The following is a 47,438-nucleotide window of genomic DNA, read 5'->3' on the forward strand; positions in this document are numbered from 1 at the left end:
CCCCGCCGTGGCAGCGCCACCCTTCACCGTCAGTTTCTCACCCAGTTGCTTGCCGACCTGACCGGTGTTGCCGGCAAAGGTCAGCGGGGTGCTGGCCAGCTTGTCCAGTGCGGTATTGGTGCTGTGCAACTGGGAGCCGTTCACCGCATCGGTACTCTCCGCATTCAGACGGCCAGCGGCTACGTTGGTGATGGTGCGCTCACTATCTTTTTTACCCACGCTGACGGTGCTTTCTGGCTCTGCTCCGGCAAAGGCATACCAGGTACCATTGATAGTTTCACCGGCGGTTTTCTTTACTCCGTAGGTCTGCGAATTAGCCCCCAGCGCCACATCATTGGTGTTTTCAGCGATGGCATTCATCCCGATGGCCACTGAGTCCTGGCCCACGGCGGAAGAGTCCGTCCCCGTTGAGTTAGCGTGGAAGTATTTGGTACCGGTGTTGTAGACACTCTCTATTGACTGATTGGTGGCATACAGCTGAGAGCCGTTAATCGCATCGGTACTGGAGTCAGAAATACGCCCTGCTGCCACGTTGGTAATAGTGCGCTCCGTGCCAGCATTTCCCACGCTCACCGTACTGTTTGCCACATCACCAGCAAAACTGTAGTTTTTACCGTTGATCGTCACACCGGTCGTACTTTTGGCTTGCTCAGTAATGGAATCAGACCCCAGCGCCACATCCATTTGATTATTCGCCCGGGCGCCATCGCCAATCGCCGTTGCATGTTTAGCAAGAGCCCCGGAGTTCGCACCGATTGCCGTCGCGTGCTCAAAAGAGGCCGATGATAAATGACCAAGTGCCGTTGTCTGATAATCAGTTGCTTTAGACTCCAGGCCAATGGCTACGGCACCACCCATACCTGAGGCTGAAGCGTCAGCCCCTATGGCAATACTACCGGTTGCACTACTCGCCACGCTGGAGTCTCTGCCAATGGCAATACCGTCCTCTGCTGCGGAGGTCGATGAAGTCCCCATGGCAATAGTGTTCTTATCCGCAGTACTGGATTCTAACCCCATGGCAATACTTCCTGTTGCCGCGATATCGGCAACAGACAAGGTACCAATGGCAATACTGTCCTGAGCCTGTGACGTGACCCCACTCCCCAGGGCGACAGAGTATTTACCCGAGGCGGTGGTTGCCGTTCTCTTTGCTACAATATTCCCACTGTCGTCTTTTGTTGATGTTACCCGCTGACCATCGGCTGTTAATACAACCGACTGACCTAACGCCGTTGCACCTTCCTCTTTCGCTACCGAATAAGAGCCCAGTGCCACGCTTTCATGTTCTAAAGCTTTAGTGGCAACCCCGCCAATGGCGACTGAGGTTTGCCCGGTACTCTCGGCTTGCTGGCCAATGGCGAGCGCTGAGAGCCCTGACGACTTGGAATTCGTTCCGATTACCACACTGTTGGCGGTTGTGGCAGTAACAGCAGCACCCAATGCGATAGAACCATTACCTTGCGCACTGGTTTTGACATCTATTTCTTCTTCGCCAGTAGCTTCGTTAATTTTTGTTGAATAAGCCCCCAGAGCCAGAGACTGATAACCTGTTGCCTCTGCCCCCTCGCCTACAGCGACAGCACCCGTTTTTGTCGCGGCAGCATTAGCGCCAATTGCCGTAGAGCTGACACCGGTAGCCATCGCTTTGTAGCCTAAACCCACACTATTTCCACCACTGCGGTCTGTATCACTTTCAGCAATATGACCCGCCCGGCTCTCCATACCAATAGCGATACTGGTATCGTATATAGTCTGAGCGTTATTACCGATAGCTATAGAGAAGTCAGTATTTGCTTTTGCCAGAGTGCCCAAAGCCACTGACCTTGTCGCTGATTGCGCCTGCGCACCAATGGCAATACTATTTGTAGGTGGATTCGTCGCCGCATCAGGAGCATCCCTTTTCGCCTCCGCATCTGTGTTAGCCTTCGCGTTATAGCCAAAAGCCAGACTGCTGGCACCATCAGTGGAAGCCCCATTCCCGATAGCGGAAGAGTATGTACCCTCAGCGCTGGATGACAGACCAATGGCAATCGTTGCTAATCCAGTAGATTTGGCCAATGTCCCTATCGCGATAGTGTTTTCCGCCAGGGCGTTCGCCCCGCTACCTACCGCGAGAGAGTAGGTACCCGAGGCGGTTACCTGCGTCCTCTTCTCCGGATCTGAAGGGGTTGGTGTGCTGATTGCCTGTCCCAGAGCCGTAGCGCTATAACCTGTAGCCAGCGCGGACTCACCCAGCGCCGTAGAGTTAGTCGTTGTCGCCTTACTTGCTGAGCCAATTGCCGTAGAACCACTAGCAGAGGCTTCTGATTTTGAGCCCGCCGCTAAGCCATAATAGCCAGAAGCCACAGAATTAAAGCCCATGGCTGTAGCATATTGATTCGTTGCTTCTGAGTCGGCTCCCACCGCAGTCGTTTGAGTCGCTGTCGATGTCTTCGCGCCCGCGCCCAGAGCCGTAGATAACTGGCCTAGCGCCTTACTTGCCGGGCCAACAGCCGTAGAATTAATACCACTGGCTACCGAATCTACGCCTCCCGCGAAGGAAAACGCCGCCGATGCCTGGGAGTTATCGCCAATGGCAACAGTTTTTCCGGCTGTTGCCTTTGCAGTTGAACCCAGCGCTACCGAACGTTCACCTGTAGCTTGTGAACTGGTGCCAACAGCTGTTGCTCCACCAGAGCCAGCCGTAGTATTCGCTGAGTTTTGATCAATGCCAGTAACACCCGATGCTGTCGCTCCGACACCAAGTGCCGTATTACCGATCAGCTCTGTTGAACCATTGCTACCCTTAGCCTGAGAACCTGCACCAATCGCTGTATTTGTCACCTGGCCACCATCATTAGCCGCCGCAAATTGTGCGTTTGATCCATTAGTCACACCGGTACTCACCACCCACGCATTCGCGCTCCCGGGTATGGCCACCAGAGTCACGCTTAACAGGGCGATGGACGCCAGTCCCTTCGCCCTTTTTAATCCGGATTTTCCTTTGCCTCTGGCTTTGGCAAACTCGCTGACCGCGGTCCATATTCCCAGACTTGCGTTCCACACCAAACGATATACTGTATTCATCTCTTTCCCCCAGTGTCTTTAAATAAAAGACCGGTTTAATCCTTTAAAAAATTTATTCAGACGCGCGCAGAGACTGCCGCTCTGTCAGAATCAGACTCCGCTCAAGCGAGTGATTATTCAGACGCATGGCATAATGCTCATAGAGCTCGCGGGCTTTCTGCGGCTGGTTTATTACGTACTGGTAATAACCACCGACAAAAAATACCGCCTGCGTCACGGCGTCTGCTTTTTCCTCTGCCTGGCCGAAGGTAATTCCGTCGATCAGCCGGAACATTTCCTTTGCGCTTCCTTTTCCGGCATAAATATCAGCGATAGCTGATTCATATGCGGAAAACCATTTATAGTTTGCGGTTTTGTCAGTCAGCGTTTTTTGTAATGCCGCCGCTCCTCCCTGCCATGTTCTGGCGGTTAACCATAAATCCCAGAGCCGGGCATAATCCCGCTCGCGTCCGTTGCCATGTTGTTGTAATACACTGAACGCCTGGCGGGCATCGCCATAACGTCCTAACGCCGCCAGATTGACCGCCGACGGTAGCGCAGCTGCGCTGGCCATCACGGTACTGTTCAGCAGATCGTATTTCTGACGCGCCTCGCGGTGATAGCCCGCCAGATCGTCATTGACCGCCTGCTGGAATATCACCGTCGGCGCTTTATCTGTAGAAGGGAATAACTGAGGACGTTGCGGCAGCGAGTTATCGCCCGTTGCCATTGCGCCACAGGAAAATAACAGAAAAAGCAGGGCACTCAGCGTGGTTTTCACTGAGTGATTATTCGTGTTCCTGAACATAATAAATTCCGTCCTGGAGTACGCTAACCGTAAAAGGCGTCAGCGACGTTTCTTTTAGTCATTAAAAGAATGAAAATTTATTCACTATTCATCGTGGTCTGGCGATCAGACCGGCATTTTCATTCTCAGCATATCCCGGCATACCAGAATGCCTTGTGAGTTACAGTTCAGCAGGCCATATTCCTGAAATACACTGCGCTTGATGCGGTAAATCAATTTCAGAGAGGTGCTGCTCGTCACGGCCAAACGATGGGCAGAGCCGCCGCGTCCAAGCTGGTTAAAAACATCCAGTACCCGTTGGGATACATTGCCCCGGCGCACGGGAATATTTTCTGCCGTATTAACTAAATGGATAAGTTCCTCACCAGAGATACTCTTTGACAGCAGACAGGGAAATTGTAGCGTGCTGGTCTTTTTCATCGGCAGATCCATCATAACGACCAGCCGACAGCATTGCAGTACCGGCATCTGCAGAAAAGCTTTGCGGGTGAGATGATTACTCACGGCCAGTACCACCAGATCGCCAGGAGCGGGATGGAAATCAATATCCGCGTCATTATTCAGATTAATTAACCTTGAATGCACTGCGCTGTTTTCCAGCGTCGCGGAAATCCCATGCAGGAAAAAAACATCATCGGAAATGAAATGGTATTTCATAAAAAAGTCCCTTTTCATGAAAGGCTGAAAATCAATTAATGGCTTACGTTTACCTCGGAAAAATCAATTCCTTTTTGGTGTGAGGGCATTCTATGGTCAGGCAACGAGCAAGAGACAATCGTTTAAACCGATCAATTGGGGATAAATAATAAAAAACACCTATTGATTAACAGATATCGATCGCCAATATCTATTGTAAAAAACCATTCAATTCAGACAATTAAAGAGAAATAACATTTGAAAACAACTAACGCATTGATAATAAAGAACTTAGAAACCATAAAATAAAAGAAACGCATATAAAACAACAACATAAAAAACACTTTCAGGTGAAAGCAACACCACTCAGCACCTTAACAAAATGATTTTAGTACTAAAAATTCAGACCTCTTTACCTTTATAAGAAAATAATCCTGGAGTTTTTTGTAATGAATTATCAAATTCATTATACGTCATCTTTATTGAGTCAGTTATTTTGTTAGTATTATTTTTTAATACACTGAATAATAAAGAAAACACCAATTCATTAACAAAACAAAGTCATCCCAGGAATATTTTCCCGCAATTACGAAAATTCTTATAAAAATACTGCCGTTTGCGACCCAAAAGGCACCTGTCCGACCGGAAGATGCGCCGTTTTCGCAGAGCCATATCGGGTTCAAAAATTCTTAATCAGAAGGAAAGTCATCAGAAGGGAGCCGGAAAACACTTCAGATAAATCTGAACAATTCCTGACTCAGAAGGACACCCGTTATCAGGCAAACAACTTTTCTACGATCCAGCGCAGTAAAATAGACAGACTCCCGGTTCGGGAGCCATCTGTGCGGGTAGTGATTCAGTCTATTCGGGCAGGAACACAGACCGTAGCGTATCCCCTACCCCTGGCACCCGGGGCACCAGAAGAAGGGCCGCGATGACAGCATCGTCCGGACGATAAGATGCCCGCAGCGTTCACAGGGTTGCCCCTCACGGTGAAACACCTTAAAGCGGAATATCGCCCCGTGGTGCACATTGTCATCCCCCTGCCCGCGGGTTTGCCAGGAGAGACGCGGTATCGCCAGGCAGGCCTGCGCCAGACGGTCCAGTTGCTCATCGTTAAGATCCACCGCCCGCTGCTGGCCGGTCAACTGCGCTTCCCAGAGAATTTCCACCCGCAGGTAGTTACCCAGCCCGGCGAGAAACGCCTGATCGAGCAACAGCCCGCAGAACTGGCGACGGCGGAATTTCGCCGCCAGCAAACGTTCTTTCACCTGCTGCGGCGTCAGGGTCATGTCCAGCACATCCGGGCCAATACGCTGCAGGAAGGGATGCGTCTGGTAAGTCTCCTCGGTAAACATCTCAATATCCGAGGCGCTATACAGCAGAATGGCTTGATCCGCGGTCGCCAGCCGTACCCGCAGGCTGCGTTTAGAATCCGGCGCGTCGCCGCTGTTCAGCACTTTCCACACCCCATACAGCTGGTTGTGGCTATACATCACCAGCCCATTGGAAAAGTGGGTTAACAGCGCTTTGCCGCGGGTTTCCAGGCGCGTGATACATTCACCGGGCAACTGCGGGGCGAAGGTCGCCAGTTCGGGAAAGGCAAACCACACGTCGGTTAAAGGTTTATTGAGTACCGCGGCTTCCAGCCTGTCGGCCGCCCGCCGTATCTCTGGTCCTTCAGGCATTATCTTCTCCTGTGGTGATAAAAACCCCGGCAGGCCGGGGCTAAGGATTAAAACAGAGTTACCGTGTCTGCTCCGGCACAGCGCGCCAGCCTTACTGCTCAAGCTGCCAGGCCAGTTGTTCCAGATAAATACGCTGCTGGCGACGCGCCTGCAACGCCTCCTCCAGCGTGCAGACCACGAAATGGACCGGCTCCCCGAGACGGACCTGAGCCAGATGATAGAGATCGGCTTCAATCACGCAGGCAATACGCGGATAGCCGCCGGTGGTCTGAGCGTCGTTCATCAGCACAATCGGCTGGCCGTTGTGCGGCACCTGAATCACCCCTGGCAACAGGCCGTGGGAGACCAGTTCCCGGGGATGCGCCCGTTCCAGAGTCTGCCCCTGGAGCCGGTAGCCCATACGGTTGCTCTGGGGGCTAAGATGCCAGGGCAGACGCCAGAACTGCTCCTGCGCGGTACGGCTGAACTCATGGTATTCCGGCCCCGGCAGCGCGCGCACCCGGTTGCCCCACAGCAACTGGCGCACCCCCTGGGGACGGGAAAACGTCCTGCCGCCGGCGCGCAGCGGGAGCCGATCGCCATCCTGCAACAGCCGCCCGTGAAAACCGCCGAAACCGGCCTTGAGATCGGTACTGCAGGAACCCATCACCGGCGGGATATCCAGCCCGCCGGCCACAGCCAGATAGCTGCGCATCCCACGGCGCGGCGATTTCAGCGTCAGGCGCTGGCCGGGTTTAACCGGCAGGCGCCAGCCGGTCCACACCGGCTTATCATCCAGCCGGGCATCGCAGCCGGCGCCGGTCAGGGCAAACCAGCCGGCGGACTCAAATTCAATAACGCACTGGCCAAGCGTGATTTCCAGCGCCGCCGCATCGGCATCGTTACCCACCAGGATGTTGGCGATGCGCAGCGCCGGGGTATCCAGCGCGCCGCAGCGGCTGACGCCGGACTGCCGGTACCCTTCCCGTCCACCATCCTGTACCGACATCTGCATTCCGGCACGAATAATTTTCAGCACACCCCCTCCTTTTGCGGCACAAAACGCACCGTATCGCCCGGCGCCAGCAGCCCCGGCGTTTCACGGTCAATATCAAACAGTTTTTCCCGGGTCTGGCCGATTATCTGCCAGCCGCCCGGCGTCGCCATTGGGTAAATGCCGGTCTGGGCGCCGCCGATCCCGACCGAGCCGGCCGGCACCAGCAGGCGCGGCTCGGCGCGCCGCGGGGTATTCAGCCGCGCCGGCATACCGCCCAGATACGGGAAACCGGGCTGGAAGCCGATAAAATAGACTACGTAATCCACCGAAGCGTGTAGCGCCACCACTTCGCGCGGCGTCAGTTCGGCATGGCGCGCCACCTCGTCAAGATCCGGACCGGCGCTGCTGCCATAAACCACCGGGATATCAATACGCCGGGTTTGCAGCTCCACCTCTTCGCTCTCCTCCCACCACTGCTGGAGACGTTCAATGGCATCCAGCGCCAGTTGTTCCGGTTCGCGCAACACCACGGTGATATTGTTCATGCCGGGAATCACTTCCACGATGGAGGGCACCTCCGCCAGCCGGTGACACAGCCCCCAGATGCGCTTCTGGCTTTCCAGAGTCACCGGAGGCTCAAGTTCCAGTACCACCGCGCTTTCTCCCAACAGGTAACAACGAGCTCGTTGCACAGTTCCCTCGCTTATCCCCGTCAGGCGGGGTTTGGAATATCAACAAAAGTGACGTCAAGACCGATTTCTTCATTCAGCCATTCGCTCAGCGCGCGGATCCCTCCGCGCTCCGTGGCATGATGGCCGGCGGCGTAAAAATGTAGCCCCTGTTCGCGGGCCGAGTGGATAGTCTGTTCCGATACTTCGCCGGTAATAAAGGCATCCACCCCGAAGCGGGCCGCCGCGTCAATAAAACCCTGCCCGCCGCCGCTGCACCAGGCCACGCGGCGGATAGTCTCCGGTCCGGTATCGCCGCACCACAGCGGCTTACGCCCGAGGCGCGCCTCCAGCCACGACGCCAGTTCCAGCCCGGGCATCGCCATTGAAAACTCGCCCCATGGCACCAGCGGCTCCACCTCGCCCATCACCTCGATACCCAGCAGCGCCGCCAGTTGCACGTTATTGCCCAACTGTGGATGGGCATCCAGCGGCAGATGCCAGCCATAAAGGTTGATATCATGGCTGAGCAGCGCTTTCAGGCGGTTGCGCTTCATGCCGCGCACCAGCGGCGATTCGTTTTTCCAGAAGTAACCGTGATGCACAATAATGGCGTCCGCCTGCTGGCGCACCGCCTCGTCGATCAGCGCCTGGCTGGCGGTGACGCCGGTGATAATTTTCTGCACCTCCGGGCGGCCCTCCACCTGAAGGCCGTTGGGCGCATAATCGCTAAACGCCGCACTGTTCAGTTTTTCGTTGATCAGAGCTTCCAGTTCGGTGTTTTTCATGATTTATCTCGCGTTATGGCGCGCCGCCTCATACGCTTTCAGCGTTGCGTTACGCGCCTGTTGATGGTCAACAATCGGACGCGGCCAGTCGAGGGTTTCCCCGCGTTTGTCCGCCCACACCCAGGGTTGATGAATCGCTTTGCCGGGAATATGGCGCAGCGCCGGTATCCACTGGCGAATAAACGCCCCATCCGGGTCAAAGCGTTCCCCCTGGGTGGTGGGGTTGAAAATACGAAAATAGGGCGCGGCATCGGTACCGGTAGACGCCGCCCACTGCCAGCCGCCATTATTGGCCGCCAGATCCCCGTCAATCAACCGGGACATAAAATAACGTTCCCCGAGACGCCAGTCGATAAGTAAGTCTTTAACCAGAAAACTGGCCACAATCATCCGCAGCCGGTTATGCATCCATCCGGTCTGGTTAAGCTGGCGCATGGCAGCGTCAACAATCGGAAAACCGGTGCGCCCCTGTTGCCAGGCCGTCAGTTGCGCCTCGTCGTTCCGCCAGGCGACCCGATCGGTCCACGGCTGGAAAGGCTGATGGCAACACAGGCGCGGGTACGCCACCAGCAAATGGCGGTAGAACTCGCGCCAGATCAGTTCATTGAGCCAGATACTGCCCGCCTGGCCCAGCAGGGCACCGGGCTGTTCGCGCAACAGGCGATGCAGACACTGCTGCGGGGAAAGGACGCCGGTCGCCAGGTAAGGGGACAGCAAACTGGTGCCCTGGCGGTCCGGAAAATCGCGCTCAACCTCATAGTCCTGAGCCTGATTACGACAGAACCGGCGCAGCCGTTCGATGGCCGCCGCTTCACCGGCCGGAAATAATGCCTCATCGACCGCTTCCTGCGGGTAGTCAAACGGCGCTGGCGGCGGTGTGGGCCCGGCGCTGGCGTGACGCCGGGCCGGCGCCGGCAGGCAATCGGCGATCCCTTCCTGCAGACGACGTAAAAACGCTTTACTGAAAGGGGTAAAAACCCGGTACATCTCCTGATTACCGGTCGTTACACTGCCCGGGGGCAGTATCACGCTGTCATGAAACCCCTGGCAGACCACCGTACGCGCCAGCGCTTTTTCCAGCGCCGCGTCACGGCGCTGTTCGTTGAGTTCATACTGGTAGTTATAGAACAGCGCATCGACATGATGCTGGCGGCAGAATAGCGCAATGTCGCTCACCGCCGTGCTGAAATCCGCTGTCTGGTAGCTGTACAGCGGGATATTACGCTGCGCCAGTTCATGGTGCAGATGCTGTAAATTACGCTGAATAAACGCCGCCTGACGCGGCGCCATCTCGTGGCTACGCCACTGCGCCGGGGTGGCGATATACAGCGCCAGCACCCGGGCTTGTGGGTCGCGGCAGGCGGCGCTGAGTGCCGGGTTGTCGTGCAGCCGTAAATCATTTCGCAACCAGACCAGATGAGTGGCCATATTTCTCCCTGAATCAATAGCCATAGCGCAGGCGCAGTGCCTCCGGGTATGGCTCAAAATAGCGCTGCTGCGCCAGATACGGATCAGGATATTCTGACAGATAATGTTTTAACAGCGCGATAGGCGCCAGCAGCGGTTGCGTCCCCTCGCGGTAACGCAGGATCAGCGTCGCCAGCTCCTGGCGCTGGCGGGTGTTGAGCCGTTTGCGGAAATAGCCCTGAATATGCATCAACACATTGGTGTGGTTACGGCGCGTGGCCTGATGCGCCAGCAGTTGCATCAGGCGCAACCGGTATTCATTAAACCACGCCCCGGGATCCTGCCACTGATGGATAGCCGCCACAAAGCGCCCCAGTTCCCGGTATAACGGCTGGGAATGGGCCAGCAGCAGCAGTTTATAGCGACTGTGAAACGCCAGCAGTTCGTGGCGCTTCAGCCCGGCGCGGCGCAGTTGATTCAGCTCGTGCAGAGCGCAAATCCGCTCAATAAAATTCTCGCGGATCGCCGGATCGTGCAGCCGGCCATCCTCCTCTACCGGTAGCCAGGGAAATTGTTGCATCAGTTGGGCGGTGAACAGCCCGGTACCGACCTTGCGGTTATTGCTGCCCTGCTCATCGTAAACCCGCACCCGCTCCATCCCGCAACTGGGCGATTTGGCGCATACCACATAGCCGCACAAATGCGCCATATGGCTCACGGCCTGGCGCGACAAGCTGTTCATGGCGGCGCTGAGATCCCCCGGCTGGCCGTTGCTGAAACGCAGCGCGATATTCCCTTCTGCGGCGCTGCGCACCAGCCGCAATGCCGGGCGCGGCGTGGGTAAACCGATAGCCATTTCCGGACACAGCGGTTCGAAACGCACCCAGGGCGCCAGCTCTTCGACGGCGAACGCCAGCCGTTTATGGCCGCCGTCAAAGCGTACCGCCTCCCCCAGTAAACAAGCGCTGATACCGACGGGTATTTTCTCGCTCATGGTTCTTCCTCCACACCTGTACTTCCGTTAAGTGTAGCCAGAACCCGCTAAGCGGCGCCGGGGTATAGAAACAAAAAGGGCCACCCTTGCGGATAGCCCCATTTCGCTCGCTGCACGTCGCTTAGTAGAAGTCGCCGGAAGCCTGTTCCGCCTGCTCCATCCACACCGGTTTGTTGCTGGTCTTCGACCACACCCGATGCAGGTAGCTGTAATAGCGGGACCGGTCTTTCCAGAACAGCATCACCGGCAGCGCCCCAACCCCTGCCACCACCACAAAGGCGCGACGCAGGAAGATTTGATAGCCAGGATATGCTTTATACATCGTCATAGTTTTCTCCCCTTCGATTGGCAACCGGCGAAGCGCGCCGGAAAAATGAAATACCTTAACTGGTGAAAATTTTACCGCTTTGGATGAAAATTTACTACTCCTCCGACCACTTTATTGACTCTTTTTGGGCGACTTTTTCTGAATTCACGTTGCAAAGTTACGAAATAGTTAAATTAAAACTAACCATTAGTTAAATCATGGATTTGGTTTTTATACTTTTTTTACACCCGCACGCTCAATTTTTGCGAAATCTTTGCAGCCAATTTTCTACTCTCACCGCATCCCAATAAAACCACGGAGGTGGATGGTGAGTATCACTGTGATTAGCGGGGTGGTGCTGGTGTTCCTGTTACTGGGCTACCTGTTTTACGCTCTGATTAATGCGGAGGCGTTCTGATGGCCGCCAGCGCATTTTTGCTTATCGCCAGCTTTCTGCTGGCGCTGTTTATTCTCGCCAGGCCGCTGGGGAACGTGCTGGCCCGGCTGATTTACGGCGAGTCGCTACCGGGAACCCGGCGCCTGGAAAGCGTCCTCTGGCGCCTGGCCGGCGGCACACCGCAGGAGATGAACTGGCGCCAGTATCTGCTGGCGATTTTGCTGTTTAATGCTCTCGGGCTACTCCTGCTGTTGGCGATTCTGCTCGGCCAGGGCGCGCTGCCCCTCAACCCGCAGCAACTGCCCGGCCTGTCATGGCATCTGGCGCTCAATACCGCCGTCAGTTTTGTCACCAATACTAACTGGCAGGCATACAGCGGGGAAACCACGCTCAGCTATTTCAGTCAGATTGTCGGGCTGACGGTGCAAAACTTTCTCTCCGCCGCCACCGGTATTGCCGTGGTCTTCGCCCTGATTCGTGGCTTCACCCGCCATAACGCAGGTACCCTGGGCAACGCCTGGGCGGATATCACCCGGGTAACGCTATGGGTACTGGTGCCGATCGCGCTGGTGATCGCCCTGTTGTTTATCCAGCAGGGGACGCTCCAGAATCTGCTGCCTTACCAGCCGGCGACCACCCTCGAAGGCGCTCAGCAGCTCCTGCCGATGGGACCGGTCGCCTCACAGGAGGCCATTAAAATGCTCGGCACCAACGGCGGCGGTTTTTTTAACGCCAACTCAGCCCACCCGTTTGAAAATCCCACCGCGCTGACCAACCTGGTGCAGATGCTGGCCATTTTCCTGATCCCCGCCGCGCTGTGTTTCGCTTTTGGCGAAGCCTGCGGCGACCAGCGCCAGGGGCGCGTCATTCTGTGGGCGATGACGGCAATCTTCGTTATCTGCGCGGCGCTGACGATGGCGGCGGAAGTGCGCGGTAATCCCCATTTTCTGGCCCTCGGCGCCGACAGCGCCGTCAATATGGAAGGGAAAGAGAGCCGCTTCGGGGTGCTGGTCAGCAGTCTGTATGCGGTAGTCACCACTGCCGCCTCGTGCGGCGCCGTCAACGCCATGCACGACTCCTTTACCGCCCTCGGCGGCCTGATCCCGCTGTGGCTGATGCAAATCGGCGAAGTGGTGTTCGGCGGCGTCGGCTCCGGGCTGTACGGCATGCTGCTGTTCGTACTGCTGGCGGTATTTATCGCCGGGCTGATGATTGGCCGTACCCCGGAATATCTCGGCAAAAAGATTGATGTGCGCGAGATGAAAATGACCGCGCTGGCCATCCTGGTGACTCCGACGCTGGTGCTGCTGGGCAGCGCGCTGGCGATGATGACCGAGGCCGGACGCAGCGCCATATTTAACCCCGGCCCACACGGTTTCAGCGAAGTGCTGTACGCCGTCTCCTCCGCTGCCAACAACAACGGCAGCGCCTTTGCCGGGCTGAGCGCCAGTACACCGTTCTGGAACCTGCTGCTGGCGGCGTGCATGCTGATCGGCCGCTTTGCGGTGATCGCCCCTGTGCTGGCGATTGCCGGCTCGCTGGTCGCCAAAACCGCCCAGCCCCCCTCCCCCGGTACTCTGCCAACCGGTGGACCGCTGTTTGTCGGATTGTTGATCGGTACCGTGCTGCTGGTGGGCGCGCTGACCTTTATTCCCGCGCTGGCGCTGGGCCCGGTGGCGGAACATTTAATGCTGATTCACGGTTGAATCCGGAGTAGTCAAGATGAGTCGTAAATCGATTGCGCTGTTTGAACCTGCGCTACTGCGCCAGTCAGTGGCTGACGCGTTTAAAAAACTCAGTCCACGGGTGCAGTGGCGCAACCCGGTGATGTTTATTGTCTGGCTGGGCAGCGTACTGACCACCCTGCTGGCGCTGGCCATGGCCGCCGGCCTGCTATCCGGCAGCGCCTGGTTTAGCGGCGCTATCGCCCTGTGGCTGTGGTTTACCGTGCTGTTCGCCAATGTTGCCGAAGCGCTGGCGGAAGGGCGCAGCAAAGCCCAGGCCAACAGCCTGAAAGGGGTGAAAACAACCGGCCAGGCGCGCCGGCTTAACGCCCCGCGCCACGATGCCCGGGTGGAACTGATCCCGGCCAGCGAGCTGCGCAAGGGAGACATCGTGCTGGTGGAAGCCGGGGATATTATTCCCTGCGACGGCGAAGTCCTCGAAGGCGGCGCATCGGTGGATGAAAGCGCCATTACCGGCGAATCGGCGCCGGTGATCCGCGAATCCGGCGGCGACTTCGCCTCGGTGACCGGCGGCACGCGCATTCTCTCCGACTGGCTGGTTGTCCAGTGCAGCGTCAACCCGGGCGAAACTTTCCTCGACCGGATGATCGCCATGGTGGAGGGGGCGCAGCGGCGCAAAACCCCCAATGAAATCGCCCTGACCATTCTACTGGTGGCCCTGACCATTGTGTTCCTGCTGGCGACCACCACCCTGTGGCCCTTCTCACTGTACGGCGGTACGGCGGTCAGCGTCACGGTGCTGGTCGCCCTGCTGGTCTGCCTGATCCCCACCACCATCGGCGGGCTGTTGTCGGCCATCGGCGTCGCGGGGATGAGCCGCATGCTGGGGGCCAACGTCATCGCCACCAGCGGCCGCGCGGTTGAAGCCGCCGGCGATGTCGATGTGCTGCTGCTGGATAAGACTGGCACCATCACCCTCGGTAACCGCCAGGCGGCGGCCTTTTTACCGGCGCCGGGGGTCGACGAGCAACAACTGGCCGACGCCGCGCAGTTGTCTTCACTGGCGGATGAAACCCCGGAAGGGCGCAGTATTGTGGTGCTGGCCAAACAGAAGTTCAATCTGCGCGAGCGCGACCTTCAGAGTCTGCATGCCACCTTTGTCCCTTTTACCGCCCAGACCCGTATGAGCGGCATCAATATCGACCAGCGCATGATCCGCAAAGGCTCGGTGGACGCCATTCGCCGTCACGTGGAAGCTAACGGCGGCCACTTCCCGGCGCAGGTGGACAGCCATGTGGAAAATGTCGCGCGCCAGGGCGGTACGCCGCTGGTGGTGGCGGAAGGCGCCCGGGTGCTGGGGGTGATAGCCCTGAAAGATATCGTCAAAGGCGGTATTAAAGAGCGCTTCGCCCAGTTGCGCCAGATGGGGATCAAAACCGTGATGATCACCGGCGATAACCGGCTGACCGCCGCGGCCATCGCCGCCGAAGCGGGTGTGGACGACTTCTTAGCCGAAGCCACCCCGGAGGCTAAGCTGGCGCTCATTCGCCAGTACCAGTCCGAAGGCCGCCTGGTGGCCATGACCGGCGACGGCACCAACGACGCCCCGGCGCTGGCCCAGGCCGATGTGGCGGTGGCGATGAATTCCGGTACCCAGGCCGCCAAAGAGGCCGGCAATATGGTGGATTTGGACTCCAATCCCACCAAGCTGATTGAAGTGGTGCATATCGGTAAACAGATGCTGATGACCCGCGGTTCGCTGACCACCTTCAGTATCGCCAACGATGTGGCGAAATACTTCGCGATCATTCCGGCGGCGTTTGCCGCGACGTATCCGCAACTGAATGCCCTTAACGTCATGCACCTGCACTCGCCGGCCTCGGCAATCCTCAGCGCGGTGATATTTAATGCGCTGATCATTATTTTCCTGATCCCGCTGGCGCTGCGCGGCGTCAGTTACCGGCCGCTCAGCGCCGCGGCCATGCTGCGCCGCAACCTGTGGCTATATGGACTGGGCGGTCTGCTGGCGCCGTTTGCCGGTATCAAAATCATCGATGTTGCGCTGACGCTGGCGCATCTGGTGTAAGTCGATTTCAGGAGCTTTTTCAAATGGCTATGCTACGTCCCGCTATACTTTTATTAATTATCCTGACGCTGGTCACCGGCGGGCTCTATCCGCTGGTCACCACCCTGCTCGGCCAGTGGTGGTTTCCCGCCAGCGCCAACGGTTCGCTGCTGCGGATTAACGGTGAGATTCGCGGTTCGGCGCTGATCGGCCAGGCGTTCAGCAGCGAAAAATATTTCCATGGCCGCCCGTCGGCAACGGCGCAGAGCCCGTATAATCCCATGGCCTCCGGCGGCAGTAATCTGGCGGGCAGTAACCCGGCGCTGGATAACCAGGTGGCGCAGCGGGTTGCCGCGCTGCGGGCCGCCAATCCGCAGGCCAGCGGCGAGGTGCCGGTGGAGCTGGTGACCGCATCGGCCAGCGGTCTGGATCCGCAAATTTCTCCCGCCGCCGCCGACTGGCAGTTGCCGCGGGTCGCCCGCGCCCGGCAATTACCGCAACAGCAGGTGGCGCAGTTGGTCGCCGATAACACCCGCCGCCCGCTGCTGCCGTTTATCGGCCAGCCGGTGGTCAACGTGGTCAAACTGAATATGGCGCTGGATGCACTACAGGCCCATTAACGGGAACAGAAAGGAATGGCGATAACCGACGAGCCCGCCCGTCCGGATCCGGATCGCCTGCTGGAGCAGGCGAAACCGCCGACGCGCGGCAAACTGAAAATCTTCTTTGGCGCCTGCGCCGGGGTGGGTAAAACCTGGGCCATGCTTCAGGAAGCCCGACGCCTGCGCGCCCAGGGGCTGAATATTCTGGTCGGGGTGGTGGAGACCCACGGCCGCCAGGAGACCGCCGCCCTGCTTGAAGGGCTGACGATCCTGCCCGCCAGGCGCATTCATCACCGCGGGCGGCTGGTGCAGGAATTCGACATCGACGCCGCGCTGGCCCGCAATCCAGCGCTGATCCTGATGGACGAACTGGCCCACAGCAACGCTCCCGGCTCACGCCATCCCAAACGCTGGCAGGATGTCGAAGAGCTGCTGGAGGCGGGCATTGACGTTTTTACCACCGTTAACGTTCAACATCTGGAAAGCCTCAATGACGTAGTGGGCGGGGTGACCGGTATTCAGGTCCGGGAAACCGTGCCCGACCCGATTTTCGATTCCGCCGACGATGTGGTGCTGGTAGACCTGCCTCCCGACGATCTGCGTCAGCGGCTGCATGACGGCAAAGTCTATATCGCTGGCCAGGCGGAACGCGCCATCGAACACTTCTTTCGCAAAGGTAACCTGATCGCCCTGCGTGAACTGGCCCTGCGCCGTACCGCCGATCGGGTGGATGACCAGATGCGCGCCTGGCGCGATAACCAGGGTCAGGAAAAAGTCTGGCATACCCGGGACGCGATTCTGTTGTGTATCGGCCATGGGCCGGGCAATGAAAAGCTGGTGCGTACCGCCGCCCGACTGGCGGCCCGGCTGGGTAGCGTCTGGCATGCGGTGTATGTGGAAACCCCGCGCCTGCACCGCCTGGCGGAACCCCGGCGCCGCAGGGTGCTCAGCGCTCTGCACCTCGCCCAGGAGCTGGGGGCCGAAACCGCCACCCTCTCCGATCCGTCTGAAGTCCGGGCGCTGGCGCGCTACGCCCGCGAGCATAACCTCGGTAAGATTGTCATCGGCCGCCGCCCGGTCCGGCGCTGGTGGCATCAGGACAGCTTCGCCGATCGGCTGGCGCGCCGGGCGCCGGACCTCGATCTGCTGGTGGTGGCGCTGGAAGAGAAAACGGCGCCAGCCAGCAGCAGCGCGCCGGATACGCGCAGTTTTTCCGAGCGCTGGCGCGTTCAGTTACGCGGTATGGCGGTGGCGGTCCTGCTCTGCGCCCTGATAACCCTGGTCGCCAGCCAGTGGTTAACCGGCTTTGACGCCACCAACCTGGTGATGCTGTATCTGCTGGGGGTGGTGGTGGTAGCGCTGTTCTGGGGCCGCTGGCCGTCGGTGCTGGCCACGGTGATTAACGTCGCCAGTTTCGATCTGTTTTTTATCGCTCCGCGCGGCACCCTCGCAGTGTCGGACGTGCAGTATTTGCTGACCTTCGCGGTGATGCTGTCCGTCGGGCTGATTATCGGTAACCTGACCGCCGGCGTACGCTATCAGGCGCGGGTGGCCCGCTACCGCGAGCAGCGCACCCGCCACCTGTATGAAATGTCGAAAGCGCTGGCGGTTACCCGTTCGCTCCAGGATATCGCCCGCACCTGCGGCTACTTCATCAATAACAGTTTCCAGGCCCGCAGCCAGCTACTGGTGCCGGATGCCCACGGCCAGCTACAGGCGCTGATCGCCGAGCGCGGGGTACAAAACTGGGATGCCGCCATTGCCCGCTGGAGCTTTGACAAAGGCCAGCCCGCCGGCGCCGGCACCGATACGCTACCCGGCACGCCATGGCAGATCCTGCCGCTCAAGGCCGGCGGCAAAACCCACGGTCTACTGATCGTCGAGCCCTCTAACCTGCGGCAATTGATGGTTCCGGAACAGCAGCGCCTGCTGGAAACCTTCACACTGTTGCTCGCCACCGCCCTTGAGCGCCTGGCGCTGACCGAAAGCGAAGAGCAGGCGCGGCTGGCCAGTGAGCGCGAACAGGTGAGAAACTCCCTGCTGGCGGCGCTGTCCCACGATCTGCGCACCCCGCTCACCGTGTTGTTCGGCCAGGCGGAGATTCTGACGCTCGATCTGGCGAGCGTAGGCTCGCCATATGCCCCGCAGGCCAGCGAAATCCGCCAGCACATCCTGAATACCACCCGGCTGGTGAATAACCTGCTCGACATGGCGCGTATCCAGTCCGGGGGATTCAGCCTGCGCAAAGAGTGGCTGACCCTTGAAGAGCTGGTGGGCAGCGCCCTGAAGATGCTGGAGCCGGGTTTTAGCGGCCGTCATATCGCGCTGGATTTGCCGGACCCGCTGACCCTGATCCACGTCGACGGGCCGCTGTTCGAGCGGGTGTTAATCAATCTGCTGGAAAACGCCTGGAAATACGCCGGGCCGCAGGCGCAGATCGGTATAAGCGCCCGCCAGGGCCAGCAGTTGCTCGATCTGGAAGTCTGGGACAGCGGGCCGGGGATCCCCGCCGGCCAGGAGCAGGCAATATTTGACAAATTCTCCCGCGGCAGCAAAGAATCAGCGATACCCGGCGTCGGCCTGGGGCTGGCGATTTGCCGGGCGATTGTCGAAGTCCACGGCGGCACTATCTATGCCGGTAATCGCCCGGAGGGCGGCGCCAGCTTTCACGTGCGCCTGCCCCAGCAGACGCCCCCGGACCTGGATGAGATTAACGAGGCGATGTGATTAGCGTTCTGATAGTCGAAGATGAAAAAGCGATTCGCCGTTTTCTGCGCACCGCGCTGGAAGGCGAGGAGCTGCGGGTGTACGAAGCGGAAACCCTCAGCCGCGGTTTAATCGAAGCGGCAACCCGCAAGCCAGACCTGGCGATTCTCGATCTCGGCCTGCCGGACGGCGACGGCCTCGATTTTATCCGCGACGTGCGCCAGTGGAGCCAGATGCCGATCATCGTGCTGTCGGCCCGCAGCGATGAGCAGGATAAAATCCTGGCGCTGGATGCCGGCGCCGACGACTATCTGAGTAAACCTTTCGGCATTGGCGAGTTACAGGCCCGGCTGCGCGTCGCATTACGCCGCCACAGCGCCAGCGGCGGCGACAGTCCGGTTTATCAGTTTGCCGACATCACCGTCGATCTGGCGGCCAGGCGCATCAGGCGCCAGGAAGAAGAAATTCACCTCACCCCCATTGAGTTCCGCCTGCTGGCGGTGCTGCTCAACAATCACGGCAAAGTACTGACCCAGCGCCAGTTACTCAATCAGGTATGGGGCCCCGGCGCCGTGGAGCACAGCCATTACCTGCGTATCTACATGGGCCACCTGCGCCAGAAGCTGGAGCAGGACCCGGCGCGCCCGCAGCATTTGCTGACCGAGACCGGAATTGGCTATCGCTTTATGCTCTGACGCCATCGTCAACTGAGATGGCGTTTTGCCTCTTCGCGCACCCGATGCAGAACATGGCGCTTAATATCGCCGTACTGCGGATGTTCCGCCAGCGTCTCAATATCCCGCTGGCGACCAAAGGGCAGAACAATCTCCTCAACAATCCGCCCCGGACGCGCCGACATAATCAGAATGCGATCGGCGAGAAACAGCGCCTCTTCCACATCATGAGTAACAAACAGCAGCGTGGTGCCGGTTGCCAGCCAGGCGTTGCGTAGCAGTTCCTGCATCATCAGCCGCGTCTGAGCGTCCAGCGCCCCGAAGGGCTCATCAAGCAGCAGAACCTCCGGCTCCGGTAGCCAGGCCCGGGCCAGGGCCACGCGCTGTTTCATCCCGCCGGAAAGCTGCCACGGAGCATGATGTTCAAAGCCCTTCAGCCCCACCCGCTCCAGCCACTCCCGCGCCTGTTGGTTTACCCCGGCTTTATGGTGCCTGGCCAGACGCGGACCAAAGGTGACATTTTCCAGTACCGACAGCCACGGGAAGAGATTCGGCTGCTGGAAAATCATCCCGCGCGACGGCCCGGGGCGCTCCACTTTTTGCCCGTCAGCCAGTACCTGGCCACAGTCGGGTTTCGTGAATCCCGCCACCAGGTTGAGGATTGTCGATTTACCGCAGCCCGAAGGCCCCAGCAGGACCACAAACTCGCCGCGCGCCAGCGCCAGAGAGATATCCTGCAGTACGGTAAACGGGCGCGACTGCGCCGCAAAAGTCAGCGACACATTTTCCAGCGCGATTGGTATATCCATCACTCTTTCCCCGCCCAGGGCACCAGCAGACGCTGCAGCCCCAGAAGTAATAAATCCAACAGATAGCCGATACCGCCGAGCAACAAAATGCCGAGCATAACAATATCGGTACGCAGATAAGCGCTGGCGTTCATCACCATCCAGCCCAGCCCGGCGCTGGCGGCCACCATTTCAGCGGCAATCAGCGACGTCCAGCCAATGCCAATCGCCAGCCGCACAGTGGTAAACAGCTCCGGCAGCGCATCGGGCAGCACCACGTGCAGGAAAATCTGCCGCCGCGACGCTCCCAGCGTCTGGGCGACGCGAATGCGCGAACGGCCGATGCGCTCCACCGCCGCCGCCGCCCCCACCACCACGCTGAGAAAGGTGGCGATAAAGATCAGAAAGAACTTTGACGCCTCGCCGATCCCCAGCCAGACCACCGCCAGCGGGATCAGGGCAATCTTCGGCAGCGGGCGCAAAAACTGGACAAACGGATTCAGCACCGCCGACAGTACCTCTGACATCCCCATCATCAACCCGAGCGGAATACCGATGACAATTGCCGCGGCAAAGGCGCTCAGCGCCCGGGCCAGGCTGACGGTGACATGTTCCCACAGCGGTACCTGGCGATAGCCGTCCGCCAGCAGTTCTTGCGTGGTGAGTCCGATATCGGCCAGCGACGGCAGCAGGAGCGGATCGACCCACTGCCGGGCCGCCGCCAGTTGCCAGAGCGCCAGAAAAATCGCCACCGACACCACACTGATGGCGACATGCTGAGTCAACTTCATTGTGCCGTCACCGCCGCATCGCGCACGTAGCGTGAGTTAATGGCGCTGTCCCAACTGGCGGGGATATCGCGCTTGCGCAGTTCCCCGGTGCCAGCGAGAAACGCCGCGGTTTTACTCAGCGCCCGACCAATTCCGCTGTCGCTGGTGGCGGTGCCGTTGCCCAGCCAGGCGGCAGTCCCCTGCTCCGCCAGCGTCGGATACTCAAGGCCGCCAAGGGTGTTGACCGCGGTGGTAACCGGCGCCCCCACCTCTTTGGCGACAATCGCCGCCGCCCGCTCGGGATCGCGTTTAAACTCCTCAACCTTTTGCTGATGTACGCGCAGGAAGGCGCTTACCAGCTGTGGGTACTGCTCGGCGAACGCTTTGCGCACCACATAGTTGTTGTAAATCAGGTAGCCATCCTGCTGTAGCTGTTTGGTGGCGAACACCGCGTGCCCCCCGGACGCCTCCAACTGTTGGGCGAACGGCGGCCAGACATAGCCGGCATCAATATCGCCGCGCTGCCATGCGGCGACCATTTCCGCCGGACGCAGCGGCAGCAGGGTAATTTTGCTGCGGTCGAGTTTATGGATGGCAATGGCCGCCTCCAGGGCATACTGGGCGGTGGAGTTCGGCGGATAGCCGACCCGTTTGCCCTCAATGTCTTTCAGCGAGTTAATCCCCTGTTTGGCCAGCAGGCGCTCGGATGTGGCAATCACCCCGGAGATGCCGATAATTTCAATCGGTAGCTGGCGCACAATGCCGGCCGTCGCCGGGCTGGAGCCGAAATTAGCAATATCTATGGCATCGCTGGCAAAGAAATTCAGCGCATCCGCGCCGGAGCCAAACTGTACCCATTTCACTTTGCTGTTCAGCGCCTTATCCAGAGAACCGTCCGCTTTCGCCAGTAATAATATTTGCGAGCTGCCGTAAGCCACGCGAACTTCCGGCGGCGTCTGCGCCCGGGAGATATTTGCCCACAGGCTGGCCGCTGCCAGTAATAAGCACAGATGCTTTTTCATCTTGTTTTCCTTTTAATTTTCGGGGATGGGGCCAGCCAGCGCGTTATTAACGGATAATCACCACTGGCCGGTTTTATTACGCGTACTGCGTGTGTCGATATTGTTGCCAGATAGCCGAACATCGCCGGGCTAACGCCTGCGCCGGGTCAATCGTCAGCGCCAGAAAAGGCGCCTGAACCGCCCGCAATGCCAGCGGTATTTCGCTACAGGCGAGGATCAGCCGCTGCGCGCCGCGTTCCAGCAGCGTCTGACCGAGGCGGGCGAACGCCGCGCCGCCCGTTTCAATATCCCCGCGTTTCACCGCGTAGCAGCCGGGCACAAACGCCTGTTCCAGCTCCCGGGCCGTCGGCGTCAGCGGGGTCATCGCACGCTGTTCCAGCCCGTTCTGATACCAGCCGGCCCGCAGCGTACCCGGCGTGCCGATAACGCCGACGCGCGCAGGACGGGGATAGAGACTGGCGATATCATCCAGCGTTTCCTGCACCATATGCAGCACCGGCGCCCGGCTGGCGGCGCTCAACTGGTCATGCCAGTGATGGGCGGTGTTGCAGGGGATGACAATATGGCTGGCCCCCGCCTGATTGAGTATTTCAATCCCGCGCAGCAACTGCGGTAGCGGATCGGGACCGCAGCCCGCCAGCGCTTTCTGCCGATCGGGAATTTGCGGCACATTCCACGCCAGTACCGGAATTTGCTGCTGGTCGCTGTCCGCCGGGGTTGCGGCCAGCAGCGTCGCCATAAAATCGACGGTCGCCAGCGGCCCCATCCCGCCCAGTACGCCCAGCAAAAAAGGGCGGCTCATTCCAGCACCTCGCGATAGCCAAACAGCCCCGCGGCGCCGCCGGTATGGATAAAGACCACATTATCGTCCTTGCGGAAATGGCCCTGCCGAATCAGGTCAATCAGCCCCGCCATCCCTTTGGCGGAATAGACCGGATCGAGCAAAATGCCCTCGTGACGTGCCAGCAGGGTGAGCGCCTCCAGAGTACCCGGCGTCGGCAGCCCATAGCCGTCGCCGACATAATCGCTGTTCACCGCCACCGCCGTATGGGGCAGTTCCTCTTTCACGCCCAGCAACTCCCGCGTTTGTATCGCCAGGTTGCGGACATTCTCCTCCTGACGCGCCTGCGGCGCCCGCACGCTGATACCCAGCACCGGGATAGCGCTGTGGGTCGCCGTCAGTCCCGCCACCAGCCCGGCCTGGGTACCGGTACTGCCGGTGGCGTGCACAATGTGGTCGATGCGCAGGCGCAACTGCGACGACTGGTACAACAACTCCTCGGCGCAGGCCACGTAGCCCAGCGCGCCAACCGGATTAGAGCCGCCGCCGGGAATGATATACGGGCGATGCCCCTGCTCCCTGAGCGTGGCGGCATAATTTTCCATCGCCTGCTGCATATCAGTACCGGCGGGCAGATGGGCGACAATTTCCCCGCCCAGCAGTTTATCGAGCAGAACATTACCCGAGTGTTGATAATCGTCGCCAAACCCGGTGACGCGCTGTTCCAGTAGCACCTTTGCGCGAATCCCCAGCTTCGCCGCCGCGGCGATAGTCTGGCGTACATGGTTAGACTGCGTCGCTCCCTGGGTAATAATTACATCGGCTTGTTGAGCCAGCGCCTGGGCCAGCAAAAATTCAAGTTTGCGGGTTTTATTGCCGCCGGTGGCCAGACCGGTTGCGTCGTCGCGTTTAATCCAGATTTGCGGGCCGCCTAATAACCGGGAAATATTTTCCAGTGGTTCCAGCGGCGTGGGGAAATGCCCGAGAGCAATACGGGGAAAGCGAGCCAGATGCATAATAAACTCCCTGAAAAATAGCAAGACACGTAAAAAATACTTAACCGTAAGTTTTTTATAGCGATGTTAGCGCCGGTGTCCTGAATATAACTATTCAGCAGAAAGTGATTAACTATAAAAAATGCACAATGATTACCGAAATTGTGCTTAGAAAAATAGCGGCATAGCTAAATACAAAACCAGCCTATGGCGAGGCATTGCTCGCCGCCTGATCCGGGTCACGATGGCGCAGCGTTTTCAGCAGCAACTGAAAACTGGCGTCAATCAACGGCGGCAGCGGCTGGGCGCTGCGCATCAGCGCCACGGTGCGCGCCAGCGCCGGCTGTTGCAGTTGTACCGCCACCAGATCGGGGTCCCGCAAATGCGTGGTATATAGCTGCGGCAGTATTGCCACCGCCAGTTGCGAGCGCACCAGTCCGTAGAGGGTTTCAATATAGTCGACGTGATAACGGGGTTGCAGGGTCAGACGATTACTCTCCGCCAGGGCGCTGACCAGCCGCTGAATATTGCCGCGGGAAAATACCGCAATATCGCGATCGATTAATCGCCGCCACGGCAGGTGACCTGACCCGGCCAGCGGATCGTCGCGGTGCAGAATGGCGACAAAAGGATCGTCCTGGAGCGGGAATACCTCAATATCGGCGGGCACTGAGCTGTCCAGCGCGCCAATCCCGTAATCAATCTGGCCGTTAATCAATCGGGTAATCAGCGCATCATTGGTCTGGTCGTGAAATGCCACCCGCAAACGGGGAAACGCCGCCGCCAGTTGGCGGGGCAGCGTCGGGAACAGCAGCGAGCTCACGGAAGGCACCAGCCCGATATGGACCGTCCCCTCCCCGCCCGCTTCCACAATCTGGTTCATATCGCTGAACGCCCGCCGGGCGACGTTCACCACCCGTTCGGCATGGGGCAGGATCGCCGCGCCCAGTTCAGTCAGCGACACCGCCGACGCGGTGCGATTCACCAGCTTCCCGCCCAGCACGGACTCAATCTGGCGCAGCGCGCTGCTCAGCGCCGGCTGGCTGATTGCCAGATGATTTGCGGTATCGGTGAAATGACGCAGTTGCGCCAGGGTGACAAAATAGTGCAGTTGCTTTAACGAAAGCGCCGGCAGGCGGTTCCATGGCGTAGTCATAGTGAGCCTTCACGTCGTCACAGCGCCCGAGAATAATGGTTTCTTATTACGCGATAAATTTATTCATCTGGGCAATCGTTTCCCCTGCCCCTAGAGTAACATCATTAATTCTCATGCGGATAACGATTATGAACCCGAGTACGGAAACCCGCCGCCGGGCGGTGCAGGCCGCCAGGGGCGATATCGCCTTTGATCTATTACTGACTGATGCGCGCGTTGTCGATATGGTGACCGGAGAAATCCGCGACGCCGATGTTGGTATCACCGGAGAGCTTATCGCCAGCGTTCACCCGCGCGCCACCCGCTGCGACGCCCATGAAACCCACAGTCTGGAAGGCGCTTACCTCTCCCCCGGATTTATTGACACCCACGTACACCTGGAAAGCTCGCACCTGACACCGGCGCGCTATGCGGAAATCGTCGTCGCCCAGGGCACCACCGCGGTATTCTGGGATCCTCATGAACTGGCTAACGTCCTCGGCGTCGACGGCGTGCGCTATGCCATTGACGCCAGCCGCGGTCTGCCGTTGCAGGTGATGATCGCCGCGCCGTCCTGTGTCCCCTCGACGCCGGGTCTGGAGATGTCCGGCGCCGAGTTTTCCGGCGCCGAAATGCAAACCATGCTCGGCTGGCCGGAAGTTCGCGGTGTGGCGGAAGTGATGGACATGCACGGCGTGCTGAACGGCAGTGAACGCATGCAGGCCATTCTGCAGGCCGGGCTGGCCAGCGGCAAACTGATTGAAGGTCATGCCCGCGGGCTGAACGGCGCCGGTCTGCAGGCCTATCTGGCTGCCGGGGTGAGCGCCGATCATGAACTGACATCGGCGGCCGATGCGCTGGAAAAGCTGCGCGCCGGGCTGACGCTGGAGATCCGCGGCTCCCATCCCTACCTGCTTCCCGACATTGTCGCGGCGCTGAATGCCCTGCCGCACCTCTCTTCGCAAATCACCGTCTGCACTGACGATGTGCCCCCTGATATGCTGCTGGAAAAAGGCGGCATTGTGGCGCTGCTGAATATGCTGATTGAGCACGGCCTGCCCGCTACCGCCGCGCTACGCTTCGCGACCCTCAACGCGGCGCTGCATATGCAGCGTCACGATCTGGGGCTGGTGGCCGCCGGGCGGCGCGCCGACCTGGTGGTATTCGATTCCCTGAAGCAGTTGAAGGCCCGCCGGGTCTATGTCGCGGGGCAACTGACCGCTCTCGACGGCAGACTGCTGCAACCGATTAGCGCGCCGGAGGATATTACTCTGCCGCCGCAAACTCTGGGTCTGGCACCGGTCACGGAGCAGGACTTTGTGATTCGGGTCGAGGGCATTAAAAACGGCAGCGCGCGTTTTCGCCATATTCGCGGCGCGCGTTTTACCGAATGGGGAGAGGTTACCGTCAGGGTGCGCGACGGCCAGGTCGAGGTTCCCGACGGCTTCAGTCTGATTTGGGTTAAACACCGCCACGGGCGCCACCAGGCCACGCCGCAGATCGCCCTGCTGGAAGGCTGGGGAGAGCTGCGCGGCGCCATCGCCACCAGCTATTCCCATGACTCGCATAACCTTGTGGTGCTCGGGCGCGGCGCGCAGGAGATGGCGCTGGCCGCCAACCAGTTGATCGCCAGCGGCGGCGGCATGGCGCTGGCGCAGGACGGCGCGATTCTTGCCCACGTGGCAATGCCCATTGCCGGTATCCTGTCGGATAAACCCGCTGACCAGCTTGCCGCCGCGTTCCGCAACCTGCGCGATCTGAGCGCCAGGGTTGCAGACTGGGAGCCGCCCTACAGGGTGTTTAAGGCTATCGAGGGCACCTGCCTGGCCTGTAACGTCGGCCCGCATTTAACCGATCTGGGATTAACCGATGGCGCCACCCGTCAGATTGTCGAGCCGCTGATTGACTGCCAGGAAGATATGGAATAACGGTAACCTGTTGAACCACCAACGAAAAACGGGCCGAAGAGACGATCTCCGGCCCGTTGCGCTATGCGGCGCGGCCTGGTAAACCCGCGCCACACCTGTAAGGCTTTACTTCGCGTTCTTCAGCACTTCGCTGACAATCTCTACCGCTTCTTTCTCGATCTGCTTACGGTGTTCCTCGCCAAGGAAACTCTCGCAGTAGATTTTGTAGGCGTCTTCGGTACCGGACGGACGAGCGGCGAACCAGCCGTTTTCCGTCATCACTTTAAGCCCGCCGATAGAGGCGCCGTTACCCGGCGCCGCCGTCAGACGCGCGGTGATCGGATCCCCCGCCAGAGTACTGGCGCTGACCATTTCCGGCGACAGTTTTGACAATGCCGCTTTCTGGGCCGAGGTAGCCGGCGCCTGAATGCGGTTGTAGCTCGGAGCGCCAAAGCGGGCCGCCAGTTCGTTATAGTGCTCCTGCGGGTTCTTACCCGTTACCGCGGTGATTTCCGCCGCCAGCAGGCACATGATGATGCCGTCTTTATCGGTGGACCACGGCGTGCCGTCAAAACGCAGGAACGACGCCCCGGCGCTCTCTTCACCGCCAAAACCAAAGCTGCCGTCAAACAGGCCATCGACAAACCACTTAAAGCCGACCGGCACTTCCACCAGTTTGCGGCCTAAATCGGCGACCACCCGGTCAATCATTGCCGAAGAGACCAGGGTTTTACCTACCGCGACATCCTTGCCCCACTGCGGGCGATGGCGGAACAGGTAGTTGATGGCCACCGCCAGATAGTGGTTCGGGTTCATCAACCCCGCCGGCGTGACAATACCGTGCCGGTCGTAATCCGGATCGTTACCGAACGCCAGGGAGAATTTATCGCGCAGCGCCAGCAGACCGGCCATCGCGCATTCAGAGGAGCAGTCCATACGGATAGCCCCGTCTTTATCGAGATGCATAAAGCGGAAAGTCTGATCCACCGCGTCATTAACAATGGTCAGATCCAGTTGATAATGTTCCGCGATGCGCTTCCAGTACTCAATGCCGGAACCGCCCAGCGGATCGACGCCCAGCTTCAGCCCCGCTTTCTGGATAGCCGCCATATCGACGATTTGCGCCAGCCCTTCGACAAACGGCTGCACCAGATCCTGCGCCTGCACATGGCCGCCGGCCCAGGCTTCATCCAGCGAAACGCGTTTAACCCCTTTCAGGCCATCCGCCAGCAGCGCGTTAGCGCGGTCTTCCACCACTTTAGTGACGTTAGTATCCGCCGGACCGCCATTCGGCGGGTTGTACTTAATCCCGCCGTCTTCCGGAGGGTTATGGGACGGGGTAATCACAATACCGTCCGCCAGCGCGCCGCCCTTGCGGTTATGCACCAGAATCGCGTTGGAAACCGCCGGCGTCGGGGTATACCCGTTATCCTGCTGAACGATCACATCCACCCCGTTCGCCGCCAGCACTTCCAGCACCGAGATAAACGCCGGTTCGGACAGCGCGTGGGTGTCTTTCCCGACGTAGCACGGCCCGGTAATGCCATTTTTCGCCCGCTCTTCGGCAATCGCCTGAGCAATCGCCAGAATGTGCGGCTCGTTAAAGTTGTGGCGCGCCGCGCTGCCGCGATGACCGGAAGTGCCAAACTTTACAGCATGTTCGGCGTTACCCACCTGCGGTTTCAGCACATAGTACTGGGCTGTCAGTTGGGCAACATTAATCAAATCACTCTGCTGTGCGGGTTGACCGGCACGAGTATGGTTAGCCATTGTCGATTCCTTGTGACGCGAATGTCAGATTGTGCCGCAAACCTTCTCAATCAATTCTGTCGGGAATTGCATTGATTGCATGATGTGTTCCACCATGCCGCATTTACGACCCGTGTTGGTATTGGTAATCACCCAGTATGGGGTACCCGGAATATGTTTGGGTTTAGTCTGGTTGCCGTTTTTCAGCAAGGTTTGTTCATCGCCGGCAAAATACACCCGGGTACGACCGTGCAGTGATTCGGTCGCCTCGTGGAACGCTTTTTCGTCCAGCTTGTACAGGGTGGAGAGTATCAGCATGAAACGATTTACGGCTTTTTTCTGCTCGGCGTATTCGTCCGAGAGCATCAGCTCGCGCATGGCGCGCACCCGATCCCGCGCCGGCGTCGCCGGCCGGGCTGCCGCAGTCGGCACCGGCTGCGGCGCTTTTACCGCCGCGCCCGCGGCCGCCTGCTGTTCAGGCTGGCTGGCGGCGACTTTCAGCATACGCCGTAAAATGTCGGACGCGCTTTCACCAATATGCTGAGTATGGCTGGCAATGTAGCGATACAGCTCGTCATCAACTTCAATCGTTTTCATCTTAATCCAGTGTCATTATCATTCTGAATGCGAGTGGTTGAGATTATAAAATCAAATCCCAACCACCGATAGCGTTAACCTGAGACGGGGCGCGCAAGTGAGAGCGATGTCGCGACTTGCGGCCGACCCGTAGAATGGGGAACATAATACCCTAACCTGACTCTCCCCTAAAAAGAACTTTGCGATGAAATTAAACGCCCGGATACAAACTGCACAGAAGCCTGACCACCGCTCTCCTATTGTCCTGATTCACGGGCTATTTGGCAGCCTTGATAATCTGGGGGTGCTGGCGCGCTCGCTGGTGGAAAACCACACGGTACTCCAGGTTGATATGCGCAACCACGGCCTTTCCCCGCGCAGCGACAGTATGTCGTGGCGCGATATGGCCGGGGATATCCTCGACACCATGGACGCTTACCATCTCTCCCACGCTACGCTTATCGGCCACTCGATGGGCGGCAAAGCGGCGATGACCGTTACCGCCCTCGCGCCGCAGCGGGTCGACGCGCTGGTCGCCATCGACATTGCGCCGGTCGACTATGATGTACGGCGTCATGATGAGATCTTCAGCGCTATCCGCGCTGTCAGCGATCGGGGAGCCGCAACCCGCCATCAGGCGGCGGCCATAATGCGTGATTTCGTCGGTGAAGAAGGGGTGATTCAGTTCCTGCTGAAATCGTTTGTCGATGGCGAGTGGCGCTTCAATGTCCCGGTGCTGTGGGACAACTACCGGCAGATTGTCGGCTGGGAAGAGGTGCCGGCCTGGCCCCATCCGGCGCTGTTCATTTGCGGCGGCCAGTCGCCCTATGTTCAGCCCCGGTACCGGCCAGCCATTATCGCTCAGTTTCCCCGCGCCCAGGCCCATGTGATTGCCGGCGCCGGCCACTGGGTTCACGCCGAAAAACCCGATGCCGTGCTGCGGGCAATTCAGCGTTTTCTGAATGAACGCCGGGAAACTGATTAAAAACCCAGCGACCAGTGTTCAGATTCGCCTTACGCGTTGGCGCGCCCTGTTCCCTGATGTATGATGGCGCGCTAAAAATGCGCGGGCCACGGCTCTGCGTACGCCTGTTTTCCCTGTCAGTAGTCTAATCATGGCAAAAGAACAAACGGACCGTACGACTCTCGATCTGTTCGCAAACGAGCGTCGCCCGGGAAGACCGAAAACCAATCCGCTATCGCGCGATGAACAGTTGCGCATTAATAAACGTAACCAGCTGCGGCGCGACAAAGTTCGCGGCCTGAAGCGCGTGGAACTGAAGCTTAACGCCGACGCGGTGGAAGCCCTCAACCACCTGGCGGATGCGCGCAATATCAGCCGTAGCGAACTCATTGAAGCCATGTTGCTGGAGCAGCTTGACCAGTTACAACGTTAGGCATCGACCGGCGAAAAAGGACGCCGGATGTGGCAGAGTGTGCACCGGCGCCTGATACAGGTTTCCGCTGCGGGATCTGTTCTGCTATGATTGTGCTGGCCGTTGACATGATGTGGCCCCCCATACCATATAAGTTTCAAGAGGTTATTTAATTCATGGCAATCGTAGGCATTTTTTTCGGCAGCGACACCGGCAACACCGAAAATATCGCAAAAATGATTCAAAAACAGCTCGGTAAAGACGTTGCTGAGGTGCATGACATTGCTAAAAGCAGCAAAGAGGACCTGGAAGGCTTCGACATTATGCTGCTCGGCATCCCGACCTGGTATTACGGCGAAGCCCAGTGCGACTGGGATGACTTCTTCCCGACGCTCGAAGAGATTGATTTCAACGGTAAACTGGTCGCGCTGTTTGGCTGCGGGGACCAGGAAGACTATGCCGAATACTTCTGCGACGCCCTTGGCACGATCCGCGACATTATTGAACCGCGCGGCGCGACCATCGTTGGTCACTGGCCGACGGCGGGCTACCATTTTGAAGCCTCCAAAGGGCTGGCGGACGACGACCACTTTGTCGGCCTGGCGATTGACGAAGATCGTCAGCCGGAACTCACCAGCGAACGCGTGGAAAAGTGGGTAAAACAGATTTCCGAAGAGCTGCAGTTAGACGCTATTATCAATGCCTGACCGTCCTGCGGCGTAGCGTCCAGGCTACGCCGCATTGATAGGTATTACCAATTAAAATAATCGCTACATTTTTTTAACTTTTCTGCGCGGCACTGTACAATGTCCCCCTGGTTAATCGGATGATTTTATTGCCCCGTGTGATGTAAATCCGGTTTTGAGTACTGATTATTTGCGCGATGGGTGTTGTTTCCATTTAGTAACAGCAGTTCTATAATGAGACGCATCCATCTTAAGGCGTACCCGATTTTCACTTGTTGAAGTGAATCGCTAAGCAACAGGACAAATTCCGCATGACTGACAACAATACCGCATTAAAGAAAGCTGGCCTGAAAGTCACGCTTCCCCGGTTAAAAATCCTGGAGGTACTGCAGGAGCCGGACAATCACCACGTCAGTGCGGAAGACTTATACAAACGTTTGATCGATATGGGCGAAGAGATTGGTCTGGCCACCGTATACCGGGTGCTGAACCAGTTCGATGATGCCGGTATCGTAACCCGCCATAATTTTGAAGGCGGCAAATCGGTTTTTGAGCTGACTCAACAACATCATCACGATCATCTGATCTGTCTGGACTGCGGTAAAGTGATCGAATTCAGCGACGATTCCATTGAAGCGCGCCAGCGTGAAATTGCGTCGCGTCACGGTATCCGCCTGACTAACCACAGTTTGTACCTTTACGGCCACTGCGCTGAAGGCGATTGCCGCAGCGACGAGTCATTGCACGATTTACACAACAAATAAGTCTCCCATTCTCAGACACCATAAGGCCGGGTTTTTCCCGGCCTTTATATTGATGAAAAACCGCACCCCATTGCTGAACTGGCAGATATCAACCGATAACAACCTGGGAAAATCAATTTTTTGATTTTCGGCTGATAGCCACAAAGGAGAAAAAACCACGCTTTTTCCTCCTTTGTGGCTATCAGAAGGCCGGGTTTTTCCCGGCCTTATTACTTTGTTTATCTTATTGCTTTTCCGCTCATACCTGACCCGGGTGTTGCGCTAGAATAGATCTGTCTGCGTCGCTAATACACGGAACCGGTTGCTGTACCATGCTAAAACTCCCCGCTAAACCTCTGGTGGCTATTAACGCTATCACTGCTCTTTTCGCTGAAGACCACCCTCATCTGGTGGCGGCTAAAAACAGCCTGATTGATGTCGCGCAGGGGAAAATTTGTATTATCCATGCCGGGAAACACACGCTGCTGCGCCAGAGCGACAGACTGGTTATCGATAAAGGCGACGCCCCCGGAATTTACGGCATCGCCATGGGCTTTTACCCGATGGCTTTTTTCCGCCTGTACGCTGAGTCAACGTGTCACTATCAACTGATCGATCATCAGCGGTTTTTCGCCACCATTGCCGCGCACGATGCCCATCACCATCTCTATACCCTGCTTTCCTGGTTTCTCGCCACGCTGTGTATGCGTGAAGAGATGCTGATCGGCCATGACAGTTACCGGACAATCCGTGGGACACTGCTGCGCCTGTGGCAACAGGAGGAGAGTACGCGCGCCACCACCAACGTAGCGGATTACATTGTCAGGAGAACCAACCTGTCGCGCAGTATGGTGATGAAAGTGCTGGCGACGCTGCTCCATACCGGCTATATCGCCATCGAAAAGGGAAAACTGACGCAGCTTGAGACGCTACCGGAAGAGCTATAAATGACGGTATCCGGCCCGGTCAATTTCATACCCATCTTACCAGACAACGCATTGCAATCATCCCCGGGATTGCTTACTGTGCGATAGCACAGTTAACTATGGGTGCCGATGTAGGGCGTCAGTGATACGCCTGGATAAGGATAAACAGGATGAAAAGGATTACCCCTGTTAGTGCAATTATCTTAGTCGTGAGTTGTGGTATGCATTCAAATGATCCGCGACCGCCACACTTCAGAGCACCGGTTTCCATTGTTAATGGCAAGGTATGTGTCAAAGTACAACCGCAAAATGATGAAAAGCTGTCAATGCTGATTATCGGCGAGCCAGGAAACGAGAGTAATAAACTCAGCAAAGTTTACTCTGAGGACGCTATTTCGGTTACATCCGATCAATGTATTCCCACCTATGATTACAGATTTACCGTCGGTAACGTTTATACCTTTGATATTATTCTGGAATCTCTGGATAAAAGAAAAAAGGGGATCGTACCCTACTCCCGTATCTATGGTACAAGCTTCCTCCTGGAATACAGTAGCGGCAAGTTATCGGCCAGCCCACTTTAGGCTGTATCAGGCGCAATCAGAATAACAGATAAAAAAGCGGTACCCGTAATGGCGTACCGCTTGATAGCTGATCGCTAATTAATGCTTATTTTACTGCTTCAGCGCGGCTAAAGCGTTTACCGTCCGGGCTAACGGCACGTACCAGCACATCGCCCTGCACCTGCGGACGCGCGCGGTCGTTGTAGCGCTGCCAGTTGGCGCCGTTATCCGTGGAGTATTCGATAGCCAGCCCCGGCAGACCGATATTGGCCTCCAGCACGCCGCCCGCGACTCTGGCGCCCGGCACCGGAATACGATACGCCACGCCAGTCTTATCTATTTTCGCCAGTTCGCGCTGACCGAGGAGATTGGCAAAGCGAGTCCAGTCTTTATGCAGCGCATCCTGATTAACGTGTTGAGTCACGCCGCCCTTAAACTCACGACCGGCCTGGTAATCCAGCTCCCAGGAGGCCTGGTGCCAGCCGCGCTCGGCCAGTGCGATAAGACGCGGGAACAGACGGTATTCCATCTCGTCGTCGGTACGCACCACTTCGCTCCACACCTGCGCTGAAACGCCATAAGCGCCCGGCCACGGTTTGTCCGACTTCGCTTCGAACGCATTTCCATCGCGGTCAACGGAAGTTTCCGCGTTCTGCGGCAGGTTGTTCGGCGCAAAGCTGAACACCTTACGTTCGTCGCTAAAGCGCGTGCCCCAATAGTAGCCCGGCTCCTGCGGGTTCACTTCATACGGGAAATCAAAGTAGACGTAATCCGGGTTAGAGATGGTCACCTCATAGCCTTTGTTGGCCCAGTCGTTCACCGAATCGGCGCCGCCCCAGAACAGCGTATCCCAGAAGTTAACCCCGACGCGCTTCGTGGCGAACGATGAGGAATCTTTGGCATCTTTCAGGCCATCCTGCCATGCCTGCATCTTATCGATACCGTGCTGGTTAACAATCTTGCTGACTTCCATCGCGAACCAGCTCGGCAGGTGCTCCATATCCTCGACTTTGCCCTCTTTGAGCATCGCCTGGCAGACCTGGGATTTCGCCCACGGTTTGTCCTGCTTGCTCAAATCCAGTTGGCCTTTACCGGCTTCCGGGTTTTTCTTGTCGGTATAACCTGCGCCCAGATAGATGTTCTTGGCTTCATCGCCGCCAAAGTGCCAGGTGGTCAGGGGCAGACCAGCCTCTCTGTGCATCTGCTGGATTTCGCCGATCACTTTATCCACAAAGTTACGGGAAGATTCCAGACACGGGTTCAGATAGCCGGTGCGATCGTAGAACTGTACCCCGGTGGTATTGGAGGTATCGGTCGGATCCAGCAGGCGGTATTGATTCGCCTCCTGCTCTTTACCCGCCTTCATCAGCCGATCGTAGCGCGCTTCCATGGAGATCACCGCGGCGCGGGCGTGGGCCGGCACATCGATTTCAGGAATCACATCAATCTGGCGCGCTTTCGCATACTTCAGAATCTCGATGTAATCAGCACGGCTGAAGTAACCGCTGCCGTTAGTGCTGGTGTCCGGGCCGGAACCCAGTTGCGGCAACAGACAGGTTTTTTCGGTCAGGTCATGGCAACGCTTGCTGCCTACTTCCGTCAACTCCGGCAGACCGGGGATCTCAATACGCCAGCCTTCGTCATCGCTGAGATGGAAATGGAATTTATTCAGTTTGTACGCCGCCATCTGATCCAGCGCGCGCAGGATTGCCGCCTTGCTATGGAAGTTACGGCCAACGTCAATAAACATGCCGCGATACTGGAAGCGCGGCGCATCTTTGGCATCGAGGGTAGCGATCTTCATCGGCCCTTCGCTCGGCACCAGAGAGAGAATCGACTGCAGACCGTAGAAAACCCCGGCCTGATCGTAACCGGTAACCACCGCTTCTTTCGCGCCGATCTTCAGCATGTAAGCGCCCGGCACCGCGGTTTTACCGTCAAAGGCTTTGGTGGCGATTTCGGTACGAATTGGGTAGCCGGCGCCGGTCTTCACCCCCAGCAGCGCAAAACGTTCGGCAATCACGTCCGCTGAAGGCTTCACCAGCGCGGAAAGATCCAGCTTCACGCCCTTGCTCAGATCGACATCCTGACCGTGAATTTTGACTTCCAGCGGGGTCGGCATGATCTGGCCGCGCAGCGCTGCGCTGTTGAGCAACTTAACATCGCTGTTCTTCTCAAAGCGCGCTTCCGCGGTCATCAGGACGTTATTGTCGTCCGTGGTACGTTTCCACTCATCGCCGTTCATCGGCGTAACGAACTGGCTGAGATCTTCGGTATTGGTGCTGGCAATCACTTTTGGCTCGGCATCGCCGGAGGTCACATACCAGCGCGGAATCACGTCGGTCATGAACAGTTGCCAGTATTCATTGATGATGGGGATCTCTACCGACTGATTGGCCGGGAAACCGGTAAATTTAGCGGTCGGCTCCAGTTTATGCAGATCGCCGACAATATGCGTCACTTTAAACTGTTCGTTATCCACACTAAGGATCTGGCGGATACTCGGGAAATAGATAGCCCAGTCTTTACCGGTAATCGCTTCACCGTGGTTAGTCAGTTTAATGGTGGCTTTATTACAGGAAGCCCAATCGGCGCCCAGTGCGGCGCAATCCACGCCGTTCAGCGCCGCATGGTTATCATTCACCGTATAATTCACTTTCAACTGGCTGATTTGATCAACCGTCTGCTGGCCGGCAAACGCCGCGCCGCTGCTGATAAGACCGACAATTAAACTGCCCAGTACGCTTGCTTTAAATGTCTTCATCTCTTTTATCCTTCCCGATCACTGATTTTTAGCGCGAATTTCCTGCCAGACAGGGCGTAGCGGCTGTGCTCGCGTTATCGTTACCCATGCTGGTTGCGTCGATACTTTTCTGATGTCAACCGTGAGTTCCCGGCGGTATACCCCGCCGGGAAGCGTCATCAGAAGATGGTGAATGGCGCGATAACCATGAATTTCACGTCACGCTCATCCTGGAAGATGTTGCCGTAACCGCCGCTCCAGCTTGGAATGTCGGAGTGGTTGTCATACTGAGTGAAGTGCAGCTTAAACATCGCGCCTTTTGCGCGGCCTTCCTGCACCACATACGCGGCGTCGAGGCTATAGGCCGACTCTTTCAGGCGGTAGCCTGGATCGTAGTAGGCATCCGGAGTGGCCATTCTGCCCGGCTTAGCATCCCATGCGTACACATAAGAAGCTCCTACCGACCAGCCCGGCAGATTCCAGTTGCTCAGGTCATACATGGCGCCGGCAAACAGCGCTTTTTCGCCGTTGGCGTTAAAGTCGGAGCGGTTATCCCACCAGATGTCGAGACGACCATTAGAGGAGGCATAGGTTGGCGTCATACGCTGCAGGAAGTAACCCTGCTGGCCTTCCGCTTTCACCCAGGTGCCTTCCAGGCGCATATCGACCTGGCCGACTTTATAACCAAAAGTGAGCGCCTGCAGCCAGGCGGTGCCGTCATAAATATCGTTCGCGCCGCCGCTCACTTTGTCGCGGGTACCATAGAACTGGTAGCTGGTGCTCAGCGGGCTACCTGCGACATCAAATTTGTAACTGGCTTTGGCAAAGTACTGATCGACATAGCCCTGAGCCTGACCAAAGGCGGCTTCCAGTACCAGGTCGTTTTTGAAATCATATTTAGCGCCCAGCGAGTGCAGGTAATCGACCCGGGTCTGCTTATCGTTCTGGTAAAACTTGTCCATCTCGATATGCCACGGCGACTTGTATTCGTTAGACCACATGTAGGAGAAACTCAGCGCGCCGCTGTCGCCGAAGTCGAGGTTAGCGCCGGCTTCGGCCCCCTGATAGGTCCCCGGCATAAAGCTCCAGTGCGGCGCCAGCAGGGTCTGCCCGGTCGGCTGGATGTAACCGGCCCGCGCCCAGACCGGGCCATATTTGAACTTCGCCGCCGCTTTATACAGGCTGACGCCGCTCTTATCGCCGGAATAATCTTCATCGTAGGCTTTGTTGCGTGAAGAGAAGGCGATTTCATTCGGGTGACCGCTTTCTGAACTTTCCGCCATCTCAATGGCGGTGAAGGCGGCAATATCAATACCGAACATGTCAGCGGCATAGCCGGACTGGAAATCCAGATTCAGGTTCCAGGTGGAATGGGAAAGGTTGGTTTTGTACTTCTCGCCATCGGTCACATCTTTCCGATCGCGTTCGCGCTGCCAGTAATAGACGCCCCCGGTGAGGGTTGAGTCATCAATGAAACCGGCAGCCTGTGCTTCAGGAACGGATACCCAGCCGGTGAGTGCAGTGGCGCAGGCAACAGCCAGCGCCAGCGTACTACGTTTGCCACTGAACGTACGCATATGAAAATTCCTCTTTGACGTATAAAAATCGCTGATGCAAATCGCACGTTGCGATGAAAAAAAGTGCCTGACGGCCAAAAGCAGTTTTACTAATCCCCCGCATTACTGCTGCGTTAAGATTATTTTTCGCGACGCGAATTATCAATGCCTGAATGAGACATTTTTTGCGCTTTATGACGAAGTGCACATAATTTATGAGTATTTGTAACGACATGTTCGTAAAGGGAAAAAAGTAAAATAATCAATAAAGTATGATATATACCAGAATATTTAACTTTGTTTACGATTAATTTCAGTTCTTAAGGTTGCTGTGGAGAAGATTAATGCTGGCAGGAGATTACAATGGAAATGGAATTAATTCGCATCGCGAATCTTACAACTTCGTTAACTGAATGAAAACGGGTTAAATGCAGGAATATCATATCTGACGTGTTATCGCGGGATTGGCATCGGCAGCGCCCCTGTCGCGTTAGCCCGGAGACGGCCGAAAGACAACCACTCACCGCCAGCAAAGCGACTCAGCGCTCCGTTAGTTTCCTTTTGTTAACAAAATCCGCGCGGCGGCTGGACACCCGGTGCTCATCATCGGGACGGAGGATAAAAAAACGCCGCTTAACGCGGCGTTCAGAATTTACCTAACAAAACAGGGTTTAATCGCCGATTTTCGCCCAGGTATCACGCAGGCCCACAGTACGGTTAAACACCGGCTTCTGCGCGCTGGAGTGACGGCTGTCGAGGCAGAAATACCCTTCGCGCTCAAACTGCCAGGCTTTCCCCGGCTCAGTGGCCTGCAGACCCGGCTCGCCATAACCCTGGCGGATAACCAGCGATTCCGGGTTAATTACCGCCAGGAAATCCTCTGCAGCGCCCGGGTTAGCTACGCTGAACAACCGATCGTAAAGGCGGATTTCCACCGGCAGCGCATGGGGCGCGCTGACCCAGTGAATCACGCCCTTCACTTTACGCCCGTCAGCCGGATCCTTACTCAGCGTGTCGGCATCGTAGCTGCAATAAATGGTGGTGATATTCCCCTGTTCGTCCTTCTCAACCCGCTCGGCTTTGATGACATAAGCATTGCGCAGACGCACTTCTTTACCCAGCACCAGGCGCTTGTACTGCTTGTTGGCCTCTTCCCGGAAATCAGCGCGATCGATCCACAGCTCGCCGCTGAACGGGACTTCACGGCGCCCCATTTCCGGCTTGTTGGGATGGTTGGGCATCGAGACCATTTCGCTGTGCCCCTGCGGGTAGTTTTCAATCACCACTTTGAGCGGATCGATAACCGCCATTGCCCGCGGCGCGTTTTCGTTCAGATCTTCACGGATACAGGCTTCCAGCGCCGCCATTTCCACCGTGTTATCTTGTTTGGTGACCCCAATGCGCTTACAGAACTCGCGCACCGACGCCGCCGTATAACCGCGACGACGCAGGCCGGAGATGGTCGGCATCCGCGGGTCATCCCAGCCTTCGACCACCTTTTCCGCTACCAACTGATTGAGCTTACGTTTGGACATCACCGTGTACTCCAGATTCAGCCGGGAGAACTCGTACTGATGCGGGTGCGGCGTGGGGATCGAAATATGATCCAGCACCCAGTCATACAGGCGGCGGTTATCCTGGAATTCCAGCGTACACAGTGAATGGGTAATGTTTTCCAGCGCATCGGAGATGCAGTGGGTAAAGTCGTACATCGGGTAGATGCACCACTTGCTGCCGGTCTGGTGATGGTCGGCAAACTTAATCCGATACAGTACCGGGTCGCGCATGACGATAAACGGCGACGCCATGTCGATCTTCGCGCGCAGGCAGGCCTTACCTTCTTCAAAACCGCCGCTGCGCATCTTTTCAAACAGCGCCAGGTTCTCCTCCACGCTGCGATCGCGGTACGGGCTGTTTTTACCCGGCTGCGTCAGGGTGCCGCGATACTCGCGAATCTGCTCCGGGGACAGCTCGTCCACATAGGCCAGACCTTTGCCAATCAGCTCTACGGCAAATTGATGCAACTGGTCGAAATAATCCGAGGAATAGCGAACATCGCCCGTCCAGTGGAACCCCAGCCATTGCACGTCGTTTTTGATCGATTCAACGTACTCAATATCTTCCTTTACCGGGTTGGTATCATCGAAGCGCAGATTGCACTGCCCCTGATAGTCCTGGGCGATACCAAAATTCAGACAGATCGACTTAGCATGGCCGATGTGCAGATAACCGTTCGGCTCCGGTGGAAAACGGGTATAAACGGTTGTGTGCTTACCACTGGCCAGATCTTCATCAATGATCTGACGAATAAAGTTTGTCGGGCGGGCTTCAGCCTCACTCATCGCATATTCCTCAAAGCGTAAACATCAGTTAACGGCACATGATCTTATAAGCCGCGGCAGGAAACAACCTTTACCTACATAAAATCATTGCCGCTCCCCCGAGCGGCCAAAAAAAAACGGCGGGGAAATCAACCCCGCCGTTTAAGGCATCGCACCTTACTCAGAAACGACTTATTTACCTTTAATCTCGAACAGCGGTGTTTGTCCGGCAACCACCTGACCCTGGGCCTGAATAACCAGACCGCCGAAATCATCAATGTTGCTGCACACCACCGGGCTCATCATCGAACGGGCATTGGCGTTGAGGAACTCAAGATCCAGCTCCAGCACCGGCTGGCCGGCTTTCACTTCTGCGCCCTCTTCCACCAGACGTTTAAAGCCCTGGCCGTTAAGCGCCACCGTGTCGATCCCCAGATGTATCACCAGTTCAGCGCCATTGTCCGTTGCCAGGCAGAACGCGTGATTGGTGTTGAAGATCTTCACAATGGTACCCGCCGCCGGCGCAACCACGATTTTATCGGTCGGTTTCACGGCCACGCCGTCGCCAACCACTTTACTGGCGAAGGCTTCGTCCGGCACCTCATCCAGCGCCACCACTTCGCCGGTTATCGGCGATACCAGCGCAACGACCGTCGCTTTCGGGTTATTGGGCACCGCCTGAGGCTTCGCGGCTGGCGCAGCAGCAGGTGCGGCGCTGGCTGGCGCTGCGGCTACCGCACCGGTGGTTTTCATCGCATTGGCGATTTTTTCCGCCATAAAGCCAACAATAATCTGTACGCTGGTTTTATTCAGACGAATGACACCGCTGGCGCCCAGACGTTTAGCCAACACTTCATTAACCTGCGCAGAGTCTTTCACGCTCAGGCGCAAACGGGTGATACAGGCGTCAATACCGGTCAGGTTGGCGGAACCGCCGACCGCAGCGATATACTGGCGCGCCAGTTCGGACACATCCTGATCTTTACCGTTGCTGACGTTAACATCTTCACCGTCGGCTTCGCTGCCGGCCACAGCCAGTTCGCGACCCGGGGTCATCAGGTTAAATTTGGTGATAGTGAAACGGAACACCAGGTAGTAGATGACAAAGAACACCAGTCCCTGCGGGATCAGCATGTACCAGTGAGTCGCCAGCGGGTTGCGGGACGACAGCACCATATCCACCAGACCGGCGCTGAAGCCAAACCCGGAGATCCACTGCATGGCGGCGGCGAGAAAGACCGAAATACCGGTCAACAGCGCGTGAATCACATACAGCACCGGCGCCACGAACATGAAGGAGAATTCCAGCGGCTCGGTGATACCGGTAAAGAAAGCGGCAAAGGCGCCAGCCATCATAATACCCAGTACTTTGGTTTTATTTTCCGGACGCGCGCAGTGGTAAATCGCCAGCGCCGCACCCGGCAGGCCAAACATCATGATCGGGAAGAAGCCCGCCTGATAACGACCGGTGATCCCCACTTCCGCGGTACCTGCCGCCAGTGACTGCGCGCCGCCGAGGAAATTCGGGATATCGTTAATGCCGGCTACGTCAAACCAGAATACCGAGTTCAGGGCATGGTGCAGACCAACCGGAATCAGCAGGCGGTTAAAGAACGCATACACCCCGGCGCCGATGGAGCCCAGTTTCTGGATGTGTTCGCCGAAATTCACCAGGCCGCCAAAAATGACCGGCCAGAGATACATCAGAATAAACGCCACGGCGATCATCACAAACGAAGTGAGAATCGGCACCAGGCGGCGGCCGCTGAAGAAGGAGAGCGCCTTTGGTAACTCTACGCCGCTGAAGCGGTTGTACAGTTCCGCGGAGATAATCCCCACCAGAATGCCCACGAACTGGTTATTGATTTTGCCGAACGCCGCCGGCACTTGATCGACGGGAATGTTCTGAATCATGGAAACCGCCGCTGGCGAACACAGCGTGGTGACCACCAGAAAACCTACAAAACCGGTCAGCGCAGCAGCGCCGTCTTTGTCTTTGGACATGCCGTAAGCCACGCCAATGGCGAACAATACCGACATGTTATCGATGATGGCGGCACCGGATTTGATGAATAACGCGGCCAGCGCGTTATCTCCACCCCAGCCTACAGGGTCAATCCAGTAGCCTACCCCCATTAGTATTGCAGCAGCAGGCAGTGTTGCCACGGGCACCATCAGGGCGCGGCCTACCTGTTGTAAATAACCAAGAATACTCACTTTATTCCCCCTTGAGACCCCGTTAAGGCCCGTTTCTGGCTGTGCTTTTTATAGTGTTACAACCTTGACTCTTCGACGACCTGAATAGATCGTTCCTGGAGTGTGTGAAAATTTAATTCGTATCGCAAATTAAAAGCGTGTTTTTTGTGATAATAATCACCAAATATTGCTCTTCACCTCCCTCTGCGCTAGCTATATACAAAAACTTATTTTATCATTCAAAAAATCAAGACGGACGAATGCCGACCAGACTGTGAAACTGCGTTATGCTTACATTCAGGTGATATTTATCCGTTCCGCTTTATTAACTTTACTCTATAGAGGTGAATGATGAGACTTATTCCCCTGGCCACGCCGGAACAAGTAGGTAAGTGGGCCGCTCGCCATATCGTTAACCGTATCAACGCGTTTAAACCGACGGCGGACCGCCCCTTTATTCTTGGCCTGCCAACCGGCGGCACTCCGCTGGAAGCCTACAAAGCGCTGGTAGCAATGCATAAAGCGGGCCAGGTGAGTTTTAAACACGTCGTCACCTTCAACATGGACGAATACGTCGGCCTGCCCAAAGAGCATCCGGAAAGCTACCACAGCTTTATGCACCACAACTTCTTCGATCACGTTGATATTCCTGCAGAAAACATTAACCTGCTGAACGGTAACGCGCCGGATGTGGATGAAGAGTGCCGTCGTTATGAAGAAAAAATCCGTTCTTACGGTAAAATTCATCTGTTTATGGGCGGCGTCGGCAACGACGGTCACATCGCGTTTAACGAACCGGCATCGTCTCTGGCCTCCCGGACGCGTATCAAAACCCTGACACATGACACCCGGGTCGCGAACTCTCGCTTCTTCGGCGGCGATGTGAATCAGGTACCGAAATATGCGCTGACCGTTGGCGTGGGCACGCTGCTGGATGCCGAAGAGGTGATGATTCTGGTGCTCGGCCACGTTAAAGCGCAGGCGCTGCAAGCGGCCGTGGAAGGCAACGTCAACCATATGTGGACCATCAGTTGCCTGCAGTTGCATCCGAAAGCGGTTATCGTCTGCGACGAGCCGTCAACGATGGAACTTAAAGTCAAAACATTGAAATACTTCAATGAATTAGAAGCTGAAAACATCAAAGACCTTTAAGTACGTTTATTTTTACCGGGAGTAGTTTATGTATGCATTGACCCATGGCCGGATTTACACCGGCCACGACGTTCTGGATGACCATGCCGTTATCATCAACAACGGAATGATCGAGCGCGTTTGTCCCGCCGACGCATTACCGGCAGGGATTGAACAGCGCGACATGGGTGGTGCTATCATCGCCCCCGGCTTTATTGATGTGCAGCTTAACGGCTGCGGCGGCGTGCAGTTCAACGACACAGCGGAAGCCGTCAGCGTCACCACGCTGGAAATTATGCAGCAGGCCAATGAGAAATCGGGCTGTACCAGCTTTTTGCCGACGCTGATTACCTGCAGCGACGAATTAATGATGCAGGGCGTGCGCGTGATGCGCGAGTACCTGCAGAAACATCAGCATCAGGCTCTGGGCCTGCACCTGGAAGGCCCGTGGCTGAACCCGGTAAAAAAAGGCACCCATAACCCAGCCTTTATCCGTAAACCGCAGGCTGCACTGGTCGATTTCCTGTGCCAGAACGCCGATGTGATTACTAAAATCACCCTGGCCCCGGAAATGGTGGAGCCGGAAGTGATTAGCCAGTTAAGTAATGCCGGGATTGTCATCTCCGCCGGCCACTCCAACGCGACCCAGCAGGAAGCGAAACGCGGCTTCCGCGCCGGTATTCGCTTCGCGACCCATCTTTTCAACGCCATGCCTTATATTACCGGCCGCGAACCGGGTCTGACCGGCGCTATCTTCGATAATCCCGACCTCTACTGCGGGGTGATCGCCGATGGCCTGCACGTGGATTATGCGAACATCCGCACAGCCAAACGCCTGAAAGGCGATAAACTGTGTCTGGTTACCGATGCCACCGCCCCCGCCGGCGCGAATATTGACCAGTTCATTTTTGCCGGTAAAACAATATACTACCGCAACGGGCTGTGTGTGGATGAGAATGGCACCCTGAGCGGTTCCTCCCTGACGATGATTGAAGGCGTGCGTAATCTGGTTGAGCACGTCAACATCGCGCTGGACGAAGTGCTGCGTATGGCAACGCTCTACCCTGCCCGTGCCGTGGGTGTCGACCACCTGTTAGGTACCATTGAAGCCGGAAAAGTGGCTAACCTGACGGTCTTTACCCGCGATTATCACATTATCAGGACTATCGTTAACGGCAACGAGGTCGTAACCGGGTAAGGAAAGGCATGACGACTGGCGGACATACACAAATTGGCAACATTGATCTGGTAAAGCAGCTCAACAGCGCGGCGGTATATCGACTAATCGATCTGCATGGCCCGATCTCGCGAATTCAGATTGCCGAACAAAGCCAGCTTGCCCCCGCCAGCGTGACGAAAATTACCCGTCAACTTATCGATCGCGGCCTGATCAAAGAAGTCGATCAGCAGGCCTCCACCGGGGGCCGCCGCGCGATCTCCATTGTTACGGAAACCCGCGCTTTTCAGGCCATCGGCGTACGGCTTGGCCGCTACGACGCCACCATTACGCTGTTCGACCTCAGCGCCAAAGCGCTGGCCGAAGATCACTATCCATTGCCTGAGCGAACCCAGGACGAGCTTGAACAGGCGCTGCTGAAGGCCATCAGCCACTTTATTGAATATAACCAGCGCAAAATCCGCGAACTGATTGCTATCTCGGTCATTCTGCCCGGCCTGGTGGATCCGGAAAGCGGCGTCATACGCTATATGCCGCATATTCCGGTGAATGACTGGCCGCTGGTGACCGCGCTGGAATCGCGCTTTGATATGGCCTGCTTTGTCGGCCACGATATCCGCAGTCTGGCGCTGGCGGAGCACTATTTTGGGGCGACCCAGGACTGTGAAGACTCCATTCTGGTGCGTGTGCACCGGGGTACCGGCGCCGGGATTCTTTCCAACGGCCAGATATTTATCGGCCGCAACGGCAGCGTCGGGGAGATTGGCCATATCCAGGTCGATCCGCTCGGTGAGCGCTGCCACTGCGGTAACTTTGGCTGTCTGGAGACCATTGCCGCCAACGCCGCCATTGAGCAGCGGGTGCGTCATCTGCTGGAGCAGGGTTATCAGAGCCGCCTGACGGTTGACGACTGCAATATCAAAGCCATCTGTAAAGCGGCGAATAAAGGCGATCCGCTGGCCTGCGAAGTCATTGAATATGTAGGCCGCCACCTCGGCAAAGCCATCGCCATCGCCATTAACCTGTTTAACCCGCAGAAAGTGGTGATCGCCGGCGAAGTGACGGAAGCAGACAAGGTCCTGCTACCGGCCATCGGTAGCTGTATTAACACTCAGGTACTGAAAGCGTTCCGCAAAAACCTACCGGTAATGTGTTCGGCGCTCAACGACCGCTCGGCTATCGGCGCCTTTGCGCTGGTGAAACGCGCCATGCTCAACGGCATGCTGTTGCAGCGATTGCTGGAAAGTTAACAGGGTTTTTGGCCAATCCAGGCTATATTACGCGTTTCCTTTGGACAACCTGAGTAGTCAATGACCATCCAGAATCTTATTTGCGATATTGACGGCGTGCTGATGCACGATAACGTCGCTGTTCCGGGCGCGGCGGAATTCCTGGCGCGCGTCCTTGAGAAAGGTCTGCCGCTGGTGCTGCTGACCAACTACCCTTCCCAGACCGGGCAGGATCTGGCAAACCGTTTTTCATCGGCGGGTATTGATGTGCCGGACAGTGTGTTCTATACCTCGGCCATGGCCACTGCCGATTTCCTGCGCCGTCAGGAAGGCAAGAAAGCCTATGTGGTTGGCGAAGGGGCATTGATCCACGAACTGTATAAAGCCGGTTTTACCATCACCGATATCAATCCGGATTTTGTTATCGTCGGGGAGACTCGCTCCTACAACTGGGAGATGATGCACAAGGCGGCCTATTTTGTCGCCAACGGGGCGCGTTTTATCGCCACGAACCCGGATACCCACGGGCGCGGTTATTACCCGGCCTGCGGCGCGCTGTGCGCGGGTATCGAGAAAATCTCCGGCCGCAAGCCATTTTATGTTGGTAAGCCGAGTCCGTGGATCATTCGCGCGGCGCTGAACAAGATGCAGGCCCACTCCGAGCAAACCGTTATTATTGGCGATAATTTACGCACCGACATTCTTGCTGGTTTTCAGGCCGGGCTGGAAACCATCCTGGTGTTATCCGGGGTTTCGACGCTGAATGATATTGATGCGATGCCGTTCCGGCCATCGTGGATTTATCCGTCGGTGGCGGAGATTGATGTGGTTTGAGGTTGTTTTGATTGGGTGGTGTGGTCAGTGTTGGTGTGAGGTGGTGCTGTTTTTCTGTTCAGGCGGTGAGTCGGATGTGAGTCTGAAGCTCCGCTTTTTTCCGTTCACTTTATGTCTGGTGCTCTTTGTTAACTCCGGTTATCAGTGAACGGGTCGGGGAGCGTCCCGATCGCTCCCCGATACCCCTCGCGGCCCCGCAACGGAAATCGCCGCTTCGCGGTCCCCTCCACTCCCGGCTTTATCCCGCGGACCGGGCATGACTCGACTTCCTGTCTCGGTATACCGGCTGGCATCGGTCTGTGGTGTTACTGTTTTTTCCGCTCACGCGGTGAGTCGGATGTGAGTCTGAAGCTCCGCTTTTTTCCGTTCATGATGTCAGTCGGGAATTGTGTCTGATGCACCGCTGTTTTTCCGTTCACTTTATGTTTAGTGCTTTTTGCTGACTCCGGTCATCAGTGAACGGGTCGGGGAGCGTCCCGCTCGCTCCCCGACACCCCTCGCGGCCCCGCAAGGGAAATCGCCGCTTCGCGGTCCCCTCCACTCCCGGCCTTATCCCGCGGACCGGGCATGACTCGACGTCCTGTCTCGGCATGCCCTCCCGGCGCCATCCATGGCGCCTGGTCCTTGTCTCGCGGCCTTCGTTACAGCGATTTCCAGCGGGGGATATGCCCCGCTGCCATTTTATTGTCTGGTTTGCAGCACCATTATCGCGGTAAGACTGGTTTAATTCTTTGAAAAATAGCGGGAAGTCTGCGGGAAGTCTGCGGGAAGTCTGCGGGAAGTCTGCG

General features: G+C 57.3%; 39 protein-coding genes. 17 read left to right on the plus strand and 22 right to left on the minus strand.

Annotated elements, in window-relative coordinates:
- The 10 genes from AQ981_RS26870 to AQ981_RS10245 form a co-directional block, all read right to left on the minus strand.
- On the minus strand, window positions 1–3,066 hold a 3,066-nt coding region (locus tag AQ981_RS26870; RefSeq protein WP_249226303.1), incomplete at its 3' end, for an ESPR-type extended signal peptide-containing protein.
- 52 nt (window positions 3,067–3,118) lie between these two features.
- Window positions 3,119–3,853 (minus strand): hypothetical protein, encoded by a 735-nt coding sequence (locus AQ981_RS10205; protein ID WP_058911655.1) that lies wholly within the window; start codon window positions 3,851–3,853, stop codon window positions 3,119–3,121.
- A gap of 105 nt (window positions 3,854–3,958) precedes the next feature.
- Window positions 3,959–4,510, minus strand: a complete 552-nt coding sequence (locus AQ981_RS10210) for a hypothetical protein (protein WP_058911656.1) — start codon at window positions 4,508–4,510, stop codon at window positions 3,959–3,961.
- A gap of 875 nt (window positions 4,511–5,385) precedes the next feature.
- Window positions 5,386–6,177 (minus strand): endonuclease VIII, encoded by a 792-nt coding sequence (gene nei, locus AQ981_RS10215; RefSeq protein WP_058911657.1) that lies wholly within the window; start codon window positions 6,175–6,177, stop codon window positions 5,386–5,388.
- A gap of 91 nt (window positions 6,178–6,268) precedes the next feature.
- Window positions 6,269–7,195 (minus strand): 5-oxoprolinase subunit PxpC, encoded by a 927-nt coding sequence (gene pxpC, locus AQ981_RS10220; RefSeq protein WP_058911658.1) that lies wholly within the window; start codon window positions 7,193–7,195, stop codon window positions 6,269–6,271.
- A complete protein-coding gene (pxpB, locus tag AQ981_RS10225) occupies window positions 7,189–7,845 on the minus strand; it encodes a 5-oxoprolinase subunit PxpB (RefSeq protein ID WP_058911659.1) in 657 nt (218 codons plus the stop codon). Before pxpB ends, pxpC begins: the two co-directional genes overlap by 7 nt.
- Window positions 7,846–7,865: 20 nt before the next feature.
- Window positions 7,866–8,609 carry a type 2 GTP cyclohydrolase I gene (locus AQ981_RS27245; RefSeq protein ID WP_058911660.1) on the minus strand — a complete coding sequence of 248 codons (744 nt, stop codon included), beginning with the start codon at window positions 8,607–8,609 and terminating at the stop codon, window positions 7,866–7,868.
- 3 nt (window positions 8,610–8,612) lie between these two features.
- Window positions 8,613–10,037: a deoxyribodipyrimidine photo-lyase gene (gene phrB, locus AQ981_RS10235; protein ID WP_058911661.1), complete on the minus strand. Its 1,425-nt coding sequence runs from the start codon at window positions 10,035–10,037 to the stop codon at window positions 8,613–8,615.
- 13 nt (window positions 10,038–10,050) lie between these two features.
- The gene (locus AQ981_RS10240; RefSeq protein ID WP_058911662.1) at window positions 10,051–11,010 is read right to left on the minus strand and encodes a YbgA family protein; all 960 of its coding nucleotides are present in this window, start codon (window positions 11,008–11,010) and stop codon (window positions 10,051–10,053) included.
- Between the two features lie 121 nt (window positions 11,011–11,131).
- Entirely contained in the window at window positions 11,132–11,338 is a 207-nt protein-coding gene (locus AQ981_RS10245) for a YbfA family protein (RefSeq protein WP_058911663.1), read from the minus strand.
- Window positions 11,339–11,645: 307 nt separating this feature from the next.
- On the opposite strand from AQ981_RS10245, the gene kdpF reads away from it, so the two are divergent.
- The 6 genes from kdpF to kdpE are packed head-to-tail and all read left to right on the plus strand — an operon-like array spanning window position 11,646 to window position 19,467.
- Window positions 11,646–11,735, plus strand: coding sequence for a K(+)-transporting ATPase subunit F (kdpF, locus tag AQ981_RS26875; RefSeq protein ID WP_121500642.1), 90 nt, complete (start codon window positions 11,646–11,648; stop codon window positions 11,733–11,735).
- Window positions 11,735–13,420: a potassium-transporting ATPase subunit KdpA gene (gene kdpA / locus AQ981_RS10255; RefSeq protein WP_058911664.1), complete on the plus strand. Its 1,686-nt coding sequence runs from the start codon at window positions 11,735–11,737 to the stop codon at window positions 13,418–13,420. Before kdpF ends, kdpA begins: the two co-directional genes overlap by 1 nt.
- 16 nt (window positions 13,421–13,436) lie before the next feature.
- Window positions 13,437–15,485 (plus strand): potassium-transporting ATPase subunit KdpB, encoded by a 2,049-nt coding sequence (gene kdpB / locus AQ981_RS10260; protein ID WP_058911665.1) that lies wholly within the window; start codon window positions 13,437–13,439, stop codon window positions 15,483–15,485.
- A gap of 23 nt (window positions 15,486–15,508) precedes the next feature.
- Window positions 15,509–16,084 (plus strand): potassium-transporting ATPase subunit KdpC, encoded by a 576-nt coding sequence (gene kdpC, locus AQ981_RS10265; RefSeq protein ID WP_058911666.1) that lies wholly within the window; start codon window positions 15,509–15,511, stop codon window positions 16,082–16,084.
- A gap of 21 nt (window positions 16,085–16,105) precedes the next feature.
- Window positions 16,106–18,793, plus strand: coding sequence for a two-component system sensor histidine kinase KdpD (gene kdpD / locus AQ981_RS10270; protein ID WP_058911744.1), 2,688 nt, complete (start codon window positions 16,106–16,108; stop codon window positions 18,791–18,793).
- Window positions 18,790–19,467 carry a two-component system response regulator KdpE gene (gene kdpE / locus AQ981_RS10275; RefSeq protein WP_058911667.1) on the plus strand — a complete coding sequence of 226 codons (678 nt, stop codon included), beginning with the start codon at window positions 18,790–18,792 and terminating at the stop codon, window positions 19,465–19,467. The genes kdpD and kdpE overlap by 4 nt, the downstream gene beginning before the upstream one ends.
- A gap of 8 nt (window positions 19,468–19,475) precedes the next feature.
- On the opposite strand, the gene AQ981_RS10280 is transcribed toward kdpE, so the two are convergent.
- The 6 genes from AQ981_RS10280 to AQ981_RS10305 form a co-directional block, all read right to left on the minus strand.
- Window positions 19,476–20,255, minus strand: a complete 780-nt coding sequence (locus tag AQ981_RS10280) for an ABC transporter ATP-binding protein (protein ID WP_058911668.1) — start codon at window positions 20,253–20,255, stop codon at window positions 19,476–19,478.
- Complete coding sequence (locus tag AQ981_RS10285; RefSeq protein ID WP_058911669.1) at window positions 20,255–21,025, minus strand: ABC transporter permease; 771 nt, start codon at window positions 21,023–21,025, stop codon at window positions 20,255–20,257. Before AQ981_RS10285 ends, AQ981_RS10280 begins: the two co-directional genes overlap by 1 nt.
- Window positions 21,022–22,026, minus strand: a complete 1,005-nt coding sequence (locus AQ981_RS10290; protein WP_058911670.1) for a taurine ABC transporter substrate-binding protein — start codon at window positions 22,024–22,026, stop codon at window positions 21,022–21,024. Before AQ981_RS10290 ends, AQ981_RS10285 begins: the two co-directional genes overlap by 4 nt.
- Before the next feature lie 76 nt (window positions 22,027–22,102).
- Complete coding sequence (gene cuyB, locus AQ981_RS10295; protein WP_058911671.1) at window positions 22,103–22,828, minus strand: cysteate racemase; 726 nt, start codon at window positions 22,826–22,828, stop codon at window positions 22,103–22,105.
- Window positions 22,825–23,823, minus strand: a complete 999-nt coding sequence (gene cuyA / locus AQ981_RS10300; RefSeq protein ID WP_058911672.1) for a D-cysteate sulfo-lyase — start codon at window positions 23,821–23,823, stop codon at window positions 22,825–22,827. Before cuyA ends, cuyB begins: the two co-directional genes overlap by 4 nt.
- Before the next feature lie 184 nt (window positions 23,824–24,007).
- Window positions 24,008–24,958 (minus strand): LysR family transcriptional regulator, encoded by a 951-nt coding sequence (locus AQ981_RS10305; protein WP_058911673.1) that lies wholly within the window; start codon window positions 24,956–24,958, stop codon window positions 24,008–24,010.
- A gap of 128 nt (window positions 24,959–25,086) precedes the next feature.
- Between AQ981_RS10305 and AQ981_RS10310 the strand changes: the two genes are divergently transcribed.
- On the plus strand, window positions 25,087–26,865 hold the full coding sequence (locus AQ981_RS10310) for an adenine deaminase (RefSeq protein ID WP_058911674.1): 1,779 nt from the start codon (window positions 25,087–25,089) through the stop codon (window positions 26,863–26,865).
- A gap of 105 nt (window positions 26,866–26,970) precedes the next feature.
- On the opposite strand, the gene pgm is transcribed toward AQ981_RS10310, so the two are convergent.
- Both pgm and seqA read right to left on the minus strand, forming a co-directional pair.
- Window positions 26,971–28,614: a phosphoglucomutase (alpha-D-glucose-1,6-bisphosphate-dependent) gene (gene pgm, locus AQ981_RS10315; RefSeq protein WP_058911675.1), complete on the minus strand. Its 1,644-nt coding sequence runs from the start codon at window positions 28,612–28,614 to the stop codon at window positions 26,971–26,973.
- 24 nt (window positions 28,615–28,638) lie between these two features.
- Window positions 28,639–29,190, minus strand: coding sequence for a replication initiation negative regulator SeqA (gene seqA, locus AQ981_RS10320; protein ID WP_058911676.1), 552 nt, complete (start codon window positions 29,188–29,190; stop codon window positions 28,639–28,641).
- Between the two features lie 184 nt (window positions 29,191–29,374).
- On the opposite strand from seqA, the gene ybfF reads away from it, so the two are divergent.
- The 6 genes from ybfF (at window position 29,375) to AQ981_RS27630 (ending at window position 33,484) form a co-directional block, all read left to right on the plus strand.
- The gene (ybfF, locus tag AQ981_RS10325) at window positions 29,375–30,154 is read left to right on the plus strand and encodes an esterase (RefSeq protein WP_058911677.1); all 780 of its coding nucleotides are present in this window, start codon (window positions 29,375–29,377) and stop codon (window positions 30,152–30,154) included.
- A 130-nt stretch (window positions 30,155–30,284) separates the two neighbouring features.
- Entirely contained in the window at window positions 30,285–30,566 is a 282-nt protein-coding gene (gene ybfE, locus AQ981_RS10330) for a LexA regulated protein (protein WP_058911678.1), read from the plus strand.
- 155 nt (window positions 30,567–30,721) lie between these two features.
- Window positions 30,722–31,252 (plus strand): flavodoxin FldA, encoded by a 531-nt coding sequence (fldA, locus tag AQ981_RS10335; RefSeq protein ID WP_058911679.1) that lies wholly within the window; start codon window positions 30,722–30,724, stop codon window positions 31,250–31,252.
- 290 nt (window positions 31,253–31,542) lie between these two features.
- Window positions 31,543–31,995, plus strand: a complete 453-nt coding sequence (gene fur / locus AQ981_RS10340; protein ID WP_058911680.1) for a ferric iron uptake transcriptional regulator — start codon at window positions 31,543–31,545, stop codon at window positions 31,993–31,995.
- A gap of 311 nt (window positions 31,996–32,306) precedes the next feature.
- Window positions 32,307–32,921: a helix-turn-helix domain-containing protein gene (locus AQ981_RS10345; RefSeq protein ID WP_058911681.1), complete on the plus strand. Its 615-nt coding sequence runs from the start codon at window positions 32,307–32,309 to the stop codon at window positions 32,919–32,921.
- Between the two features lie 149 nt (window positions 32,922–33,070).
- The gene (locus tag AQ981_RS27630) at window positions 33,071–33,484 is read left to right on the plus strand and encodes a putative T6SS immunity periplasmic lipoprotein (protein ID WP_154675930.1); all 414 of its coding nucleotides are present in this window, start codon (window positions 33,071–33,073) and stop codon (window positions 33,482–33,484) included.
- 85 nt (window positions 33,485–33,569) lie between these two features.
- Here the strand turns inward: AQ981_RS27630 and AQ981_RS10355 are convergent, their stop codons facing one another.
- The 4 genes from AQ981_RS10355 to nagE all read right to left on the minus strand — a co-directional run bounded on the left by AQ981_RS10355 (window position 33,570) and on the right by nagE (window position 42,300).
- Window positions 33,570–36,227 carry a beta-N-acetylhexosaminidase gene (locus tag AQ981_RS10355; protein WP_058911683.1) on the minus strand — a complete coding sequence of 886 codons (2,658 nt, stop codon included), beginning with the start codon at window positions 36,225–36,227 and terminating at the stop codon, window positions 33,570–33,572.
- 158 nt (window positions 36,228–36,385) lie between these two features.
- A complete protein-coding gene (gene chiP, locus AQ981_RS10360; protein ID WP_058911684.1) occupies window positions 36,386–37,783 on the minus strand; it encodes a chitoporin ChiP in 1,398 nt (465 codons plus the stop codon).
- A gap of 650 nt (window positions 37,784–38,433) precedes the next feature.
- A complete protein-coding gene (gene glnS / locus AQ981_RS10365; protein ID WP_058911685.1) occupies window positions 38,434–40,104 on the minus strand; it encodes a glutamine--tRNA ligase in 1,671 nt (556 codons plus the stop codon).
- A gap of 171 nt (window positions 40,105–40,275) precedes the next feature.
- Entirely contained in the window at window positions 40,276–42,300 is a 2,025-nt protein-coding gene (nagE, locus tag AQ981_RS10370; RefSeq protein ID WP_071608868.1) for an N-acetylglucosamine-specific PTS transporter subunit IIBC, read from the minus strand.
- 330 nt (window positions 42,301–42,630) lie between these two features.
- Between nagE and nagB the strand changes: the two genes are divergently transcribed.
- From nagB to AQ981_RS10390, 4 genes are read left to right on the plus strand one after another with little or no spacing between them, the layout of a single operon-like run.
- Window positions 42,631–43,431 carry a glucosamine-6-phosphate deaminase gene (gene nagB / locus AQ981_RS10375; RefSeq protein WP_058911686.1) on the plus strand — a complete coding sequence of 267 codons (801 nt, stop codon included), beginning with the start codon at window positions 42,631–42,633 and terminating at the stop codon, window positions 43,429–43,431.
- 28 nt (window positions 43,432–43,459) lie between these two features.
- Complete coding sequence (gene nagA, locus AQ981_RS10380; RefSeq protein WP_058911687.1) at window positions 43,460–44,608, plus strand: N-acetylglucosamine-6-phosphate deacetylase; 1,149 nt, start codon at window positions 43,460–43,462, stop codon at window positions 44,606–44,608.
- A gap of 8 nt (window positions 44,609–44,616) precedes the next feature.
- Window positions 44,617–45,837 carry a DNA-binding transcriptional regulator NagC gene (gene nagC, locus AQ981_RS10385; RefSeq protein ID WP_058911688.1) on the plus strand — a complete coding sequence of 407 codons (1,221 nt, stop codon included), beginning with the start codon at window positions 44,617–44,619 and terminating at the stop codon, window positions 45,835–45,837.
- A 60-nt stretch (window positions 45,838–45,897) separates the two neighbouring features.
- A complete protein-coding gene (locus AQ981_RS10390; protein WP_058911689.1) occupies window positions 45,898–46,650 on the plus strand; it encodes an HAD-IIA family hydrolase in 753 nt (250 codons plus the stop codon).
- Window positions 46,651–47,438 lie beyond the last annotated feature (788 nt).

Source organism: Entomohabitans teleogrylli (assembly GCF_001484765.1).
Classification (GTDB): domain Bacteria; phylum Pseudomonadota; class Gammaproteobacteria; order Enterobacterales; family Enterobacteriaceae; genus Entomohabitans; species Entomohabitans teleogrylli.

Excerpts from the sequence above, each read along its gene's own strand:
- cuyB (WP_058911671.1), bottom strand. The coding sequence starts at position 22,828 with ATGAGCCGCCCTTTTTTGCTGGGCGTACTGGGCGGGATGGGGCCGCTG.
- nagC (WP_058911688.1), top strand. The coding sequence starts at position 44,617 with ATGACGACTGGCGGACATACACAAATTGGCAACATTGATCTGGTAAAG.
- ybfF (WP_058911677.1), top strand. The coding sequence starts at position 29,375 with ATGAAATTAAACGCCCGGATACAAACTGCACAGAAGCCTGACCACCGC.
- AQ981_RS27245 (WP_058911660.1), bottom strand. The coding sequence starts at position 8,609 with ATGAAAAACACCGAACTGGAAGCTCTGATCAACGAAAAACTGAACAGT.
- AQ981_RS10210 (WP_058911656.1), bottom strand. The coding sequence starts at position 4,510 with ATGAAATACCATTTCATTTCCGATGATGTTTTTTTCCTGCATGGGATT.
- nagB (WP_058911686.1), top strand. The coding sequence starts at position 42,631 with ATGAGACTTATTCCCCTGGCCACGCCGGAACAAGTAGGTAAGTGGGCC.
- AQ981_RS10245 (WP_058911663.1), bottom strand. The coding sequence starts at position 11,338 with ATGACGATGTATAAAGCATATCCTGGCTATCAAATCTTCCTGCGTCGC.
- kdpA (WP_058911664.1), top strand. The coding sequence starts at position 11,735 with ATGGCCGCCAGCGCATTTTTGCTTATCGCCAGCTTTCTGCTGGCGCTG.
- AQ981_RS10305 (WP_058911673.1), bottom strand. The coding sequence starts at position 24,958 with ATGACTACGCCATGGAACCGCCTGCCGGCGCTTTCGTTAAAGCAACTG.
- kdpC (WP_058911666.1), top strand. The coding sequence starts at position 15,509 with ATGGCTATGCTACGTCCCGCTATACTTTTATTAATTATCCTGACGCTG.
- nei (WP_058911657.1), bottom strand. The coding sequence starts at position 6,177 with ATGCCTGAAGGACCAGAGATACGGCGGGCGGCCGACAGGCTGGAAGCC.
- nagA (WP_058911687.1), top strand. The coding sequence starts at position 43,460 with ATGTATGCATTGACCCATGGCCGGATTTACACCGGCCACGACGTTCTG.
- chiP (WP_058911684.1), bottom strand. The coding sequence starts at position 37,783 with ATGCGTACGTTCAGTGGCAAACGTAGTACGCTGGCGCTGGCTGTTGCC.
- fur (WP_058911680.1), top strand. The coding sequence starts at position 31,543 with ATGACTGACAACAATACCGCATTAAAGAAAGCTGGCCTGAAAGTCACG.
- phrB (WP_058911661.1), bottom strand. The coding sequence starts at position 10,037 with ATGGCCACTCATCTGGTCTGGTTGCGAAATGATTTACGGCTGCACGAC.
- fldA (WP_058911679.1), top strand. The coding sequence starts at position 30,722 with ATGGCAATCGTAGGCATTTTTTTCGGCAGCGACACCGGCAACACCGAA.
- AQ981_RS10240 (WP_058911662.1), bottom strand. The coding sequence starts at position 11,010 with ATGAGCGAGAAAATACCCGTCGGTATCAGCGCTTGTTTACTGGGGGAG.
- seqA (WP_058911676.1), bottom strand. The coding sequence starts at position 29,190 with ATGAAAACGATTGAAGTTGATGACGAGCTGTATCGCTACATTGCCAGC.
- pgm (WP_058911675.1), bottom strand. The coding sequence starts at position 28,614 with ATGGCTAACCATACTCGTGCCGGTCAACCCGCACAGCAGAGTGATTTG.
- kdpB (WP_058911665.1), top strand. The coding sequence starts at position 13,437 with ATGAGTCGTAAATCGATTGCGCTGTTTGAACCTGCGCTACTGCGCCAG.
- AQ981_RS10280 (WP_058911668.1), bottom strand. The coding sequence starts at position 20,255 with ATGGATATACCAATCGCGCTGGAAAATGTGTCGCTGACTTTTGCGGCG.
- AQ981_RS27630 (WP_154675930.1), top strand. The coding sequence starts at position 33,071 with ATGAAAAGGATTACCCCTGTTAGTGCAATTATCTTAGTCGTGAGTTGT.
- AQ981_RS10290 (WP_058911670.1), bottom strand. The coding sequence starts at position 22,026 with ATGAAAAAGCATCTGTGCTTATTACTGGCAGCGGCCAGCCTGTGGGCA.
- AQ981_RS10345 (WP_058911681.1), top strand. The coding sequence starts at position 32,307 with ATGCTAAAACTCCCCGCTAAACCTCTGGTGGCTATTAACGCTATCACT.
- AQ981_RS10205 (WP_058911655.1), bottom strand. The coding sequence starts at position 3,853 with ATGTTCAGGAACACGAATAATCACTCAGTGAAAACCACGCTGAGTGCC.
- glnS (WP_058911685.1), bottom strand. The coding sequence starts at position 40,104 with ATGAGTGAGGCTGAAGCCCGCCCGACAAACTTTATTCGTCAGATCATT.
- cuyA (WP_058911672.1), bottom strand. The coding sequence starts at position 23,823 with ATGCATCTGGCTCGCTTTCCCCGTATTGCTCTCGGGCATTTCCCCACG.
- AQ981_RS10355 (WP_058911683.1), bottom strand. The coding sequence starts at position 36,227 with ATGAAGACATTTAAAGCAAGCGTACTGGGCAGTTTAATTGTCGGTCTT.
- AQ981_RS10390 (WP_058911689.1), top strand. The coding sequence starts at position 45,898 with ATGACCATCCAGAATCTTATTTGCGATATTGACGGCGTGCTGATGCAC.
- AQ981_RS10285 (WP_058911669.1), bottom strand. The coding sequence starts at position 21,025 with ATGAAGTTGACTCAGCATGTCGCCATCAGTGTGGTGTCGGTGGCGATT.
- AQ981_RS10310 (WP_058911674.1), top strand. The coding sequence starts at position 25,087 with ATGAACCCGAGTACGGAAACCCGCCGCCGGGCGGTGCAGGCCGCCAGG.
- ybfE (WP_058911678.1), top strand. The coding sequence starts at position 30,285 with ATGGCAAAAGAACAAACGGACCGTACGACTCTCGATCTGTTCGCAAAC.